50 protein-coding genes, 1 tRNA gene and 2 pseudogenes (1 of these 53 running past the window's edge) are annotated in these 57671 nt (G+C 61.7%); 32 read left to right on the top strand and 21 right to left on the bottom strand.

Annotated features, from left to right (window positions below; all coding sequences use genetic code 11):
- Positions 1–148, top strand: a pseudogene (locus CK218_RS03815) (FAD-dependent oxidoreductase) (its annotated part extends 52 nt beyond the left edge of the window); the annotation flags it as partial.
- A 261-nt stretch (positions 149–409) separates the two neighbouring features.
- A complete protein-coding gene (locus CK218_RS03810) occupies positions 410–1312 on the top strand; it encodes an SH3 domain-containing protein (RefSeq protein ID WP_095826916.1) in 903 nt (300 codons plus the stop codon).
- 41 nt (positions 1313–1353) lie between these two features.
- Here CK218_RS03810 and CK218_RS03805 read toward each other — a convergent pair whose 3' ends face one another.
- Complete coding sequence (locus CK218_RS03805) at positions 1354–2100, bottom strand: SDR family oxidoreductase (protein ID WP_095826915.1); 747 nt, start codon at positions 2098–2100, stop codon at positions 1354–1356.
- Between the two features lie 265 nt (positions 2101–2365).
- On the opposite strand from CK218_RS03805, the gene zwf reads away from it, so the two are divergent.
- From zwf to edd, 3 genes are all read left to right on the top strand, one after another.
- Positions 2366–3835: a glucose-6-phosphate dehydrogenase gene (gene zwf / locus CK218_RS03800; protein ID WP_066989313.1), complete on the top strand. Its 1470-nt coding sequence runs from the start codon at positions 2366–2368 to the stop codon at positions 3833–3835.
- A complete protein-coding gene (pgl, locus tag CK218_RS03795; protein WP_095781926.1) occupies positions 3817–4533 on the top strand; it encodes a 6-phosphogluconolactonase in 717 nt (238 codons plus the stop codon). Before zwf ends, pgl begins: the two co-directional genes overlap by 19 nt.
- A gap of 64 nt (positions 4534–4597) precedes the next feature.
- Positions 4598–6421 (top strand): phosphogluconate dehydratase, encoded by a 1824-nt coding sequence (gene edd, locus CK218_RS03790; protein ID WP_095826914.1) that lies wholly within the window; start codon positions 4598–4600, stop codon positions 6419–6421.
- A 92-nt stretch (positions 6422–6513) separates the two neighbouring features.
- On the opposite strand, the gene CK218_RS03785 is transcribed toward edd, so the two are convergent.
- Complete coding sequence (locus CK218_RS03785; RefSeq protein ID WP_095826913.1) at positions 6514–7410, bottom strand: LysR family transcriptional regulator; 897 nt, start codon at positions 7408–7410, stop codon at positions 6514–6516.
- Between the two features lie 107 nt (positions 7411–7517).
- Here CK218_RS03785 and CK218_RS03780 point away from each other — a divergent pair, with 107 nt between their 5' ends.
- Positions 7518–8522, top strand: a complete 1005-nt coding sequence (locus tag CK218_RS03780) for an NADP-dependent oxidoreductase (RefSeq protein ID WP_095827206.1) — start codon at positions 7518–7520, stop codon at positions 8520–8522.
- Positions 8523–8573: 51 nt separating this feature from the next.
- Here the strand turns inward: CK218_RS03780 and CK218_RS03775 are convergent.
- The 5 genes and pseudogenes from CK218_RS03775 to folD all read right to left on the bottom strand — a co-directional run.
- Positions 8574–8981 (bottom strand): annotated as a pseudogene (locus CK218_RS03775) (transposase); the annotation flags it as partial.
- Positions 8927–9352, bottom strand: a complete 426-nt coding sequence (locus CK218_RS03770) for a transposase (RefSeq protein ID WP_095826912.1) — start codon at positions 9350–9352, stop codon at positions 8927–8929. The pseudogene CK218_RS03775 and the gene CK218_RS03770, both read right to left, overlap by 55 nt.
- Positions 9353–9445: 93 nt before the next feature.
- Positions 9446–11107, bottom strand: coding sequence for a VWA domain-containing protein (locus tag CK218_RS03765; protein ID WP_095826911.1), 1662 nt, complete (start codon positions 11105–11107; stop codon positions 9446–9448).
- Positions 11108–11193: 86 nt separating this feature from the next.
- A complete protein-coding gene (locus CK218_RS03760) occupies positions 11194–12156 on the bottom strand; it encodes a GlxA family transcriptional regulator (RefSeq protein WP_082953990.1) in 963 nt (320 codons plus the stop codon).
- Positions 12157–12208: 52 nt separating this feature from the next.
- A complete protein-coding gene (gene folD, locus CK218_RS03755; RefSeq protein ID WP_095827205.1) occupies positions 12209–13108 on the bottom strand; it encodes a bifunctional methylenetetrahydrofolate dehydrogenase/methenyltetrahydrofolate cyclohydrolase FolD in 900 nt (299 codons plus the stop codon).
- Positions 13109–13648: 540 nt separating this feature from the next.
- On the opposite strand from folD, the gene proC reads away from it, so the two are divergent.
- Entirely contained in the window at positions 13649–14464 is an 816-nt protein-coding gene (gene proC, locus CK218_RS03745; RefSeq protein ID WP_095776410.1) for a pyrroline-5-carboxylate reductase, read from the top strand.
- Here the strand turns inward: proC and CK218_RS03740 are convergent.
- On the bottom strand, positions 14439–15779 hold the full coding sequence (locus CK218_RS03740; RefSeq protein ID WP_095826909.1) for an NAD(P)H-dependent oxidoreductase: 1341 nt from the start codon (positions 15777–15779) through the stop codon (positions 14439–14441). The genes proC and CK218_RS03740 overlap by 26 nt on opposite strands.
- 522 nt (positions 15780–16301) lie before the next feature.
- On the opposite strand from CK218_RS03740, the gene CK218_RS03735 reads away from it, so the two are divergent.
- The 4 genes from CK218_RS03735 to CK218_RS03720 are packed head-to-tail and all read left to right on the top strand — an operon-like array spanning position 16302 to position 21858.
- Positions 16302–17759 (top strand): TolC family protein, encoded by a 1458-nt coding sequence (locus CK218_RS03735; protein WP_095826908.1) that lies wholly within the window; start codon positions 16302–16304, stop codon positions 17757–17759.
- Between the two features lie 30 nt (positions 17760–17789).
- Entirely contained in the window at positions 17790–19922 is a 2133-nt protein-coding gene (locus CK218_RS03730; protein WP_095826907.1) for a type I secretion system permease/ATPase, read from the top strand.
- Between the two features lie 15 nt (positions 19923–19937).
- Positions 19938–21227 (top strand): HlyD family type I secretion periplasmic adaptor subunit, encoded by a 1290-nt coding sequence (locus CK218_RS03725; protein ID WP_066989331.1) that lies wholly within the window; start codon positions 19938–19940, stop codon positions 21225–21227.
- Positions 21217–21858 (top strand): ribbon-helix-helix domain-containing protein, encoded by a 642-nt coding sequence (locus CK218_RS03720; RefSeq protein ID WP_066989333.1) that lies wholly within the window; start codon positions 21217–21219, stop codon positions 21856–21858. The genes CK218_RS03725 and CK218_RS03720 overlap by 11 nt, the downstream gene beginning before the upstream one ends.
- A gap of 13 nt (positions 21859–21871) precedes the next feature.
- Here CK218_RS03720 and CK218_RS03715 read toward each other — a convergent pair whose 3' ends face one another.
- A complete protein-coding gene (locus CK218_RS03715; protein ID WP_095826906.1) occupies positions 21872–22873 on the bottom strand; it encodes a transglutaminase-like cysteine peptidase in 1002 nt (333 codons plus the stop codon).
- Positions 22874–23197: 324 nt separating this feature from the next.
- Between CK218_RS03715 and CK218_RS03710 the strand changes: the two genes are divergently transcribed.
- The 5 genes from CK218_RS03710 to CK218_RS03695 all read left to right on the top strand — a co-directional run bounded on the left by CK218_RS03710 (position 23198) and on the right by CK218_RS03695 (position 30404).
- Positions 23198–27295 (top strand): type I secretion C-terminal target domain-containing protein, encoded by a 4098-nt coding sequence (locus tag CK218_RS03710; RefSeq protein ID WP_095826905.1) that lies wholly within the window; start codon positions 23198–23200, stop codon positions 27293–27295.
- A 113-nt stretch (positions 27296–27408) separates the two neighbouring features.
- Complete coding sequence (locus tag CK218_RS03705) at positions 27409–27777, top strand: hypothetical protein (protein WP_066989339.1); 369 nt, start codon at positions 27409–27411, stop codon at positions 27775–27777.
- Between the two features lie 26 nt (positions 27778–27803).
- Positions 27804–29210, top strand: a complete 1407-nt coding sequence (locus CK218_RS03700) for an ABC transporter substrate-binding protein (RefSeq protein WP_348628710.1) — start codon at positions 27804–27806, stop codon at positions 29208–29210.
- Between the two features lie 22 nt (positions 29211–29232).
- A complete protein-coding gene (locus tag CK218_RS29935) occupies positions 29233–29412 on the top strand; it encodes a hypothetical protein (RefSeq protein ID WP_143749002.1) in 180 nt (59 codons plus the stop codon).
- On the top strand, positions 29397–30404 hold the full coding sequence (locus CK218_RS03695) for a phosphatase PAP2 family protein (protein ID WP_179294424.1): 1008 nt from the start codon (positions 29397–29399) through the stop codon (positions 30402–30404). Before CK218_RS29935 ends, CK218_RS03695 begins: the two co-directional genes overlap by 16 nt.
- Positions 30405–30410: 6 nt before the next feature.
- Here the strand turns inward: CK218_RS03695 and CK218_RS03690 are convergent, their stop codons facing one another.
- Genes CK218_RS03690 through CK218_RS03660 form a run of 7 tightly spaced genes read right to left on the bottom strand, consistent with a single transcriptional unit; the run spans position 30411 to position 37043 of the window.
- The gene (locus CK218_RS03690) at positions 30411–31511 is read right to left on the bottom strand and encodes a phosphatase PAP2 family protein (RefSeq protein ID WP_095776417.1); all 1101 of its coding nucleotides are present in this window, start codon (positions 31509–31511) and stop codon (positions 30411–30413) included.
- Positions 31511–32551 carry a phosphatase PAP2 family protein gene (locus CK218_RS03685; RefSeq protein ID WP_095826903.1) on the bottom strand — a complete coding sequence of 347 codons (1041 nt, stop codon included), beginning with the start codon at positions 32549–32551 and terminating at the stop codon, positions 31511–31513. The genes CK218_RS03690 and CK218_RS03685 overlap by 1 nt, the downstream gene beginning before the upstream one ends.
- 24 nt (positions 32552–32575) lie before the next feature.
- On the bottom strand, positions 32576–33076 hold the full coding sequence (locus CK218_RS03680) for a prepilin peptidase (RefSeq protein WP_245434878.1): 501 nt from the start codon (positions 33074–33076) through the stop codon (positions 32576–32578).
- Between the two features lie 41 nt (positions 33077–33117).
- Complete coding sequence (locus tag CK218_RS03675) at positions 33118–33669, bottom strand: tetratricopeptide repeat protein (RefSeq protein WP_095826901.1); 552 nt, start codon at positions 33667–33669, stop codon at positions 33118–33120.
- Between the two features lie 55 nt (positions 33670–33724).
- Complete coding sequence (locus CK218_RS03670; RefSeq protein WP_179294423.1) at positions 33725–34681, bottom strand: type II secretion system F family protein; 957 nt, start codon at positions 34679–34681, stop codon at positions 33725–33727.
- Positions 34682–34689: 8 nt separating this feature from the next.
- A complete protein-coding gene (locus tag CK218_RS03665; protein ID WP_095826900.1) occupies positions 34690–35661 on the bottom strand; it encodes a type II secretion system F family protein in 972 nt (323 codons plus the stop codon).
- Positions 35661–37043 (bottom strand): CpaF family protein, encoded by a 1383-nt coding sequence (locus tag CK218_RS03660; RefSeq protein WP_095826899.1) that lies wholly within the window; start codon positions 37041–37043, stop codon positions 35661–35663. Before CK218_RS03660 ends, CK218_RS03665 begins: the two co-directional genes overlap by 1 nt.
- A 496-nt stretch (positions 37044–37539) precedes the next feature.
- On the opposite strand from CK218_RS03660, the gene CK218_RS03655 reads away from it, so the two are divergent.
- The 10 genes from CK218_RS03655 (at position 37540) to CK218_RS03610 (ending at position 45689) form a co-directional block, all read left to right on the top strand.
- On the top strand, positions 37540–37752 hold the full coding sequence (locus CK218_RS03655; RefSeq protein WP_095776422.1) for a Flp family type IVb pilin: 213 nt from the start codon (positions 37540–37542) through the stop codon (positions 37750–37752).
- A 92-nt stretch (positions 37753–37844) separates the two neighbouring features.
- Positions 37845–38873 carry a Flp pilus assembly protein CpaB gene (gene cpaB / locus CK218_RS03650; RefSeq protein ID WP_095826898.1) on the top strand — a complete coding sequence of 343 codons (1029 nt, stop codon included), beginning with the start codon at positions 37845–37847 and terminating at the stop codon, positions 38871–38873.
- A gap of 55 nt (positions 38874–38928) precedes the next feature.
- Positions 38929–40371, top strand: a complete 1443-nt coding sequence (locus CK218_RS03645) for a type II and III secretion system protein family protein (RefSeq protein ID WP_095827204.1) — start codon at positions 38929–38931, stop codon at positions 40369–40371.
- Positions 40358–40645 (top strand): hypothetical protein, encoded by a 288-nt coding sequence (locus CK218_RS03640; RefSeq protein WP_095826897.1) that lies wholly within the window; start codon positions 40358–40360, stop codon positions 40643–40645. Before CK218_RS03645 ends, CK218_RS03640 begins: the two co-directional genes overlap by 14 nt.
- Positions 40620–42236 carry a pilus assembly protein TadG-related protein gene (locus CK218_RS03635; RefSeq protein ID WP_095826896.1) on the top strand — a complete coding sequence of 539 codons (1617 nt, stop codon included), beginning with the start codon at positions 40620–40622 and terminating at the stop codon, positions 42234–42236. Before CK218_RS03640 ends, CK218_RS03635 begins: the two co-directional genes overlap by 26 nt.
- Positions 42237–42241: 5 nt before the next feature.
- A complete protein-coding gene (locus CK218_RS03630) occupies positions 42242–42739 on the top strand; it encodes a TadE/TadG family type IV pilus assembly protein (RefSeq protein WP_095826895.1) in 498 nt (165 codons plus the stop codon).
- Positions 42733–43368 (top strand): TadE/TadG family type IV pilus assembly protein, encoded by a 636-nt coding sequence (locus CK218_RS03625; protein ID WP_095826894.1) that lies wholly within the window; start codon positions 42733–42735, stop codon positions 43366–43368. The genes CK218_RS03630 and CK218_RS03625 overlap by 7 nt, the downstream gene beginning before the upstream one ends.
- Complete coding sequence (locus tag CK218_RS03620) at positions 43365–44528, top strand: AAA family ATPase (RefSeq protein ID WP_095802502.1); 1164 nt, start codon at positions 43365–43367, stop codon at positions 44526–44528. The genes CK218_RS03625 and CK218_RS03620 overlap by 4 nt, the downstream gene beginning before the upstream one ends.
- Positions 44529–44583: 55 nt before the next feature.
- On the top strand, positions 44584–45147 hold the full coding sequence (locus CK218_RS03615; RefSeq protein ID WP_095826893.1) for a L,D-transpeptidase: 564 nt from the start codon (positions 44584–44586) through the stop codon (positions 45145–45147).
- A complete protein-coding gene (locus CK218_RS03610) occupies positions 45144–45689 on the top strand; it encodes a hypothetical protein (RefSeq protein WP_095826892.1) in 546 nt (181 codons plus the stop codon). Before CK218_RS03615 ends, CK218_RS03610 begins: the two co-directional genes overlap by 4 nt.
- A 43-nt stretch (positions 45690–45732) precedes the next feature.
- Here CK218_RS03610 and CK218_RS03605 read toward each other — a convergent pair whose 3' ends face one another.
- Positions 45733–46269, bottom strand: a complete 537-nt coding sequence (locus tag CK218_RS03605; protein ID WP_095826891.1) for a hypothetical protein — start codon at positions 46267–46269, stop codon at positions 45733–45735.
- 129 nt (positions 46270–46398) lie between these two features.
- Between CK218_RS03605 and CK218_RS03600 the strand changes: the two genes are divergently transcribed.
- On the top strand, positions 46399–47100 hold the full coding sequence (locus tag CK218_RS03600; protein ID WP_095826890.1) for a thermonuclease family protein: 702 nt from the start codon (positions 46399–46401) through the stop codon (positions 47098–47100).
- 256 nt (positions 47101–47356) lie between these two features.
- The gene (locus tag CK218_RS03595; protein ID WP_245434873.1) at positions 47357–48103 is read left to right on the top strand and encodes a GGDEF domain-containing protein; all 747 of its coding nucleotides are present in this window, start codon (positions 47357–47359) and stop codon (positions 48101–48103) included.
- Between the two features lie 65 nt (positions 48104–48168).
- On the opposite strand, the gene CK218_RS03590 is transcribed toward CK218_RS03595, so the two are convergent.
- Together CK218_RS03590 and CK218_RS03585 are read right to left on the bottom strand one after the other, a co-directional pair.
- Positions 48169–49599: an NAD-dependent succinate-semialdehyde dehydrogenase gene (locus CK218_RS03590; protein WP_245307617.1), complete on the bottom strand. Its 1431-nt coding sequence runs from the start codon at positions 49597–49599 to the stop codon at positions 48169–48171.
- A 380-nt stretch (positions 49600–49979) separates the two neighbouring features.
- Positions 49980–50054, bottom strand: a tRNA-Thr gene (locus tag CK218_RS03585).
- A gap of 1383 nt (positions 50055–51437) precedes the next feature.
- Here CK218_RS03585 and CK218_RS03580 point away from each other — a divergent pair.
- From CK218_RS03580 to CK218_RS03570, 3 genes are all read left to right on the top strand, one after another.
- Positions 51438–51626: a DUF3606 domain-containing protein gene (locus CK218_RS03580; protein ID WP_066998553.1), complete on the top strand. Its 189-nt coding sequence runs from the start codon at positions 51438–51440 to the stop codon at positions 51624–51626.
- Positions 51623–51853, top strand: coding sequence for a hypothetical protein (locus CK218_RS03575; protein ID WP_066998556.1), 231 nt, complete (start codon positions 51623–51625; stop codon positions 51851–51853). The genes CK218_RS03580 and CK218_RS03575 overlap by 4 nt, the downstream gene beginning before the upstream one ends.
- A 79-nt stretch (positions 51854–51932) precedes the next feature.
- Entirely contained in the window at positions 51933–52937 is a 1005-nt protein-coding gene (locus tag CK218_RS03570) for a manganese catalase family protein (protein ID WP_348626997.1), read from the top strand.
- Positions 52938–53995: 1058 nt separating this feature from the next.
- On the opposite strand, the gene CK218_RS03560 is transcribed toward CK218_RS03570, so the two are convergent.
- Positions 53996–54139, bottom strand: a complete 144-nt coding sequence (locus CK218_RS03560; protein WP_082980574.1) for a DUF768 domain-containing protein — start codon at positions 54137–54139, stop codon at positions 53996–53998.
- A gap of 862 nt (positions 54140–55001) precedes the next feature.
- Positions 55002–55223: a DUF768 domain-containing protein gene (locus tag CK218_RS03550; protein WP_066998571.1), complete on the bottom strand. Its 222-nt coding sequence runs from the start codon at positions 55221–55223 to the stop codon at positions 55002–55004.
- A gap of 468 nt (positions 55224–55691) precedes the next feature.
- Between CK218_RS03550 and ligD the strand changes: the two genes are divergently transcribed.
- Complete coding sequence (ligD, locus tag CK218_RS03545) at positions 55692–57527, top strand: DNA ligase D (protein ID WP_095826888.1); 1836 nt, start codon at positions 55692–55694, stop codon at positions 57525–57527.
- The last annotated feature ends 144 nt before the right edge of the window (positions 57528–57671 follow it).

The following is a 57671-nucleotide window of genomic DNA, read 5'->3' as shown; positions in this document are numbered from 1 at the left end:
AGCTCTACGCCGAGACGGTCGCGGGCAATCGCGACCGCTGAAGCTGATCGAGTATCTGAAGATTCCCGCCTTCCCGGGCAGCCGTCGTTTGCGCGCACCGCTGCTGTTTCTGGCGCTCAACTGGTTCGCGCTGCGCGACAGGATCTGAAGCCGGAACATGTGCAGAAGCTGTTAATTCGACAAGTCCGCTTCCCCAACGGCACGTTGCGGAATCCTTAACAAACGCGCAGAATTTCGCAAAAAGGCGCACTGATGCCATAATCGGCGGTAAAAGATGCCGGTTCTGGGCGATAAGACGGGGATTTGCGCGGGCCTGCCCGCTGGAAATTTCGGGACCGATGCCGATCAGCCGCGAACGGTTTGCGGCAAGATCGAAAGAACGTCGGCCCGGTTGTTGGAGGTGGTTTAGGTGAACGAGCCCTTCAGTTTCGGTGCGCCGGAACGACGGCACTTTGCCGTGCGGTTCGGCTATGACATGCGGCCCTCGTTCTGGCAGGGCCTGCAGTCGAACGCGCATCTGGTGATCGCGGCTGTCGGCACCGCGGCGCTGCTTGGCGTGGCGGCGGTGGCGCTTTGGCTGGCCTTGCCGGCCAATGAGCGGCAGGCGATCGCGAAAACGGAGCAGACCGTCCCCGCGATCCCGGTCAAGACGAAGAAAATCACTCCGGCCGTATCGAGCGCTGTCAGTGTCGCCGCCGCGCCGCAAGCCGCGCGCAAGGCCGATGCGGTTTCGCCCATGACTGCATCCCGAGAAGCCGCCATCCCGGCACTGGCTTCCAACAATCCCCGCTGGAACGGCACGGTTGGTGAGCCTGCGCCCGCGGCGGATGCTCCGCCGGCCTCATCCGCTCAGGCAGCGGAGAAGCCGGCGACGCAGAACGACAAACCGGCCGTTGCCGCCTTCGCCGAATCCGCGTCCGGAAACGATGCTTCGGCCGCCCTGGCTGAGGTCGCGTCGCCAGCGCCGGCGGCTGCCCAAGCGGCAGACGCAAAAAAGCCTGACGACAAAATGGATGCGGCCCAGACCGCCGCCATCCCAGACGCGAAGCCCCAGGTTGCCGAGGCCCAGCCGGCGGCACCCCAGGATGCGGCCCAGGACGAGCCGAAGCCTGAAAACGCCGGCACTGGCACCAATGGACGCGTCCTGAGGGCTGTCACCATGCGTTCCGGCCCGAAGAACGGCGCCGCCGCGATCGTCACTGTGCCTGCCAAGTCAGCTGTCCAGGTGATGAGCTGCAAAAAATGGTGCGAGATCGTCTATAACGGCAAACGCGGCTGGATCTACAAGAGCTTCGTCAAGACCGGCGCCTGATCTGGACGCTCTTGGCGGCCTGACGCCGCCGCGACGTCGGTTCAGATGCAGCGCCCGCCGTCGACCTCCAGCGCCACGCCGGTGATCAAGGCCGCCTCGTCCGAAGCCAGCCAGAGCGCCGCGTTGGCGATGTCGAGCGGCGTCGACAACCGGCCGAGCGGGATAGAGGCGCGGAATTTTTCACGGATCTCCGGCGTGTCGGCGCCCATGAACTTCTCCAGCATGCCGGTCTCGCCGGCGACCGGGCAGAGGCAATTGACGCGAATGTTCTTCGGGGCGAGTTCGACCGCCATCGACTTGGTGGCGGTGATCGCCCATCCCTTGGAGGCGTTGTACCAGGTGAGGCCCGGCCGCGGCCTGATGCCGGCTGTCGAAGCCGTGGTCAGTATGACGCCGCCGCCCTGCCGTTCCATGATCGGCACCACGGCAAGCGCGGCATGATAGATCGCCTTCATGTTGACAGCGGTGATCAGGTCGAAGGTTTGCTCGTCGACGCCGAGCATGTCGCCGTTGCGATGGGTGTAGCCGGCATTGTTGACCATGATGTCGACGCGGCCGAAGGCGCTTTTGGCGGCATAAACCATCTCGTCGAATTCGGAGCGTTGCGAGACGTCGGTCTGGGTCCAGATCGCGTTGTCGCCGATTTCCTTCGCCACGCGCGCTGCGCCCTTGGCATTGAGGTCGGCAACCACGACGCGCGCGCCTTCCTCGGCGAAGCGCTTCGCCATGCCCTCGCCGAAGCCCGACGCCGCGCCGGTGATGATGGCAACCTTGTTTTGCAGACGCATGGTTTTCCCCATCATTGAAGGGCCGGCGTTCGCCATTCTCCCTTAGCTTTCGTCACATTCAGGTTCTATGTTGCAGGCGCGAACGCTTCCGGAAAGCTGTTGCTTGCCGACAAGCCTCCCGGTGGCGCCAGTGTCAAGGCCACATATGGGCCCAATCGATTGTCCAGCGATTGGTCCTGGATGTGACACCATGACACTGGACGATTTAAATCGATTAGAATATATCAGCCCCGCTACCGGCTAGCGGCATCAAACCGGACTGACCATGACCAGCCAGATCATCCCTGTCGAACCTTTCGACTTCATCATTTTCGGCGGGACCGGCGACCTGTCGGAGCGCAAGCTTCTGCCCTCGCTCTACCACCGCCAGCGCGGCCACCAATTTTCGGAGCCGACGCGCATCATCGGCACGTCGCGCGCGAAGATGAGCGATGCCGAGTTCCAGAGCTTCGCCAAGAAAGCGATATCGGACCATGTGAATCCGGCCGACATCGAGCCGAAGGAACTGGACACATTTCTTGCTCGGCTTTCCTATGTCTCGGCGGACGCCACTTCGGGCGTCGGCTTCGACAAGCTCAAGAAGGCGATCGGCGACAGCGACCGCATCCGCGCCTTCTACCTCGCGGTGGCGCCGGCGCTGTTCGGCGACATCTCGCATCAGCTCAAGGAACACAAGCTGATCACCCCGAACTCGCGCATCGTGCTGGAGAAGCCGATCGGCCGTGACCTCGCCTCGGCGCGGACGCTCAACGACGCCGTGGGTGACGATTTCCACGAAAGCCAGATCTTCCGCATCGATCACTATCTCGGCAAGGAAACGGTGCAGAACCTGATGGCGCTGCGCTTTGCCAACGCGCTTTATGAGCCGCTGTGGAACTCCGCCCATATCGATCATGTGCAGATCACCGTGGCCGAGACCGTGGGTCTCGAGGACCGCGTCACCTACTACGACAAAGCCGGCGCGCTGCGAGACATGGTGCAGAACCACATCCTGCAGCTGCTTTGCCTGGTTGCCATGGAAACACCGTCCTCGATGGACGCGGACGCCGTGCGCGACGAGAAGCTGAAGGTGCTCCGGGCGCTGAAGCGCATCAACGGCAACGAGGCGCCGAAACACACGGTGCGCGGCCAGTATCGCGCCGGCGCCTCCGCCGGCGGGCCGGTCAAGGGTTATGTGGAGGAACTCGGCAAGGACAGCAACACCGAGACCTTCGTCGCCCTCAAAGCCGAGATTGGCAACTGGCGCTGGGCCGGCGTTCCTTTCTATCTCAGGACCGGCAAGCGGCTGGCGACCCGCGTTTCGGAAATCGTCATCGAATTCAAGCCGATCCCCTATTCCATCTTCGGCGACAGCGCCGGGCCGATCTTCGCCAACCAGCTGGTGATCAGGCTGCAGCCGGACGAAGGCGTCAAGCAGTACATCATGATCAAGGATCCGGGGCCGGGCGGGATGCGGCTGCGCCAGATCTCGCTCGACATGAGCTTCGCGCAATCCTTCCACAGCCGCGCGCCGGACGCTTATGAGCGGCTGATCATGGATGTGGTGCGCGGCAACCAGACGCTGTTCATGCGTCGCGACGAGGTCGAGGCGGCCTGGAAGTGGATCGATCCGATCCAGAACGCCTGGGAAAGCGCCAGGCAGGAAGCGCAGGGCTATACGGCCGGCACCTGGGGTCCGTCGGCCTCCATCGCGCTCATCGAACGTGACGGACGGACATGGCACGAGAGCAATTGAGCGGGGCCGCTTACGCCTGGAACGGCTTTGCCGACCGCCAGCAGCTGGCGGCGGCCCTTGCCGGCCACGTCGCCGCCCGCCTGACCAAGGCGATCACCGACCGCGGCACGGCGCTGCTCGCCGTATCCGGCGGCACGACGCCGGCAAAATTCTTCGCCGCGCTCTCTTTAATCCCGATCGCCTGGGACAAGGTCACCGTGACGCTGGTCGACGAACGTTTCGTGCCGCCCTCCTCGCCGCGCTCGAATGCCGGGCTGGTGGCGGCCAACCTGCTCCAGAACAAGGCAGCGGCAGCGCGCTTCGTGCCGCTCTACCATGAGGCGGCGACCATCGAGGACGCAGCGACGTCGGACAGCGAGGCCCTGCAATCATTGCCCTGGCCGCTGGATGTGGTGGTGCTTGGCATGGGTGCCGACGGGCACACGGCCTCCTTCTTTCCCGATGCCGGCAATCTCGCCGAGCTCATCGACCCGTCCTCACCGCGCATCGTGCTGCCCGTGCATGCGCAAAGCGCCGGCGAGCCGCGGCTGACACTATCGATGGCGCGGATCGTTGCCGCCGGTTTCATCGCGCTCCACATCGAGGGAGAGGATAAGCGCATCGCCTTCGACGGCGCGATGGGAGCGGGCATGAAAAAGCCCATCCGCAACGTGCTCGAGGCGGCGCCGATACCGGTAGAGGTGTTCTGGGCACCCTGATTTCACCAAAGGAACAGCCCCGGAGGCTGTGGGAGGACGTTTCCGGGGCCCGAAAGGACCAGCCATGACAGCCAGACGCGACATCGAAGCCATCACGGAACGCATCCGCCAACGTTCGAAAGCCGACCGCGAAGCCTATCTCGGCCGCATCGCGGAGGCGTCGGGACGCGCCGCCAACCGCGCGGTGCTCTCCTGCGGCAACCTCGCCCACGGCTTTGCCGTCTGCAGCCCATCGGAGAAGGTGGCACTCGGCGGCGATCGCGTGCCCAACCTCGGCATCATCACCTCCTACAACGACATGCTGTCGGCGCATCAGCCGTTCGAGACCTTTCCGGCGCTTATCAAGGACGCGGCACGCGAGGCGGGCGGCATCGCCCAGGTCGCCGGCGGCGTGCCGGCGATGTGCGACGGCGTGACGCAAGGCCAGCCAGGCATGGAACTGTCGCTGTTCTCGCGCGACGTGATCGCCATGGCAGCGGCGATCGGCCTTTCGCACAACATGTTCGACGCCGCCGTCTTCCTCGGCGTCTGCGACAAGATCGTGCCAGGGCTGGTGATCGCGGCGCTCACCTTCGGGCACCTGCCGGCTGTCTTCATCCCCGCCGGGCCGATGACGTCGGGCCTGCCGAACGACGAGAAGGCCAAGGTCCGGCAGCTCTATGCCGAGGGCAAGGCGGGCCGCGCCGAGCTGCTCGAGGCGGAGTCCAAATCCTATCACGGGCCGGGCACCTGCACCTTCTACGGCACCGCCAATTCCAACCAGATGCTGATGGAGATCATGGGCCTGCACACGCCCGGCGCCTCCTTCGTCAACCCGGGTACGCCGCTGCGCGACGCGCTGACCAGGGAGGCGGCGAAGCGCGCGCTGGCGATCACCACGCTCGGCAATGCCTATACGCCGGTCGGGCGCATGATCGACGAGCGCTCGATCGTCAACGGCGTGGTCGGCCTGCACGCGACCGGCGGCTCGACCAACCACACCATCCACCTCATCGCCATGGCCGCGGCAGCCGGAATTTCGCTTACCTGGCAGGACATCTCCGACCTGTCGGAGGCCGTGCCGCTGCTCGCCCGCGTCTACCCGAACGGACTCGCCGACGTGAACCATTTCCACGCCGCCGGCGGGCTCGGCTTCCTGATCCGCGAGTTGCTCGACGAAGGCTTGCTGCACGAGGACGTGCAGACGGTCTGGGGCGAAGGCCTGCGGCCCTATGCTGTCGAGGCAAAGCTCGGCGCCGACGGCAGCGTCGTGCGTGAAGCGGCGCCGCTCGAGAGCGGCGACGAGAGGGTGCTGGCCCCGTTCAAGAAGGCGTTCCAGCCGACCGGCGGACTGAAGGTGCTTGCCGGCAACCTCGGCCATGCCGTGATCAAGACCTCTGCGGTCAAGCCCGAACGGCGCGTCATCGAGGCGCCGGCCAAGGTGTTCGACAGCCAGCAGGGGCTGAACGAAGCTTTCAAGTCGGGCACGCTGACCGGCGACTTCGTCGCCGTGATCCGCTTCCAGGGGCCGAAGGCCAACGGTATGCCGGAACTGCACAAGCTGACCACCGTGCTCGGCGTGCTGCAGGATCGCGGCCAGCGCGTCGCGCTGGTGACCGACGGGCGCATGTCGGGTGCTTCCGGCAAGGTGCCGGCGGCGATCCATGTGACGCCGGAAGCGGTCGAGGACGGGCCGATCGCCAGGATCCATGACGGCGACATCATTCGCCTCGACGCCGATGCCGGCACGCTGGAGGTGCTGGTGCCGGGAACGGAGTTCGCGCTGCGCCGCACGGCGGATGCCGACCTGATCGGCAACGAGTTCGGCTTCGGCCGCGAGCTGTTCGCCGGCTTTCGCCAACTGGTTGGCCGCGCCGACCACGGCGCCGCCGCCTTCGCAAATGCCTAACGTCAATCTGCTAAAAAAGAGCGGCTCGGAGCCGCCGCTCGGAGCCGCCCTTTGTCGTAAGCGGTGTGCCATCGGCACCTAGACAAGAGGTCTCACGAGGTATTCTTGCCACTGAAGACCTCCGCCAAATAGTCAATAAACACCCTGACTTTACGTGGGGTGTGACGTCGCTGAGCGTAGAAGGCGAAGATCGGTTGCTCCATGGGTTCATGATCCGGCAGCAGCCGCACGAGGCGGTTCTCCGCTATATCCTGGGCGACCATGAAATCGCCCAAGAGGGAGTACCCCCCTCCCGCTAGGCAGGCGTTTCTCACCGCTCGCGCTGAGTTCATTGTCAGTTGCTGCGGCACTTCGAAGTCAATGACCTTTCCTTGATGCGAAAACTTATGAACGCGCCCCCATTCCCCGCTGACCTGAGTAACGGATGGGCGAGCCCTGATCTCGTCCAAGGTCCTGGGTGTCCCATATTGCTGGCAAAACTGGGGTGTCGCGACGAACACGATCCTCTGCGTGAAAATCCTCTGCGCAATCAGGGATGAATCGTTCAACGGTCCTACCCGGATGGCGACATCGAAGTGCTCGCCAATGAGATCAACCAAACGATTGCCAAGGTCGATTGAGACATCGAGCTGCGGGAACCGTCGCACGAACTCAGGAACCACTGGTGCCAGGCACTCATTACCAAAGGCCGTTACGCAGGAGACGTGGAGTTGGCCGCGAGGAGTTTCGTGGCGTTCGCGTACTGCGCTCCGCATCTGATCAAGCTCCTCCAGGAGGCCGGTGCTCTTTTGCACGAACTCCATCCCGGCATCCGTCAGATTGATCTGCCTGGTGGTGCGGTTAAAGAGACGTACGCCGAGATCGGTCTCCAAGTCCGCCACAATGCGGCTTACCGAGGCAGCGGAAAGGCGCAAATCCCGGCTCGCAGAAGAGAAGCTGTTATGCCTGGCGACTGCCACGGCCACCTTCATGGCCTCGATCATATCCATCCGCCATTCTTCCGAAATTCAAAATAATGTCTCTCACCGTGCGCTCTTTAACACGGAAGCCGAAATCATGCATCAATGGGGCGAACGCTCAAATTGAGGAGATGGACATGTCCAAAAATCCTAGCTGGATACTTCGCAGCTACCCTTCCGCAATGCCCTCCGTCGAGAACTGGAGCCTGGAGGAGCGTTCAATTCCCGATGCCGCGGATGGTGAGCTGCTGGTGAAAACTCTGTGGCTCTCCGTCGATCCCTATATGCGCGGTCGGATCAGCCCCGCGAAGAATTATGCTGCTGGTTTTAGAATTGGCGACCTGATGTGTGGCGGCGGAATTGGCGAGGTAATTACGTCTGAGTCTCCGGACTTCAAGCCAGGCGACCTCGTGATGAGCGATCATTTTGGTTGGCAGCCGTTCAGCGTGATCCCGGCCGCGTCAGCCAAGCCAGTGACGACAACCGACGCTCCGATTCAGGCCGTACTGAGCTATCTCGGCATGCCCGGTCTCACCGCCTACTTTGCCCTCCTCAAAACCGCAACTCCGAAGGTGGGGGAAACGGTGTTGATCTCTGCCGCTTCAGGAGCTGTGGGGCAGATTGCGGGACAGATCGCGCGGATCAAAGGGTTCGACCCAGTCGCTGTTGCGGGCTCGGATGAGAAGCTGGAATGGTGCAGGGAGCTTGGATATCGGACTGGAGTCAATCATCGACGCTCCGCTGATCTCGTGGCAGATGTCGTCACCGCATGCCCTAGCGGCGTCGATGTCTTTATCGACAACACCGCCGGGCCGATTCACGATGCAGCCATGCTAAATCTCAACATCTTTGGCAGAGTGGTGGTTGTCGGCACTATTGCCTTGGCCGACCGGTTTGACCAGCCTGATGTCGGTCTCAGGCATCTCAGAAGGACACTAATCACCCGTGCGCGGATAGAAGGGTTCTTGCTCGACGACCACGAAGGAGAATACGAGACCGCGATTGCCGATCTGCTGTCATGGTACAAACAGGGACTGCTTCAGACACGGGAAGATGTTGCGGAAGGGATCGAGACCGTGCCCCACGCTTTCGTTCGGATGTTGAAGGGAGAGAACTTCGGCAAGCAACTGGTCAAGCTATGACGCTCTAACCAGGGTTGTCCGCTTCGGCCCGACCCGATTTTTGTGCACGCGTTACTCAAGCGGATCGTTCCAAGGCAGCAGCTCGTCGATCCGCCTCCGCTTGTGGCCGTTCACGATGGCGGTAAGCGTGGTGGTCAAGTAGGCCTGCGGGTCAACAGCATTGAGTTTGCAGGTCCCGATCAGCGAAGCGATGGTCGCCCAGTTCTCGGGTCCGGCGTCGTGCGCGGCAAAGGTTGCGTTGTTACGATTCAGGGCGATTGCCCGATGGTTCGTTCGACGCTGTTGTTGTCGATCTCGACGCGGCCGTCGGCTAGGCAGAGCTTCAGGCCATCCCAATATTTGGCATATAGACCAAAGCCTCGCCGAGTGGGGACTTTGTTTCGACACGGGCACGGTGACAGACTTCATGTCGGCAACCAGCGGCACTGATCGTCCCTGTCGCCCGGCAAGGCGCGCCTCCGGGCAGCAGACGCACCTTCGTCAAGACGGATGGTGACCGGGCCGACAACGATCTCGGCGCGGGAGGTCTGCTTGGCGGTTGGCGGTTGCGGCGTGGACGTATCAATGATCATTGCTGCGAATTCCACGGCATCCTCTGGCGCAGGCAAAACTAGGTTGCCCTGCCGGGCCAGCGTTCGCCAGGACGACAGATGGTTGCCCTCCAGCCCGTGGCGCTCCGCTACTTCGTTCACCGTCACGCCCGGACGCAAGCCCTCCGAAACGATCTGTGCCTTGACCTCATCCGGCCATTGGCGATGCGCCTCACGTCGGCCCCGCCGTGTCGTGAGAACCTCCAATGTCGTGTCCTGGAGAAACTGCTTCTCGCTCATCCATGGAACCTTGATCACAGATCAGGCGTCAGCGGACAACGTTGGGGGCAAAACAGCGGTTACCCTTTTTCGTTCGTTTGCGGACGGCGATGCCTACTGAACGGTGATCTCGCTCCGCTCACCGGCCTTGATCGTCACCGGCATTTCCTTGTCCTGGCCCTGATCGGACATGTGCCGCACGACGACATAGTCGCCGGCGGGGATCGTCTGTTGCCAGCTGTCGCCATAGGTCAGGCCGAGCGACTTGCGCTTGCCCTCAATATCCTTCTTTGACGAGAACACCTCGATCGAATAGGCGCCGGGCGCCGACATTGCCAGCACGCCGGCGCCGAGAGCCACCTTCACATCCTGGTTGTCGCCGGCCTTGATGCTGAAGGGCTGTTCGACAACGGCGAGATCGAGCGTGGTTAGCGCGACATAGTCGTCCGGCGGCAGCCAGAACTTGCTGTCCGGACCGTAGGAGTGCTCCACGCTTTCACGCGAACCGTCGATCTTCTTCTTAGCCTTGACGATCTCGAAGCCGATGCCGGAATTGTCGGCTTTGTCGCCGCCGGCGGTGTAGTAGGCGTTGAGCACGGCATGGCCGACGCCGACCACGATATCCTTCTCGACCGTCTGTCCGGCGGCAAGCTGGATGGTTTCGGTCACCGTGCCGGCGCCGACCTGCACCGTCACCTTCTGCTCGCCCGCCGGCACGGTGGCCTTTGCGTCGCCATAGTGGGTCGTGCTGCCGCCCGGATAGGCGAAGTCGACACGCGCCTCGCCGCTGATCTCCGAGCCCTGGCTCGCATGCGGGTGGATAACCAAGGTTCCGGCGTTCAGCGTGAACAACGGGCTGTAGGTCTGGCCGGCTTCGATCTTGATCTTCTGCTCGCTCCTTGCCTCGTCGGCGCGACCGACGACAATGTAATCGCCCGGCTCGAGATTGGTCTTGAGCTCGCCATACTCGGTCATGACCTGATCGCCGCGCGAGCCGTCGGACTTGGCCTTGTAGATCTCCCAGGCATTGCCGTCGGTGATGGGATCGCCGCCTTCAGCCATGACGACGCTCGGCGTGAAGTTGAATTCAGGTTTGGCGGGTTCGGGTGCAGGCGCCGGCGCCGGGGCCGGAGCAGGCTCTGGCGCAGGCGCCGGCGCCGCGACGGTCTCGACCAGCGCTTGCTGCAATGCCTTCTCGTCGGAGGCCTGGATGTATTTTCCGCCGGTGTTCTCGGCGAGGCAGGCGATCTGCCTGCCTTCGTCGGCGGTCAGGCCGAAGCCGACCACGTCGGCGGTGAAGTCGACGCCGGTCTCCTTCAGCTCCTTGCCGAGCGCGCACGGATCGCCACCGCAGGTCTCAAGACCGTCGGTGATGAGAACGACCGTGGCCTTGTCCTCGGTGTATTTCAGCGCTTCGGCGGCCTGCTTGACGGCCGCCGTCAGCGGCGTCTTGCCAAGGAATTTCATGCTGTCGGCGGCCGCCGAGATCGCGCTCGCCGAACCCGCCTGCGGCGGCACGATCAGCTCGATGTCCGCGCAGCTGCCTTTCTGGCGATGCCCGTAGGCCATGAAGCCGATCTCGTCGTCGCCCGGCACCGACTGCAGCACCGTGCGCAGCGATTCGCGCGCGATCTCGAGCTTCGGCTTGCCGTCTATCTGGGCCCACATGGAGCCGGATGCATCGAGAATGATGATGACCTTGTTGGCGGCAAAGCCAAAGGTGGTCATCGACAAAAGGAGGATCGCCGCAGCGACGCTCCGTGCCAGTCCCGCCATGAAAATCTCCTGAGTGAACCCCCGTCCGCGCCGGGAAAGCTATTTGAGCCGGGCTTTGCAGACAAGTCCGATGGCCGGCAAGTCGCTCAATAGGTGGTTCGGCGCTCTTCCGACGGCGGACGGCCGAACTGCAGCCGGTAGCTTTGCGCGAAATAGGAGTGGGAGGTGAAGCCGGTGGCGATCGCGACGTCGAGGATCGGCATGTTGGTCTGGCGCAGCAATTCGCGCGCCCGCTCGAGCCTGAGCCGCATGTAGTAGCGGCCCGGCGTCACGTTGAGATGGCGCAGGAACAGGCGCTCGACCTGGCGCACCGACAGGCCCGCCGACTTGGCAAGCTGCACCGCCGACAAAGGCTCATCGAGATGGTCGGCCATCAGCTCGACGATACGTCTCAGCTTCTCCGACTTGCCGGTGAGGTCGCGCTCAGGTCCGACGCGCTGGCGGTCACCGGCCGAGCGGATGCGCTCGTGCTGGAACTGGTTGGCGACGCCATTGGCGAGATTGGAGCCGAAATCGCCGCGCACGATCTCCAGCATCAGATCGATCGAGGTGGTGCCGCCGGCGCAGGTGTAGCGCTTGCGATCGATCTCGAAAACGTTGCCGGTGCAGTTGATGTCCGGAAAACGCTCCATGAAGCCGGCGCGGTTTTCCCAGTGGATAGTGCAGCGGTAGCCGTCGAGCTGGCCGGCCTCGGCGAGCAGATAGGAGCCGACCGAGAGCGCGCCGAGCGCGTTGCCGCGGCGGCCCCAGCTGCGCAGCGCCGCCAGCACCTTGCTCTTGCCGGGGAACTCGGTGGTGAGCCCGACCGAGACGAACAGGATATCGACCGGCGGCATGTCGGCGACTGAATAGTCGATCTTGAGCGGAAGGCCGTTGGAAGCCATGACCGCGTCGCCATCTGCCGATATCGTCGTCCAGCCGTAATAATCGCGGCCGAGCAGACGGTTGGCCGAGCGGAAGCAATCGATCGCCGCCGCCAGCGAGAACATCGAAAACTTGTCGACCAGCAGGAAGCCGAACTGCCGACCGCCCTGAACGGGATCGCCCATGACCGGCCGTTCAACAGGAGCAGTAAGATTCGGCAAGGATGCTGCTTTCCGATCAGAAGGACGGCCGCTTCAATCCGGCCGCGAGGTAGGCGGAAGCTACAGTGTTGGCCATCAGCATGGCAATGGTCATCGGTCCGACGCCGCCGGGGACCGGCGTGATGGCGCCGGCGACCGCGGCCGCTTCGGCATAGACGACGTCGCCGACCAGCCGCGACTTGCCTTCGCCCTTCTCTGGCGCCGGGATGCGGTTGATGCCGACATCGATAACGGTGGCGCCGGGCTTCACCCAATCACCCTTGATCATTTCGGGACGGCCGACAGCGGCGACCAGGATATCGGCGGTGCGCGCCAGCGCCGGCAGGTCCTTGGTACGGCTATGGGCAATGGTGACGGTACAGTTGGCGGCGAGCAGCAGATTGGCCATCGGCTTTCCGACGATGTTGGAGCGGCCGACGACGACGGCATTGAGGCCGGAAAGGTCCTTGCCGCGCACGCGCTGGATCAACAGCATCGAGCCGGCGGGCGTGCAGGGCACGAACGCCGTCTCGAGCTCGCCGGTACCGAGCTTGCCGACATTGATGAAGTGGAAGCCGTCGACATCCTTTTCCGGCGCGATCGTCTGGATGACCTTGCCGGCATCGATATGGCCGGGCAGCGGCAGTTGCACGAGGATGCCGTGGATCGACGGGTCGGCGTTGAGATCGCCGATGGTCTTCAACAGCTGCTCTTCGCTCGTCTCAGCCGGCAGCGTGTGCTGGAGCGAATGGAAGCCGCACTCCTTGGCCGTGCGCGACTTCGAGGCGACGTAGACCTGGCTTGCCGGATCCTCGCCCACGATCACCACCGCCAGACCGGGCCTGGTCGCGCCCTTGGCCGAAAGCTCGGCGGTCAGCGCCTTGACCTTCGATACCACGTCTGCGGCGACACTCTTCCCGTCGATCACTTCGGCCATCATTCACCTTCAACACTGTTGCGCGGCCACGCCTCGCACGCAGCCCTGATCCTCAATCCAGCAGTCGGCACGCGAACGCGGCGCGCAAGCGGTCAAATGCCGCGCGGCATTTTCACGAAAATTCGACAGGCCAATCCCGTCAAAACGTCGTCGGATGCCGTAAACCCGAAACCGGCTGCTTTTATCGAAGGCCGCTTTTAGCGAAGACGGGGTGTTTTAGAAATAGCGGCGGCGCGAGCGGCTTTCGGTCAGAACGCGCACCGCCTCGCGAAATTCGCGCAGGCGGGCCCTGATCTCGTCGATCTGGTCCTGCCGATCGTCTGGCGACCGGCGCGCCTCGGCTGTCGGCGATTGCGAATGGGAAGGCGCCGACGGAGCGTATGTTTCGTCCGGTAGTTCCGGACGCTGCGGATGGTCCGAACTATGAAACAGGTGCGGCTTTGAGCGGACGGCGTCTCCAAGCCATGCACCGACCTTGGAGACTGGACTTTTCCGCAACCGCGCGAGCGGCTAAGGAGAGCCCTCTTTGCGGAGGTTTCGATGACCATCAGGCTTGTTCTCGCCGGTTGCGGCAATATGGGTTACGCGATGCTCTCGGGCTGGCTGAAAGCCGGCAAGCTCGAGCCGTCGGCGGTGTTCGTGGTCGAGCCCAATGCCGAGTTGCGCAGGCGAGCCGAACATCTTGGTTGCGGCGCCGCGGCCGACGCATCCGCAATTCCCGCCGATGCCATGCCCGATCTCGTCGTCATCGCCGTGAAACCGCAGGTCATCCGCGATGTGACGGCAAGCTACAAGCGCTTCGGCGACGGCAGGACCACCTTCGTCAGCATCGCCGCGGGCACGCCGGTCGCGACCTTCGAGGAGATCCTGGGCCGGCTCGCGCCGATCGTGCGCTGCATGCCGAACACGCCGGCCGCGATCGGCAAGGGCATGATGGTGGTGTTTTCCAACCCGCTCGTTCCCGACAACGTCAGGCGGTTCGTCGCTGAGCTGCTCTCGGCGAGCGGTGTCGTGACGACGATCGACGACGAGAGCCTGATGGACGCCGTGACCGCGGTCTCCGGTTCCGGCCCGGCCTATATTTTCCATTTCATCGAGGCGCTGACGGTCGCCGCCGAGAAGGCTGGCCTGCCGGCCGAGACAGCCAAGCTGCTCGCCCTGCAGACCGTCTATGGTGCAGCCTCGCTTGCCGCTGAAAGCGACGAGGAGCCGGGCGTGCTGCGCCAGCAGGTCACCAGCCCCAACGGCACGACCGCCGCCGCGCTTGCCGTGCTGATGGGCGAAGACCGGCTGACGAAGCTTTTGACCGACGCGGTGGAAGCGGCGCGGCTCAGATCGATAGAGCTGGGGAAGTAGACCTCACCCCATACAGCATCTCGTCCTGCAGTTGACGCAGGGCAAATAGCTTGGTCGTCTGGTCGGGCGCGGCGTTGTCGGCGGTCAGGAGTTCGCCCTTCCTGACCGGCTTCAGCACCTTGCCGCCTTCGAGCAGTCCGACCGGCACGGCACGGCTGGCGCGCGCCTCGGCGACCGTCATGGTCCAGGAGCGGTAGCAGGTCTCGCCGATGGCGTCGAAGATCTCGCCTGCGGCGAGGTCGCGCTTGGCGACCGCGCAGACCTCGGCCACCGGTGTAGGCAGCGGCACCATGTCGGGTTTGCCGTAGAGCATGATGCGGGCTGCGGTCAGCGGCACCTCCAGCGAGGTCAGGTGGTATGGCCTGAAGAAGCTGTAATAAGGGCCGTGGCCGACATGGAGATCGTCCATGCGCTCGACGACACGCGGATGCGTCGCCTCAACGATGACGAAGACGCCAGGCGCCACGCCCTTGCCGATCGTGTAGTCGACGATACCCTTCTTCGACAGGATGCCGCCGTCCTCGCGCGGGATGAGCACCTTGGCCAGCTGATCACGGTCGGCTTTCGGGCCGTGCATGCCCGGAACATCGGGCACCAGGCCGGTGGCGTTGGCGATGGCGCACATCTCGACCATGGTCTTGGAGCCGTCCACGAACTCGACCAGCATGCGCGGGTTCATGTTCCGGCGCAGCGCTTCATCCCGATAATCGTCGGGAACGGCGTCGTGGTTGAGCGGGTTGTTCTTGCCCTTGCCGGCCGAGACGATGGTGTAACCGAGCGCCGAGGCGAACTCGATCAGCTCCATGCAGCTCGACGGCTCGTCGCCGGCGCCGACCGAATAAACAACGCCGAGCCGATCCGCCTGCTGCTTGAGGTAGCAGCCGATGGTCACGTCGGCCTCGACATTCATCATCACCAGATGCTTGCCATGCTGCATCGCCATCAGGTCGAAATCGGCGGCGACGCCGGGTTTGCCAGTGGCATCAATGACGACGTCGATCAGCGGATTGGTGACTAGCATCTCGTTCGAGGTGATGGCGATCCTGCCGCTTTCTATCGCCTGGCTTACCTTGGAGGCGGTCTCGGCTTCTGCAGCCATTGCATCGTCGCCATAGGCGATGCGGATCGCGTCGCGAGCCGTGTGCGGGCGGCGCGTGGAAATGGCCGCAATCGAAATGCCCGGCATCAGCATGCCCTGCGTCACCAGATCGGTGCCCATCTCGCCGGAACCGATGACGCCGATGCGCACGGGGCGGCCGTCGGCGGCGCGCCGGGCGAGATCGCGGGCAAGCCCGGTCAGGGCGACATTTGTCATACAAGAACGTCCATGCTTTGCTTCAGCCCGCAATACAGGGAACGATCCCCGTTTGCCAACAAAACCAGCCACCCATGGCAATTTCGTGCGCACGTCTTGCAGGACCGGCGCAGATTTCCCGCAACGATCCGCAACGTTCAGGTGTTTGAAAGCCTTGGCCATGTCCGGAGGAAGGGCGGATGCCGCGGTTCATGCCAAGTGCCGATCTGACCGCCAAAGTTGGCACGGTGAGCGACGTCTCGGTCGATTCCTTTGTGCGGACTTACTGTTTATTTAGGGAAAATAATGTTCGCGGTCGGTTTCAACTGAACGGCGCCCTCGGCGAGGATCGTTTTCTGTGCCATTTTTGCTACATCCGCCGGGACTAATGGCTGGAATCCGTGCTTTTGGAGCGCTCTAAATCAATAAGTCCTCCCATCCGCGAAAAATCTGCTAGATACTCGTTGCAAGCTCCGGTGGCAGGCTTGGGCGAAATAAGCGCTGACAAAAACAAAAAGGCGCGGGGATAGTCACGGGGTAGAAATGACCAGGACGGGTAAAGTGACCGTCGGCTGGCGCCTTGCGCTTGCCATGACGGTGTCGATGCTGGCTTGCGGAAGCGCCAGCGCACTCACGCTCAAGGAAGCTGTAGCAGTCGCCGTCGAATCCAATCCTGAGATTGGGCAGGCGATCGAAAACCGCGAAGCCATCGAATTCGAGCTGCGCCAGGCGAAAGGGCTCTATCTTCCCAGCGTCGATCTGGAAGCGTCGACCGGCGTCCGCCGTCTGGATAACGACTCCCGGCGAGCGCTCGACGAGGACCATGACGCGCTTTATCCAAACGAAGCGGACCTCACCGTCTCACAGACGCTCTATGACAGTGGCGCGAGACGGGCCGAATTGAACCGCCAGGCCTCGCGCGTCGACGGAGCTTCCTTCAGGGTGTTGGAACGGTCCGAATTCATCGGGCTTGCCGTCGTCCAGGACTATCTCGAATACATGCTGCAGGCGTCGATCGTCGCCGAAGCGAAGAAGAACCTCGGCTTCCATCAGTCTATACTCGGCGACATCAAGCAAGGCATCGCGGGCGGCGCGCTCAACGATGCCGACCGGCAGCAGGCCGAGGAGCGGCTTTACGCCGCCAAGGCGCGGATGCAGGAGGCGACCGAGGAACTGGAAGCGGCCAAGATCCGCTTCTTCAAGAATGTCGGCAAGCCGCTGACCAACCCGTCGCGGCCGGCCGATGTGGCCGGCGCGCTGCCGCGCTCGCTCGATGACGCGATCGGGCTTGCCCGACAGAACAATCCGCGCGTCCACATGGCCAACAGCGACATTGATGCGGCCGCGTCGCTGGTCGATGCCGCGCGGGCGAAATACGGCCCCACCATCACCGCCGAGGGTGTCGCGCGGGGCGGCTATGACATCGATGGCGACGACGGCGACACCAGCGACCTGCAGGCTCGGGTGGTGCTGCGCTGGAATCTCTATCGCGGCGGCATCGACAAAGCCAACGAGCAGGAGCAGATCCGCCGCACCAGCGAGCAGCGCCTCGCGCTGCATCAGGTGCTGCGCGAGATCGAGGAAGCTGTCCGCACATCTTGGGACCGCCGCTTCCGGCAGGCGGAACTTGCGCAGACGCTGCGGCTGCAGGCAGCAACCAACGAAAGGCTGGTTGCCTCCTACCGCGAGCAGTTCAAGGTCGGACAGCGCTCGCTGCTCGACGTGCTCGATGCGCAAAACACGCGCTTCAACACCGCGACGCTCGCCGACACCTCGTCCTACGCGTCGCTGTTTGCCCAATACCGGCTGCTGGCCGCGACCGGGGAGTTGCTGAAGACGCTGAACATCCAGCCGGCCAAGCAGGCAGCCGCCTACGCGCGCAGCGAATTCGGCGTGCCGGCGACAGCCGATACCGAAACCTATGCGCGCACACCATCGGAGCAGAAGAACGATCTGCCGTTCGACATCCTCGCGCCGGTCAGGAAGAAGCAGCCGATGTAAGCATCGATCTCTGGTCCTTCGGGGCGGATCGTGAACCAGCAACCTAATATCGTCTCGCCCAAGGAGGCTTTCAAAGCCTGCTTCTCGGCGATTGCAGCCTATCTTGGGCGGCCGAGCGCCGAGACCGTGCTGTTTGCCGGGGTGCCGATTTCGGACACGCTGATCGAGCCGGACGACATCAGGCATCTGGCCGAACGGATCGGTCTCGAGGTCCAGGCGTTCAACCATCGCGATTTCGTGCGCGGCCGGGTCGATCTTCCGGCCATCGTCTTCCGCGCCAGCCAACTGCCGGTTGCGTTGCTCGCCGAAACGGAAACTGGGCAATTTCTAACGGCGCCGCAGGAAAACGGCCGCACCACGATCGGCAAATCGGAGCTTGCCGAAAGCTACATCAGCGGTGGCGCCTCATTCTCGATCACCTATGCCAACACCGCCGAGGAGATGACGGTCGGCACGGCGCCGAGGATCGAAAGACGCCATTGGCTGACCGGAACGATGGGGGCGTTCTGGCGCACTTACTCGAAGGTCGTGCTGTCGGCGGTCTTCATCAACCTCTTGGCGATCGCCTCGCCGATCTTCACCATGAACGTCTACGACCGCATCCTGCCGAACAAGGCGATCTCGACGCTCTGGGTGCTGGCGCTCGGGATCGGCGCGGCCATCCTGTTCGACCTGTTGCTGAAGACGGCCCGTGCCTCGCTTATCGACTATGCCGGGCGCAAGGCGGATCTCAGGATTTCCTATCTGCTGTTCGAGAAAGTGCTCAACTCGTCGCTTTCGGCGCGGCCGGGATCGACCGGCGAATACGCGAATCGTGTCACACAATATGAGTTCGTGCGCGAGTTCTTCACCTCGAATACCATAAGCGTCTTCATCGACACGGTTTTCGTCTTCGTCTTCCTGCTGGTCATCTACGCTATTGGCGGCTGGCTGGTGATCATACCGGCGCTCGCCTTCGTCATCGCCGTCATTGTCGGTCTGGTGACACAGAGGCGCATCGGCAGGCGGGTCGCCGCCTCGATGAACGAATCTGCCCAGCGGCAGGCGCTCCTAGTCGAGTCCATTTCCACGCTGGAGACGATCAAGTCGCTGCGCGCCGAGGCCTATCTGCTGCGCAAATGGGGCGAGCACTCGAAGAACGCCGCCAACACCTCGGAGAAGATCAAGGAGCTTTCCGCCGCTGCCGGCAACATCACCGGCGCCATCCAGCAATTCGTCACCGTCGCCCTGGTGGTTGCCGGCGCCTATGCCTTCTCGGAAGGCCAGGTCTCGACGGGCGCGATTATCGGCACGGTCATGCTGGCGGGCCGCGCGGTCGCGCCGCTCGGCCAGATCGCCATCACGCTCTCCCGCTTCCGGCAAGCCGTGCTGTCGCTCAGGATCGTCAATACGATCATGTCGCAGCCGGAGGACCGGCCCGACACGGTCGGCTTCGTCAACCGGCCGATCCGCAGCGGCGCGATGCTGTTCAAGAATGTCGGCTTCGCCTATCCAGGCACCGAAAACGAGGTTCTGAACGGGCTCAACATTGCAATCCGCCCCGGCGAGCGCATAGGCATCATCGGCCGCATCGGCTCCGGCAAGACCACGATGGGCCGCCTGATCGGCCGGCTGTTCCTGCCGACGTCCGGAGAACTGCTGCTCGACGGCATCGACATCCGCCAGTACCACCCGTCCGAAGTTCGTGCCGCGGTCGGTATCGTCGCGCAGGCCGGCGACCTTTTTTCGGGCACCATCAAGGAAAACCTCCTGATGGCCGCGCCGGACGCGACCGACGAGGAGATCATCGATGCGGCGAAGGCCGCTGGCGTCGACGACTTCGTCTCTCGCCATCCGCGCGGCTACGACATGAATGTCGGCGAGCGTGGCACCAATCTGTCGGGCGGCCAGAGGCAGGCTGTGGCGATCGCGCGGCTGCTGCTGACCAAGCCGAAAATCGTGTTCCTGGACGAGCCGTCGGGTTCGATGGACCTGGCCTCGGAACGGCAGTTGATCAGGCAGCTCAAGGTGGCGTTCGACCGCAACACGACGCTGATCGTGTCGACCCATCGCTACAGCATGCTGGAGCTGGTCGACCGCCTCATCGTCATCGAGCAGGGGCGCGTGGTCGCGGACGGAGCAAAGGAACAAGTCATCCAGGCATTGCAGAAGGCGAATGCCTGACCGGGACGTTGGGGAATGTTAGCAAAAGACGACCGGCCGCCGCTTTTCGCATCGGCGTCGGTATACATCATAGGGGCACTGTTCGTGGCCTTCACCGCCTGGGCATCCTTTGCCGAGGTCGATGAGATCGCGCGCGGCGACGGCAAGGTCATTCCCGCTTCCAAGACGCAGATCATCCAGGCGAGCGAAGCCGGCGTCGTCCAGGAAATCGCTGTCAAGATCGGCCAGACCGTCAGGAAGAACGATCTGATCATCCGCCTCGACAACACAGGCAACACCTCGAGCCTGGGTGAAGAGCAGGCCAAGGCGCGGGCGTTGCAGGCGCGCATTGCCAGGCTCAAATTCGAGCAGAGCGGCAATCTCGAGGGCGCGTTCCCCTGTCCGTCCGACATCCAGAAGACTGCCCCGGAGATCTGCGACAACGAGCAGAAGCTGCTCGTTGCGCGCCGGGACAACTTCCAAGTCAAGCTTTCCGTGCTGAAGTCGCGTCTCGATCAGCGCGAGAAGGAACTGGACGAGGCAACTGCCAATTCAGACCGCCTTTCCAAGAGCCTCGCCGTCAGCGACCAGGAAACGGCGCTGGTCGAATCGATGGTCAAGAAAGGCCTGATGGCCAGGACCGAACAGATACGCGTCGAGCGGGAGCAGACCGATCTCCGCGGTCAGCTCAACCTTGCCGGAGAGACCATCAAGAAGAGCAAGGCGGCCATCACCGAGGCGCAGCTTCAAGTCGACGAGCTCGGCCTGCAATTGCAGCAGGAAGCATTGAGCGACTTGACGCAGGCGCTGGCGGACCTCTCTGTGGTGGACGAAACCATTCGCGGCGCCACCGACAAGGTGGCGCGGACCGATATCCGTTCGCCTGTCGACGGCATCGTCAACACGCTCGATGTCAACACGCTCGGCGCTTTCGTCCAGCCGGGCGCGGTCGTGGCCGGCATCGTGCCGACCTCGGAGACGCTGCTGGTCGAGGCGCGGGTCTCGCCGCGCGACGTCGCCTTCATCCAGCCGGACCAGGACGCGCTGATCAAGGTCACGGCCTACGACTTCTCGATCTTCGGCGGCATCGAAGGCAAGGTCTCCAACATCACCGCCGACAGCCTGGTCGACCAGAAGACGGGCGAGCCCTACTATCAAGTGCGCGTCGCGACCGAGAAATCCACGCTGCAAAGGAACGGCAAGACTTATTCGATTATCCCCGGCATGATCTGCTCGGTCGATATCAAGACCGGGCGCAAGACGATCCTCAACTATCTTTTGAAGCCCATCAACAAGGCGCGCCAGGAGGCGATGAGTGAACGATAGCGCCGCACGCCCCGACACTCCGCGCGACCGGCTGCTGCCGCCGCTCGCAGCCGAGGATTTCGGCCCGGAGTTCCGCGTCGTCGCGCGTGGCGGCGTGCGCCGCGGCATCCGGCTGGAGCGAGCCTTCTGGGTGTCGCTGAAGCAGATGGCCGAAAACCGCAAATGCACGATCGGCATGCTGGTCGAGGAGATCGCCGAAAATCATCCCGACCAGGGCAATCTCACATCGGCGATCCGGGTCGCATGCATGCGCGGCCTCGCCGAGGAAAGCATGGAACTGCGCAAGCTCGCCTCGATCCGGACCATCAACGCGATCCTGGTCGCCTGCCCCTCGCCCGCCTTCGCGCTGTCTTCGTCGAAGAAGATCCTGACCTTCAATGCCCCGTTCCAGCAATTGGTCAGGCGCCAGCTGCCGAACGCGCCGGGCGACGATGGCAGGCAGGACCTCAAGCTGGCGCTGGACCTCAACGTCGTCGACGTTTTTGCCCGGCTCGACGCCAATGGCGAGACACCCGTCACCACCGGCTTCGTCATCGGCGCCGGCGAGCGCCGCTACAGGGGCCAGCTCAGCGCGGTGCGCGCGCCGGTCACAGAGCCGGAGCTGTTGATGGCGTTCGTCTTCAACGGTTGAAGAGGCAAGCCGCCTACTTCGCTCCGAAACCGGAGCCTGCCGACGTGACCGTCACATCGGGCGAAGCGCCTTCGCCGGGCGCCACTGTCGCGAAACCGCCGGCGATGTCGGCGATCTGTGCGCCGGCTTTCGTGCCGTGGATCCAGGCGCGGTCGGTGCTGAATGAATAGAGCGGGACATAATCGGGAAGATCGCGGTCCATCGCCACAACGTTGCTGAGGCTGTCCAGGATGAAGGTGCCGCTTCCGGTGCTCACCGACAGCACCGCGTGGAAGAATTTCCGGCGGCGATCCTGCAGCACGACGAGCGACATGCTCTGCGCCGGGATCCCGGCGCGCAACAGCGCCGCCATCTTCAGGATCGCGAAATCCTCGCAATCGCCGGCGCGATGCTCGAGGATCTCCGACGGCTTCGCCCAGTAGTCGAGCTTGCCGTAGACGACGCTGTCCTTGCGATAGGCGATCAGCCGGTTGATGCTGCTGTTGACGAAGTCCAGCTTGTCGCGAAAAGCCTTGTTGGCTGCAATGCCGACGATCTCCCCAAACGCAGCGTTCTCACGATCGCAGGCACTTCCGGCCGTGCAGTCGATAATCGCCTTGTAGACAGGCGCCCAGCGCGCGGCGACCGGGAAGTTGCGCATGGACAAGGCGACCGACCCGAACACGCCGGGAATGATCGCCCCAGTCTGAATCGGGTCAACCTGGATCGGGTCGATCCGGATCGGATCGACGCCGGGGGTAGCCTCTCCACTCGCAGAACTTGCCGCCGGGCGGACTTCGAGAGGCGCATAGGCACTGGCGGCACCGCCGACCCGGTAGGCGGCAACAGGCTGCCATGGCTGCAATCTGGCCAGCGAAACGCCGCCGAGATCGGCCGGCGCAGGCAGCGTTTGAGAGGCGGGACTTGCGACGGAGACTGCGCTGGCCGACGACGCATTCGGCAGACCGGCCAGGCCGATTGCCAGCAGCAGAACCTTGACCCTCGACGCCGACGAGGCAGCTTTTTGTATTTTCATGACGCCCACCTTTGACTGTGGACGCTAGCGATCTTGTCTCAAATTATCGGAAAGGAAGGTGGGTAAGTTTCCGCGAATCAATCTATTCTGCTTTGTCTCAAATTTTATTCAAATTTATACTTGAATTTGTCGAACTGCCGCCGCGCTCCCCAGCCGGTTCGGCGGCGCCCCTGAAGATATATAATTGGATATATCGTTGCGATTTACCAAGTGTAAAAAATGCAAATCCATACATATTCAAGTATATCAAACAAGTTGATGGTGTGTTGCAAAGTTCGAGCCCCGCATGTCTCTTGCCAGGAAATGCCGAAGGGGGCTTGAGCTATGACGACCAGTATCGAATTCGACGCCGTTTCAAATTTCTCGGACGAGCACGCGACTGTCGGCGAACAGCCGATTTCGGGTGTCATTTCGGGCGTCCAAGTCGCCCAGGCCTCCGGCGGCCAGACAGCACCAGCGGCAGGCGAACCTGTGCCGGTCGATGTGGGAAGCGGCGCGCCGGCAAAGGGCGACGGCAACGCCCAGAACGCACAAAGCACAGCCAAGCCGGCGGCGGACGGCAACGCTCCTGCCGCCAACGCCCCTGCCGGAAACGCGCCAGCACCGAACACGGCAGCCTCGAACGTTGCGCATGAATATCACGCCGAGGCCGGCAATGTCGTGAAGCTTCCGGCCAATGTCTCGATCGACGACATCAAGGTCGACGGGCACAATCTGGTGTTGGTGCAGCCGGACGGCGCCGAGATCGTCATCAAGGACGGCGCGCTCAACGTACCGACCTTCATCATCGGCGATGTCGAGGTGCCGCGCGTTGCCCTGATCGCCGCGCTCGAAGCCAGCCATGTCGATGTCGCCTTCGGCGCCGACGGCTCGATCTCGGCCGGCGGAAATGGCTCGCCAAGCAGCGCCGGCGGAGACTTCTCGGTGCCGCCTGGCGGGATCGGCGACGGCTTCGGTCTGTCGGCACTTTTGCCGCCAACGGCATTGGCGTTCGGACAGCCGGAGAACCGTGAACTGTTCCCGTCCCTGCTTAAGCCGGACTCCACGCCGTCGATCGGGACCATTGGCGAAGCGAGCGTCAACGAAGCCGGCCTGCCGCCACACGGCGGATTGCCGGCCGGTTCCGGCGAGATCGCCGACGGCGATTCCGGCAACAACTCCAACACCTCCGAGACCACTTCCGGCACCATTGGCTTCACCTCGCCGGACGGCGTGGCGCAAGTCACGCTCGGCGGCCATGTGCTGACCTCCGCGGCGCAGACCTTCACCGACGCCACAGGCTCGCTGACCGCAAGCTATTCTTTCGACGCGGCTACCGGCACCGGCACGATCAATTACAGCTACACGCTGAACACCAACACTTCGGGCGACGGCACGAGTGTGAGCTTCGCGGTCGGCGTGACCGACTCCGACGGCGATGCCGCGCCTCCCGGCACCCTCGTGATCAACATCATCGACGATGTGCCGACTGCTGTTGCGGATACGGATGCCGTGCCTTCGGGCTCACACGCGTCGATCGACGGCAACGTCATCACCGGCGCGGGGAGCGATGGCAACCCGGCAGGTCCCGACGTCAAGGGTGCTGACGATGTGACCGTGGTTGGAGTCGCGGTCGGCGACACCGGCGCATCACTGGACAACACGACGACCGTCGGCACGGTCATCCACGGCACCTATGGCGAGCTGACGCTCGGCGCCAATGGCGCCTACAGCTATGTCCGCAATGCCGGCTCACCCGGCGGCGTCAACGACGTCTTCACCTACACCATCAAGGACGGCGACGGCGACCTGTCGCACACCACGCTGACGATTGCGATCGGCGACTCCACACCGAGCGACAGCATCCCGGCGCCAGGCCTTGCCTCGACCACCGTCTATGAAGCGGGCCTGCCGCCGCATGGCGGACTGCCGGCCGGCTCCGGCGAGATCGCCGACGGCAATCCCAACAACAACTCCAACACCTCCGAGACCACGTCCGGCAGCATCGGCTTCACCTCGCCCGACGGCATCCAGACCGTCTCGCTCGGCGGCCACGTGCTGAGCGGCGTGCCGCAGACCTTCACCGACGCCACCGGCTCGCTGACGGCAAGCTATGTCTACGACGCGGCTACCGGCGCCGGCACCATCAGCTATTCCTACACGCTCGCCACCAACACCTCAGGCGAAAACACCAGCGTCAGCTTCGCGGTCGAGGTGACGGATGCCGACGGCGACAGCGCGCCGGCCGGCAACCTGGTCATCAACATCGTCGACGACGTGCCGTCGGCCTATGCCAACACCAACAGCGTCTCGGAAGGCGCGCAGGCGACGGGCAATGTGCTGACCGACGGGACGCCCGACGTGCTGGGCGCCGACAGCGCGGCACCTGGCGGCGCGGTGACGGGGGTGGCCACCGGCTCGAACGTCTCCAATCCGGTGAGCGGCAATATCGGCGGCCCCGGGATCGCGGGCCAGTACGGCACGCTGGTGCTCAACGCCAACGGCTCCTATACCTATACGGCCAATCCCAACTCGGTCACCACCAACGCGGTCGACCACTTCGTCTACACCATCACCGACGGCGACGGCGACACCTCCACGGTCACGCTCGACATCACCGTCAACAACGTGACGCTTGCTCCCGACAACCAGTCCAAGACAGTCTATGAGGCGTCGCTTGACCTGACCAAGGACGGCGCGGATCTCGCAGCGGGCACCGTTACGGGTTCCGCCCCGTCGAATACGACCGAGACGGTGACTGGCCAACTCGCCGTGACGGGCACCGGCATCACCTATACGCCAATCAGCCAGACGACTGCGCATGGCGTGTTCGTGCTGACCGCAAGCGGTGCCTGGACCTACACGCTGACGTCGCCCTTTGACAGCGGCGCTGTGCAGGGTGCCAACACACTGACGGGCGCTGAAAGCTTCACCTACACAGCGAAGGATGCGAATGGCAACACCGTGACGGGCACGGTCGGCATCAATGTTGTCGACGACGTGCCTGCGTTCACCCTCGTCAATGACGGTAACGGCGACGGCATCGTCAGCCTGTCGGCGCTCAATCCGGCGACGACTTCCACCTACACCGGCCAGTTTGCCGAGTGGCAGTACGGGGCGGATGGGTTTGGCAGCATTTCGGCGACAGGGCAGAACGTGCAAGTCGCCTCCAGCTCATCGTCCCAAATCGTGCTGAACCTGATGGAAGGGACCGACGTCGTTGCGGTCCTGACACTCAACGCCAACGGCACCGACTCGCTGGAAGTGGTGCACCGTGCGGGTGACGTCGTGTTCAATCCAATCGCAGCAACTTCAGCGACAGCCGGAGGACCGACAGGTTCCCTGCTGGTGGATTTGGGCACGGCCGCCGACTTCAACATTCTCGTGACCGGCGATGACGGCGTTGCGCCAGCCAACCAAAGCGGAAAGGATGAGGTGAATACCAGTTCACAGGGCTGGGCCGTCAAGGGAGGCTCGGGCCAATCGAACGACCCTGGCGAATCCATAAAGTTCGCGTTCGTCAATGACAGCAACAATACGACGGGCCACAGCATCGACGATTTTAAATTCACAACCCAAGGCTACACCGGGGGCATGTCGACGGCCAAAATCACCGTCCAGGTCTACCTTGATGCCAGCATGACGCATTACGATCAGGTGACGCTCAACACGACATCCGGCAGCGTTATCCAGATCAGCAATCTTGACTGGTCAGCTGCTGCGGGTAACGGCAACTATGTAGCCGGCGATGCAATCTATGGGGTGAAAATCATCAGCGACACCTCCAACAGCGGCGGATTCCGGTTGAACGGTGTCGAGGTCGGCACGCACTCTGAAATGCCGCCAGCAGATCTCGACTTCAACGGCATCAATGTCACGATCACGGATCACGACGGCGATACAGCGTCGCAGACCTTCAATGTCCACATCGATGGCACGACGGGCAGCCAGTTGACACTCGAGTCCATCGCCGGGACTTCCGGAGATGATAATCTGGTTGGCACCGGCGGCAATGACACGCTGGTAGGCGGCGCCGGCAACGACTTCCTGGACGGTGGCGCCGGCAACGACGTCCTCATCGGCGGGTTGGGCTTCAACCACCTGACTGGCGGCGCGGGCAACGATACATTTGTGATCGATCCGTCCAAGCTTACGGTGCATGTGGCCGACGTCATCGCAGACTATACGCCTGGCCAGGATGTCATCGACCTGTCCGATCTGCTTCAATCCCTCGGCGGCAACGCGCCGACGACGGATGCGCAGACGGGCGCCGCGGTCAATGTCGCCTTCTCGAACGGCGCGGCTCATGTGATGGTCGACGACAATGGTACTGCTGCCGGGGGCAATATAGTCGAGGTTGCATCGCTGACGAACGTGGGCGTCAATTCCGCGATCACCATCCTCTACGATCACACCCACACGCATACGGAGAATGTGACTTGACGGTGCGGTCGTTTGGATGACCCAAACTTGGTGGCTCGAAGGCGTGGCGTAAAGCCACGCTTCCATGCTATGCATTAGCGAACCATGAATTCGCAATTTGGAGAGGGGCTTACATGAAACATTCCGTAAGACTGCTGGCCTCGGCCGTGGCGGTGCTGCTCGCCGGATCGACCGGCTTTGCCGCAGATATCATCGGCGAGCCGGCGGTGAATTATTGCCGCACCGTCGGCACCTCGGACCTGGTGCTGACCGACAACATGGTCGAGCTCAAGGACCATGTGGTGAAGCTGATGGACGAATCGGTCGCCGTCGCCAACAGCCCGGAATGGATCAACTCGTCGCGCCCCGCCTTCGTCTGGGCATCGGAAGCCAAGGTCGCCTGCGGCAAGGCCTATGGCTATCTCAAGACGAACTACAAGGACGAGGACTACCTCAACAAGTGCGAGTGCTTCCACGACCGCATGGTCGAGTACATGCACTGAGCTGACGGGCGCGCCGACCAGCTGCGATGATGGCCAAGACAGCCTGCGCCGAGGCCGACGCTTGCGTGCGCCCGGCGTGGGTCGCCACGCATGCCGGCGTGGCGCGGCGTTTCCGACGCGGGTTTTCGCGAGCGTTGGAGCGGTTCATCGTTTCCGGGAAACGCCGAACTGGTCCGGCTATGCGTTTCTGCGCAATCGCGGACGGGAAACCGCTGCGCACTTTTCCTGGAATGGCCCCGGCGCTCGCCCTTGCCGTGGTCGCGGCGATCTCCGGCTGCCAGTCGAAGAACGGCGCATCGGAGGTGCTGGATCCCGCGGCGATCGCCGCTCCGGCAAGCCAGGCCGGTGCCAACACCGCCGCGCCCGCGCAGCTGACCGCCAGTTCCGCAGCGACCGCCCCCAAGGGCAATCTGACGCTCGGCACGGGCTCGACCAAGATCGCCATGCTTTTGCCGCTCTCCGCCCCCGGCAGCGCGGGCGAGAACGGCAGGAAGATGTATGATGCCGCGCGGCTGGCAATGGCCGATCTCGGCGACAAGCTGGTGACGCTGACCATCGAGGACACGCGCGGCGACAGCGGCTATGCCAAGGACCTGGCGGTGAAGGCGATCACTTCGGGCGGCGTGAAAATCGTCATCGGGCCGGCCGAGCTTGCAGCGGCACAGCACCTTGCCAAGCTCTCCGGCACGCAGCGGCCGCCGGTGCTGGCGCTGGCCGACAATTTCGCCGGCGGCCCCGGCGTCTATGCGGTGCGGCTGAGCGAAGCCGACAGCGCGGCGGCGGGCGCGGCAGCGGTCGCCAGCAAGGGCGCCAAGAAATTCGTGCTCCTGGTGCCGGCGGGCGCGAACGCCGGCGCTGTCGAGGCGCGGGTCGCCAACGCGCTCAGCATCTATGGCGCGACGCTTGCCGTGACGCTTCCGTATTCGGCGTCGGACGCCGCCAAGGTGGTGTCGGACATGGGCTCGCTGGTCGAGGCGCCCGACGCCGTCGTCGTCGCCAGCGGCGACGGCAGCCCTGTCGCCGTGCTGGCGGCGCTTAAGGCGAAGGGTATACCGGGCAAGGCCGTGAACCTGATCGGCACCGAGCGCTGGCTCGAGCGCCCGATCGATCCGCTCTATGACGGCGCCTATATCGCGACGCTCGACCAGAGCGAGACCGGACCGATCGCCGACCGTTTCAAGGCGACCTACAACTATCAGCCCGACGTCAACGTCGCCTACGCCTATGACATGGTGGCGCTGTCGGCAGGCATAGCAAGCTCTGTCGGCCCGAACGGTTTCTCCAATCAGGTGCTGGAGAACGCCAGCGGCTTCCGCGGCTCGACCGGCCTGTTCCGCTTCCGCGCCGACGGCTCGAGCCAAAGATCGATGCCGTTTTTCAAGGTGGAAAAGGGTAGACTGAAGCTGGTCGAGAAGCAGACCGTGGGGTTTTGAAATTTCACTCGGGTGGTGGCCGTTGGATTTTCTCAGAAAGCTTCTGATTTTGGCTGTTGTCGGCGCGGTTGGGGCTGGCGCCGTCGCGCTTGCCGAACGGCTGATGTTTGAAGACCCGAGACCAGCTGTCTCCGGCGAGCCGCCGCCTCTGCCCGTTATCAAGAAAAAGCCGGTGCGGCGATGGAAATGGCGTCTGACATAGCGGCCGAACGATCGCGGTTCTCAGTCTCCGCGAAGCTCGCAGTCTTTGGCCTGTGCTATGCCGGCCTTGCGGCCTATCTGTTCCCAGTCACCTATTTTTCTGCGCTTGGCGCGGTCAGGCTGAAGCTGCTTTATCTGTTGCTGCCCTTCCTGATCCTGATCGGGCTGATCGTTGCAGCAGTCATCAGCCAACCGCGAGCTCCAGCAAGCTGGCTACGGTACAAACTGGCGTCGCGCGGCCCGGGCGCAACAATCACACTTGGAATTTTCATACTTTGCCTGGCAGCATTCACTGCGTATAAGCATGAATTCTCGCAGCTGGTGCCGTTCTTCGCCGATCAATTCCTGGCAAGGATCGACACCGTTTTGCATTTCGGCGGTCCATGGAGATGGGCGCGCGCCGTGCCGGTTCCAAACGTTGCGGATCGGGCACTCTACATGCTGTATTCGCAGCTTTGGTTCGTTGTGCTCGCCGCTGTCGTAGTCGTGGCGGCCTGGCTCGACGACGCCCCAAAGCGGCAGCGCTATTTCCTGTCGCTGATCACATGCGCAGTCATTCTGGGCATGGCCGTGAGGTTGGCGGCATCGTCCGCAGGGCCGATCTTTTACGACCGGCTGTTCGATCCGGATGTGTTCGAGGACCTTATCCGATCGCTTAAGGCAAGCGATTCCGGACCGGACACCCTTCGCATCACCGATTATCTATATTCGTCGTACACGGCCCACAAGGCCTCGATCGGGACAGGTATTTCGGCGATGCCCAGCTTCCACGTCGCTATTGCCGTGCTGAACGCCCTTTTCCTTTCGAGCTTGAATCGGCGGGTGGGTGCCGTAGCGTGGATCTATGCAGGCATAATCCTCTTCGGCTCAGTGTATTTCGGCTGGCACTATGCCATTGACGGCTACTTCTCGATCATCGCGACCGCGGTGATATGGCGCCAGAGTGGGCGGCGCATCGGTGGCGGCGCAGGTCCGTCGAGATGGGCGCCTTGAAAAAGGTCAGCCGAAATCGAAATCGGATCTCGCATATTCTGCGGTAGCCATGACTGGATCTTTTGAAAGCCGCCGCGCTAGGATCCAGATGACCGGCGTGGCCAGCATGGAGGCGTACCCGTCAATGGCGTAGTGCCATGCCAAGTGCACGGCGCCCAATTGAATGGCAATCAGGAAGATCACGCCGGCCCAACGCAGTATCCCGCCAAAACGCCATAGATAGATCACGTTGAGCATGGCAACCGCCACGTGGAGCGAAGGGAATGCGGATATGCCGCTGCCCAGGCGTGGACCATCGAGGGCGGCGTTGGCAAGGAGATTCCCCTGCGCGTGAAGAGCCCACACGGGATAGACCGCGTTTGTCGCCTGAAGATAATTCATCAGTGGGAAGAACGTATCGTCGCCATAGAAGGGCATGATGAAGGCAGGTCCGACCGAAGCAAAAATGGTCGCTACTGCGTTCCCCAGAAGCACCCAGGTCAGGACAAAAGCCACCAGATATTGCGACCGAAGACGCTTGTTGCCTGTCGAGAAGGTTACGCAAAACAGCACGACGAGCATCACAACGAACCAGAGATTGTAGAGAAAGTTCAGGGCAAAGGTCAGCGGCCCTGCTCCGAGGAGAGGATGCAATATCCTCCAGGCATCCCGGCCGCCATGGATCATCCTGTCGATGGCGACAATCGTGGGGTCGGCATAGAAGGGCACTATCCTGCTGAGGCCGCCCTTCATGCTGGTAAAAAGAGAAAAGAAAACAGGTAAGGTCAAGGCGGCCGGCAAACCTATGACGAGCCTGTTGGGCAAGTCGTTTTCCAACAAGCGACGGATCAGACCAGGAAACAGCCGCTCTGGCCGTTCAAGCATTACCCGCGTCGCGACGGTGGCAAAGAGGATAAACGCAACTCCGCCCCCGAACAGCAGGAATGGTTGGCTATAGATCTGAGGATCGAGTGGAATTTGCCAATAGTTCGCAGCAAAGGCGACCGCCACCGCGTAAGCCGCCAGTGTCACGAAGAATGGCCGGTTGGCGTGCCAGGAGTCCGAACAGACATGTTGAAGACCGACCATCGGCGTCTTCGGAGCTCTTGAGATGAACTTGGCGATCATCAAGCCTCTGGGCGCGGACAGTTTTTCGACAGCCAACCGGCGGCGGCCCAGATGGCGGATGTTGCAAGGATTGAAACATATCCATCGACAGCATAATGCCAGCCGAGATGCACCGATCCCAATTGGATAGCGATTAGAAACGCGATGCTGCCCCACCTCAGCACTCGGCCAAAACGCCAGAGATAGATCGCGTTCAAGGTCGCGGTAGCGACATGAACCGACGGAAAGGCCGAAATGCCGCTGCCCAGACGTGGACCATCAAGTCCGGCATTCGTCAGCAGATAGCTCTGCGTATCCAGCGCCAAAACGGGATAGGTGATATCGGTCGCCTTAAGGTAGTCCATCAGCGGAGAAAACGTACCGTCGCCGTAGAAGGGCATGACGAATGCCGGTCCGACTGAAGCGAAGGCCGCCGCCAAAATGTTGCCAAGCAAGACCCAGGTGAGGACGAATGTGACTAGAAATTGTGAACGCAGTCGCTCGTTCCAGGTCGAAAAAACGACGCAGAACAAAACGATGAAAACCTCAGCAAACCAGAGATTGTAAAGAAGGTTCAACGAGAAAGTGACGGGGCCAAAGCCAAGCAAAGGATGAAAAAATCTCCAGGCATCGATCCCACCATGAATTACCCTGTCGATCGCGGTCAGAGGCGCGTCGGCATAGAATGGTTGAATCTTGCTGATACCTTCCTTAATGCTGGTGAACATCGAGAAAAAGATCGGCAGGGCGAGCGCAACCGGCAATCCGACTGTAATTCGGTCCGCCAGCCTATTGGAGAGCATAACATTCTTTATGGCGCGCAACGGTTGCACTGGCCGCTCAATGATCAACCGACCGCAAACCACGACAACAAGGATCAGGGTCACTACAGACCCAAAAAACAAGAAATTTTTATTGTAAAGTTTTACGTCAACAACAATTTTCCAATGCGCCGCTGCTGTCAGTGCGATCAGAATATAGGCAAGCACCGTCACGAAGAATGGTTGATTGGCGCGCCACGCCGCCGAACTGCTGCGAACCGCCAGCCTCGCTATTGACATGAAAGGACCCCCCGGACCTAAACGCTAGTTAAGCTGTTGCAGAACCCCCGAGCTGCTGGCCAGCATCACACCGCCATAGATCTGGAACAGGATCGCGCAGATCGCGGCGGCCGAGATCGGCACGCCGAATGGCACGACACCTTTCCTATCCATATGCTGCACGTAGAGGCGGAAGGCACCCGCCGGCAGGAGAAAGGGATTCTTCACCAATGCCGCGGTCGCCAGCGCGAAGATCAGCAGGAAAATCGTGAACACGACAAGGCCGTTTCCGCCAATCAGAAGCGGCACGGCCGCCATCAGCTTCACGTCACCTGCGCCCAGCTTGCGTAGAACCCAAAATGGAAACAGCGCCACGAACAACAGGATACAGCCGATCGCGCTCAGGCCCATGTCCCACCATGATCCGGTCTGAACGGACACGAGCTGGAGCGAACCGAGACCGAGGCATATCAGCAGCAGCACGTCACGGTTGGCGATCTTCTGCGTCGTGAAATCGGTCCAGGCGATCTTGCCGAGGAGCGGCATGGCGAGCGCCCTAAGCAACAGCGACGCGGCAAGCAAAAGGCTCATGACCGCTCTATGTTTTTCACACTGGACGACAGAAGCTTCAGATTGTTGGCCACGGTCGGATCGTTGGGCGCGAGCTCATAGGCCTTCAGGAAATTCGTCCGCGCTTCCTGCAGTTTGCCGCGCAGCAGATAGGAATAGCCGACGTTGTTGTAATACTCCGGCGTCGCGCCGAGCAGGCGATAGGCCCGGCTATAGGCCATGTCGGAAAGATCAAAGCGCCGAATGCGGTCGCAGGAGGCAGCGAGACCCAGCCAGGCGACCCCGTCATTGGGAGCCAATCGCGTCGCCTTGTAGAACAGGGCGCCGGCGTTGCCGTAGTTCTCGGAACGGAATTGTGTCTTGGCCTCGGTGACCGCCTGGTCCGAAGCATAGTAGTCGACGTCGCTGATCGTCTTCAGTCCGTCGAAGGTGTCGCCAAAGGCCGTGTAGTCGCCCTTTGCCGGCTCGTTGGTGCGCACGACGCCGCCGGTGGCGTCGGTCGACTGGCAGCCGGCGAGCATGACCAGCAGCACGCTGGCTGCGGCGGCGAGGCGCGTCGGCCTTGTCATCTTTTGCCCCAAGGAGCCCTCCGACTCAGTTTCAGAACCTAAAGCATATGACGGTTTAGAAGAAAATGCCCTTCATACGAATGATGACCGGTAGCATTATCACCATCATCACCACAGGGAAAATGCAAAGTCCCAGTGGAATCATCATTTTGACGGGCAAAGAATTGGCGCGCTCTTCCGCCTGGAGGATGCGCTGGTCGCGCATCTCGGCGCTATAGACCCGCAAAGCGTCCGTCAGGCTGGTGCCGAGTTCTTCGGACTGCCGGAAGAGCACCGCCAAGGCCTTCGCCTCCTCCAAGCCGATACGATCGGCAAGCTCACGAAGCGCCTCGCGCAGCGGCTTGCCCGCACGCAGCTGCAGGTTCATGATCGAGAGCTGGATGCCAAGCCATTTATGGGTGCCGGCGAGTTCGTGGCTGACCCGCTCGACCGCTGCCTCCAAGCTCATGCCCGCATCGGCGCAGGTGATCATCATGTCCATGAAATCTGGAAAGGCGCGACGATAGATCTGCTTCTGCGTGTTCTCGAAACGATCCAGCATGATGCTCGGTATGACGACGCAAGCGAGGCCGAGCAGCGCGGAGCCGGCCAAAGGAACGAAACCGGGCAGTCGCGGGGGCAGCACCCAGGACAAGAGCGCATACATGATCAGAAAGCCCACGCAAACACAGGCGAGGCGACTGAGGGTGTAAATTAAAGGTGCAGTCTTCTGATAGAAACCAGCACGGAAAAGCTTCGCCTCAAGCGCGTCCGGCTGCATGTGTTCCTTTTCAACCGCCTTGAAGTAGGCATCAATCGGCTTCTGCGCTGCGAGCCTGGCGCGCTGATCCTGGCCGAGAATGGACCGCGGGTCGACTGAGCCTTCGCCCAAAAGGCTATCCGAAACGAGCTTCCGGGTCTGCATTGCGGGCATGAGGACCAGTGCGGCGAACAGGAACAAAGCCACCGCCGCCGCGAAGACGGCGAGTGAGACCAGAAAGGTCAGGTCGTTCATGTTCGACAGCAGGCCCATGGTCACTCCTAGAAGTCGAAATTGACCATGCGATACATGATGTAGTCGCCGAGCAAGGCCCACCCGCCGAAGACGGTAAACACCGGATAGATAACCGGACTATGCCAAATCTTTCCATAGTACGACGGCGCAATGACCTGCAGCACCAGGAACATTGCAAGGGGAAACAGAGAGATAACCCATGCCGAGACTCGCCCTTCAGCCGAGAGCGCTCTGATTTTCATCCGCAATTTTTGCCGTTCGCGAAGAACGGACGAAAGATTGGCGAGTATCTCGGTGAGGTTTCCGCCTGTTTTCGATTGGATCGACAAGGAAACTGTCAGCAAATGCAGTCCCTCGAAACCCACGCGTTCCGACAGCTTCCTTACAGCCTGCTCCATGCTGAGCCCGAAGGTGATTTCGTCGGCGACGATGCCAAATTCTGTTCCGAGCGGGTCCGGCATCTCACGAGCAACGAGACCTATGGCAACAGAAGCAGGGTGCCCAGCGCGCAGCGAACGAACAATCATGTCCAAGGCATCGGGGAGCTGCTTGGCGAACTTCTGGATTCGCTTGCCGCGGGCGCGCCGAAGGAAAAGGAGGGGCAGCGCAAGACCCACGAGCAAAAACGCGATCACCGCCCCGACAACCGAAAAGCCAAAAAACAGTGTCAGCACCAGCGCAATCACGAACCCGGCAAGCAGGAAGACCGCGGCAAAAATCAGCGGATTCCCGGTGATTCCGGACTGTGTATACAGCCGATTGAGCCACACGAAGCCGAATACAAAATCTCCGGTTTCGGTCAGGCCGCGCTCACGCAATAAACTTTTTAACGTCTTTTCCGCCGGCGCTTCATCAGCCAGGCGGCGAAGCCTGTGATTGACCGCGGCGAAACGTGAGCGTCGACCGGCCAGCGAAAGATAAAAGGCTTCACCGGCAAGAATGACGGAAGCCGCCGCAACGGCATAAATAAAATAGAGAAGCGCCTGTCCAGTGAGCATTACAAGGGAACCTGCGGATTGAACACATCCTTGCCGAAGTGGAGACCAAGCGTAGCAGCCTCGGCGGCGAACCGCGGACGAACCCCGGTCGCCCGGAAATCCCCTATGATCGATCCGTCGGCGGCCAGATCCCGCCTGACAAAATGATAGATTTCCTGCAACTGGACAACATTGCCTTCCATACCGGTCAGTTCCGAGATGGAGACCACACGCCGGCCGCCATCGGAAAGTCGTTGCGTCTGCACGATTATATCGATGGCGGAGGCGATCTGAGCGCGAATAGACTCATGAGTCATCGGCATACCGGCCATGCCGACCATCTGCTCCAGGCGCGATATGGCATCGCGCGGCGTGTTGGCATGGATTGTCGTCATCGAGCCTTCGTGGCCGGTGTTCATGGCTTGCAGCATGTCGAATGCTTCCTCGCCGCGCACTTCGCCGACGATGATGCGATCCGGCCGCATGCGCAGCGCGTTCTTGACCAATTCACGCTGGCGAACCTCGCCCTTACCCTCCACATTAGGCGGGCGCGTTTCCAGCCGGCCTACATGCGGCTGCTGCAATTGCAGCTCCGCAGCATCCTCGATGGTGACCAGGCGCTCTTTGGCCGGGATATAGCTCGACAACGCGTTGAGCAGCGTCGTCTTGCCGCTGCCGGTGCCGCCCGAGACCAGGATTGATTTGCGCGCCTGAACGGCAATTCGCAGCATGTCGATCATCGGCTGGCGGATCGAGTTGAATGCCATCAATCGTTCGAGCGAATACGGATTTTTTGAGAATTTTCGGATCGACACCAGCGGGCCGTCAACAGAGATCGGCCGCACCGCGATATTCACGCGCGAGCCGTCGTCGAGACGTGCATCGACCATTGGCGACGATTCATCGACGCGCCGGCCAATGTTAGAGACGATCTTGTTGATGACGCGAAGAAGATGCGGCTCGTCGCGAAAACGGATCGAGGTCTCCTCGATCACGCCGCGACGCTCGATGAAGACGCGCTCATGCGTATTTATCATTATATCGGTGATGGAGTCGTCCTTGAGCAGCGGCTCGATCGGACCCAGGCCCAACATCTCGTCCGCCGTATCGCTGGTCAGTTGATCAAGCTCCCGCGCATTCAACGGTACATTTCGCCCGCGCACGAATTCACGAACGATCGGCCGGATCTCATTGAGAATCTCGTCCTTAGTGGCATTCTCAAGAGCGGTCAGGTTGAAGCGGTCGATAAGATGGCGATGCAGTTCGACTTTGAGCGTCAGGAAGTCGTCACTTTCTGGTTCTGCTTCCGCGGCTGGGACAACGGCCGGTCCATTTGCTGTTGCGACAACTGTGGTCGGCGGCACGCGCTGCTCTCCCGGCCCTTTGATGAAGCGACCCAACATGCCGCCGATCCCCTTCTGATTTCCCCAACATCGAAACTAAGCGTTAACCACGAGGGGCACAAGCGGCGTAGAGGACACACTAGACGTATTACTTGCGACATAGTTAAGAAAACCGTATTTGGGAAATTGTTCTATTTCTCCTCGCTCCCGGTGTGCAGACCAAAGTCTTAGGACCTTGGTCGCCTCAGGCCTGCCTGTTCGGGTAAGTTGCCAGATATAATGTTTTATGCGTCATCCCTAATGTGGCGGAACCTTCGGCTGAACGAGGCAGAATTATGAACGAATGGTTAAGATCGCTTGAAAAATCAAGCGAATCAAGCTCTTGTAAAAAATCAGAAACCCTCAAATCGAGTATTGAAAGGTTAACGGACTGTTAATCCGTTTGACTCGGCTTTTTTGCGGGACAAGGATTGCACGTGACGGGGGATGCTTGGGTATGGGGTTCATTCCTTGGCTCTGTCTCGTCGGGTTCAAACCTCCAAAGGGAGAAATTGGCATGAAAAAGCTCATGACGATGACCCGGCAGTTCCGCGACGATGAAAACGGCGCTGCTATGGTCGAATATTCGATCCTGATCGGCATCATCGCGGTCGCCGCGATCGGCTTCGTCATCGGTATCGGGGGCTGGGTGACGGGCCGCTTCTCGGGTCTGTGCAGCGCCATGGACAACTCGGGCATCGGTTCCTGCGCCAGCGGTGCGGGTTCTTGATCATTTGAAGAATCAGGCCCGGATTGTGTAATCCGGGCCTGAACTTAATGGTGGCGGGACCTATCCCGCTCATTGGCTCGGGGCTTGGGGTTATGCGCGCCAACACAATCGTCATGATCGTTCTCGCCGGCATCTTCGGTGTGCTGGCGGTCGTCCTCGTCAACATTTGGCTCGCGGGCCAGCGCAATGCGCTTGCGCAATCCAACGGCGTGCAAGCAGGCAGCATTGTGGTCGCGGCAATGCCGCTGAAATTCGGCGACACGCTGAGCGTCGATAAGTTGCGCGAAATTGCGTGGCCGGCCGGAGCGGTGCCGGCGGGAGCCTTCAAGACAGTAAAAGAGGCCCTGGCCGGCAACGGGAGCCGTCAGGCCCTGCAGCCGATCAGCGTCAACGAGCCGATTCTGGCCAGCAAGATCACGGGCGCCGGACAGCGCGCAACGCTGTCAGCCGTACTCGCTGAAGGAATGAAAGCCGTTTCCATTCGCGTGAACGACGTGCTGGGCGTTGCAGGATTTGTCTTCCCTGGTGATCGGGTGGATATTCTGCTCACTCGCACCGTGCGCAGCGATCAAGGCGCCGACAAAAGTTTTGTGGACGTGCTGCTGCAAAGCGTGAAAGTGCTTGCCGTCGACCAGGTTGCCGACGAGAGCAAGGAAAATCCGCAAGTGGTGAAAGCGGTTACTGTGGAAGTGAGCACCAAGGATGCGCAGAAGCTGACTTTAGCGGCCGGCGCCGGCCAGCTGTCGCTGGCGCTTCGCCAAGTCGCGGGCAGCAAAGGCGAAACGACCGAACGTGTAACGCTGGCCGATTTGACCGGCGACACGCCGGACGATGTGGCCAAGCGTCAGGCCGAGCTTGACAGGCAGGCCGCGGAGGAAGCCGCACGCAAGCAGGCCGACGAGAAGATGGACGGCCTCGCCAAAGCAGTGGAGCGCGTCGGCAGTCAACTCGATCAGATGAGCAAGGTGAAACCGGCCCCCGCTGTGGCGCCCGCGCCACAAGCTAAGGAAGTTGTAAAGGAAGTGGTCAAATATGTGCAGCCGGAGCCTCCCGCCCGCGCTACAATCGGCGTGTTTCGCGGCGTGAAGCTCGAAACATACGACGTACCGCGACAAAAATAGAAAACGGCGCATTCGGATAGGGGATCCGAGTGAGTCTGTAAGGGGGATGATCCAGATGCGCATTTTCCGGGGATCACTGGCCGCGGCTGCACTGGCCTGGTCCTGGGCATTGTTGCCGTTGAGCCCAATGGCTCACGCGGCTGACCGCTTCATCGATGTGTCGAGCCCGTCGCTGCACCGCGTGTTCGTGCCCGTTTCCCAATCCGCCACGATCCAGGTCAATGCCACGCTTGGCGATATTGTCGTCGGCGACGAAAAGATCGCCGACGCCCAGCCGATGACCGACAAGACGCTCTACATCATCGGCAAGAGCGTGGGCACCACCACCGTCAACCTGTTTTCCGAAGACAAGCGCTCGCTCGGCGCCATCCAGATCGAGGTCGGCCAGGATGTCAGCGACATGGCGGCCGCGATCCGCCAGGTGGCGCCGAAAGCTCGCATCGAAATCGGCTCGATCAACGGCAAGATTCGACTGAGCGGCCATGTCAAGGACGCCGCGACGCTGGCCTCCATCGTTGAAGTGACGCAGCAATATGGTCCTGACGCCATTATCAACGCCGTCACCATCGACGACAGCGAGCAGGTAAATCTCTCGGTGCGCATTCTGGAAGCCAAACGCAACGCAGACCGCGATCTCGGGGTGTCGATCAGGAGCACAAATGGGAGCGGTACGACGCGGACGGGCACCGGCATCGCGGCTGTCGACAAGGACAATGTAGTGCTCGGCCCCGGAGATCTGGTCACCGGGCTTTTATCGACCTCGAATCCCTTCGGCGCGCTGATCACCCGCGTCATCGACAGCAACATCAAAGTGGACTTAATCATCGAGGCGCTGGAGTCGAAGGGAGTCGTGCGTACGCTGGCCGAACCAAACCTCACCACGGCTTCTGGTGAAACCGCGAGCTTCAACGCCGGCGGCGAGGTGCCAATCCGTACCGTCCTCAATGACGCGGTGAGAATCGAATTCAAGCAGTTCGGCGTCAATCTGAACTTCACGCCTGTCGTGCTCGATGACGGCAAGATCCATATGAAGCTGGCGCCGGAAGTGAGCGACCTGACCGGCTTCACTCCTGCCGGCGATCCGATCTTCACCAATCGCAAGCTGCAGACCACGGTCGACCTGCGTGACGGCCAGAGCTTCGCGGTGGGTGGGCTGCTCTCCAGCAAGAACACCAGGCTGCAGGAACAGGTGCCCTGGCTCGGCCAGGTGCCGATCATCGGCGCGCTGTTCAAGAATTCGAGCACGCAGAAGGAAGAGACCGAACTGGTGATCATCGTCACGCCGCATATCGTGCGGCCAGTGAAGCCTGGTGAGCAACTGGCGACGCCTTTCGACAAGACGAAGCCCGCCAACGATCCGGAGCTGTTCCTGCTCGGCCAGCTCGAGGTCAGCAAGGACATGATCCGGAAGTACGAGCATGGCGACGGCGTCACTGGCCCTTACGGCCACATGCTGGATGTGAAATCGAAGGACAAGCTGGTCTATGTCAAGAAATAAGCTCCTGCTCGTCCTTCTCGGCTCCAGCCTGCTTGTGGGCTGCGCGGCGGACTATCTGAACAATTACGACACGATGACGCTGGCTGCGGGAGACTCGCAGAAAGCCAACCAGTTGCTGCAGACGGTTGATCCCTACAACCCGGCTTCCAACAATACCAAGATCGAAGGCAATGGGGCGCGGTCCGTCGGCGTCGTTCAGAGATACAAGTTCCCGCCAGCGCCGGCGCCAACGACAAACATGACGGTGAATGTCGGCCCGTCCGGCACGCAGTGAATTTAAGGAGAAGGATGCGGTGCGTCAGGCGAGCGAGGCGCCTGGCACGAATGGAACAGAGAGTAAGATCATGTTGAGGACCATTCGTGAATTCTGGAACGATCAACGCGGCATAGCGATGATCCTGGTCGCCATCATGCTGCCGGTGCTTGTCGGCTTTGCATTGGTGACTATCGACATGAGCCGGGCCACCGGACTGCATAACGACCTGCAGAAAGGTGTGGACGCGCTGGCCCTTGCCGCAGCGGCGGAGCTCGACGGCAGATCGGATAGCATCACCAGGGCCAATAGGGCCGTCACCAATCTCCTCGCCAACAGAACGCTATTTTCGACAGCTGGCGATCACCAACTCGCCCTGGCCGACGTAACGGTAACCTATTTGACTGGAATACCTGCCAGCGACGACACGCGACTAGGCGCCGCCGGTGTCGATTCGAACGGCGTGAACTGGGCCAGCACTGATCCAAAGGCTGTGTCATTCGCGGAAGTGACGGTGAACCCCTCCGGCCTCACTGACGGCGCGGGTGCCTTCGCGACGATTTTTCCAGCAAGTTTTAATGGTGGCAGCGACACCATGGATATCGATCCGCAGGCGGTGGCCGGCTTCACCCAGTCCATCTGCGAAACCGTGCCGATCTTCATGTGCAACCCGTTTGAGACGGCCACACCCGCAACCAGCAAGACGATCCAGCAAGCGTTCGCATCGGGCGATACCTACAGCCGCGAGTTTCGCATTCTTAAAGTGGACTCAAACCCCGGTCCTGGCAACTTTGGGCTGATCGACAACAACCTGACTTCGGTGCGAGACGCAATCGCAATGGGCACAGCGGGCACCTGCTATCAGCGCGACAAGCTGACAACGAAGACAGGGGTTACCTTGGGCCAGGTGAATGCTGGGCTGAATGTCCGCTTCGACATCTACAGCAGCTCATTGAGCAAGTACAATAAGGACTGGAACTATCGCCCCGCAAGCAACGTGCGCAAAGGTGCCGATAAGACCAGCAATTGCAATAAGTTCACGGCGGCCACCGACGGCTCGGCAATGGGTCTCCCCCCCGGTACCAATTACAACAGCTCAACGGGGATGAGTGATCCAATCAGCGCCCAAAGCTTTTGGAGCACCTACTGGAGCATAAACCACAACGGCGCCGCCTATCCTTCGATCCCGAGCGCGAGCTACCCGACCGGCGATACGACTCATCCCGCGTCTCGCTACGACGTCTACAAATACGAGATTTCTCACAGTCTTGTCGGCGACAAGTCGCCGAGCCCGTCCAAGGAGAGCGGCACTCCATCATGTTTCAAGGGTGACACGCCTACTGCCGATCCTGACCGACGCTTGCTGAACATGGCGATTGTCGACTGCATCGCGAACCAGTCCAAGATAAATGGGCACATCCAGCTCAAGCCGGATGGATATGCAAGCATTTTTGTGAACAGTCCTGTGCAAAAGCAAGACAACACGAAAAGCGACGAAGACTCCACCGCTGCCGAAAAGCCCATTAGCCTTGAAATCGTCGACGTCGACGGTCCGCTAGGAAACGGCACTCTCGACAAGGCTCTCCGGAACGAAGCACAACTCTACCGGTGAGTCTCATGACCAAGTTCGGCCACATCACCCAACTGTTCCGCCGCGACGAGGACGGCACAGCTTTGGTCGAAATGGCGATCGTCGCACCTTTCGTGCTTTTGTTGTCAGCCGGCGTGTTCGAGTTCTCCAATATCTTGAACACGCGTCTGCTTCTCGAGGCCGGCGTCGAGGATGCGGCTCGCTACATGGCGCGCTGCAGCACCGATTGGGACACTTGCAAGGGTCTGGCGCAAAAGCTCGCGGCCTATGGCGCGGTCGACGGCACCAGCGCCAGGGTAACTGGTTGGCTTCCGGCACAAGTCACAATTGCAAAGACATCCATTGCGGCGACCGATACGACCACCACACCCCCTACCCAGATCTATCTCAGCAGCAAGAGCACCGTCGATGTGGTGACGGTCAGCACGTCGTATACGTATCCCGATCTCGGATTCTGGTCCTATCTCGGCTTTGGTGATTTCACTCTCAGCGTGGCCCATCAGGAGCGTGTCTTCGGATGGTGACGCCGCGCAACCCGTTTTGGAGCTGCCAGTCCGGGGCGGCGATGATCGAAGCCGCTATCGCAATGCCGCTGCTGTTGACCCTGCTTCTTGGCTTCGTCGACTTCGGCTATGCTTTCTATCAATGGAACGCGGCAAACAAGGCGGTGCAGGCGGGCGCTCGGCTGGCGCAGATTTCCACTCCCGTTGCCAGCGGACTCTCATCCGAGACGCTGACGCAAAGCGACGTAACCAAAGTCGGTACCGCAGTGGCGGCAAATACTTACAACTACATCTGCACCGCCAATAGCGCAGGGGTTGCTTCCTGTACTTGCGGAGCAGGTGCTACCTGTCAAAATCTGAATGTGAGCCAGGCGGCCTTCGATCTGATCTTCAGCGGCAGCAGCACCCGTGCCGGGATGCAGACATACTTGCCGCTGCTCAAGAAATCCGAAGTCAGGATACAATATCAGGCATCCGGTCTGGGCTATTGGACACGACCAGGCGGACCGGTGCCGACGATCACGGTCAGCATCGTCAACCATCAATTCCAGTTCTTCTTTCTGGGCGGTCTGCTCGGGTTCGGCAATATGACCATGCCTTCCATGCTGAGTACAGTAACGGGTGAAGATTTAAAGAGTACATCGCCATGAACGCCATCGACACCAGAGTCCTGCCGACGAAACGCAAGCAGGTGGCGCTGTTTTCGTCCGATGCGAATTTCAGGCACGACGTGACCACGCGGCTCGACGCGCTGGCGATCTACGACGTCAGGGTTTCGGAAGCGGTCGAGTTCCTCAAGGGGCCGCCGGTCGATGCGCGGCCGGGCATCATCATCCTCGATCTCGGCGATGGCGAACTGCTCGGCAACAATGCGCTCGTCGAGGCGCGCTCGGCCTGGGCTTCGGTGCCGCTGATCGCGGTCTCGGGCGAGCTGACGTCGGAGCAGACGCGGGTGCTGGTGCGCATGAATGCGTCGGACTGGCTGCACAAGCCGCTCGACCCCAAGGAGCTGCTCAACGCCGTCACCTTCCACGACACCGGCAACCAGGGCACCAAGAGCCGGATCGTCACTTTCATTGCCGCCAGCGGCGGCGCCGGCGCGACCACGCTGGCGATCTCGGCGGCCGAGCACCTCGCCTCGAAATCGGCCGAGCGGGCGGCCTCGACCTGCCTTGTCGACCTCGACTTCCAGAGCGCCAATTGCGGCGCCTATCTCAACCAGTTCAACCAGTTCGACCTTGCCGGCATCATCGGCCAGCCCGAGCGGCTCGATGTCGAGCTGATGGATGTCATCAAGCTGTCGCGGCCGTCCGGCCTCACGCTCTATTCCTTCGAGCGGCCGCAATTGCCGTTCGAGCCGCGCGGCGCGGATTTCGTCTTCCGCCTGCTCGACCTCGTCGCCTACCGCTTCGACGACATCGTCATCGACCTGCCCAACATCGAGACGCCGTGGCACGAGTCGGTGCTGCGTACCAGCGACGAGATCTTCATCGTCTTCGAGCTCAATGTCGCCTCGCTCAGGCAGGGCAAGCGGCTTTATAAGAAGATCCGCGAATTGCGCGGCAACGGCGTCTCGATCACACTGGTCGCCAACAAGCACAAGCGCAAATGGTTCGGCAACCACTTCTCGCGCAGCGAACTGGAGAAGATCTTCAAGGCGCCGCATATCAAATCGCTGGTGCTCGACAACGCGCTGCTGGCCGATGCGCTGAACCGCGCCATCCTGCCCTCCGAGGTGGACGGGCGGGCCCGCTTCAACAAGGACCTGAAGCGCATGTTCAAGGAGCGGCTGGACAATGCCCAGCGCTAGAGCGACTCCAGGAGATCCGCGCAGCGGTTTTCCATCAGGATTTGCGAGAAAGCAAATGCGGCGGATAGCGACAGGCTTCGCCGGTGCCTGCCTGATCGGCATCGCCCTAGCGGCGCCTTGCGATCTCGCGGAAGCCGGGTCGGGGCTGCCGCCGCTTCCCGCCATGGGCCCCAGCCTGCGCAAGACGGTCGCCTTCCAGACCGGCGAGCAGCCGGGAACCATTATCATCCGCAAAAGCGAGAAGGCGCTCTATCTGGTGACGAACAAGAGCCGGGCGCTGCGCTACCAGATCAGCGTCGGCCGCGACGGCTTCGGCTGGACCGGAACCGTCAAGGTCGCAGCCAAGACCGAATGGCCGGAATGGCGCCCGCCCAAAGAAATGCGCGTCCGCCAGCCGGAGCTGCCGGCGATGGTGCCCGCCGGTCCCTACAATCCGCTTGGCGCCAGGGCGCTCTATCTGTCGCGCGACGGCCGCGACACGCTCTATCGCATCCATGGCACCAACGATCCCAAAGGTGTCGGCTTCGACGGCACGTCCGGATGTTTTCGGCTGACGAACACGGATGTGATAGATCTCTTCAAGCGCGTCGCGGTGGGCGCAAAGGTGGTGGTTGAATGACGATGATCAGCGAGCCGGATATTCCGGCAATCGAACTCAGCGAACAGGAAAAGGCGCCGGGCAGGCCGAGCCGGGCGAGAACCATCGGCGTGGTCGCGGCCGGCGCGGTCCTCGTCACCGCCATCAACGTCACCGCCGCCTTCTATCTCTATCGCGGCGTCAACGACCTTCGGGCATTGGAGGCGCGGCTGGACCAGCTCGGCCAGTTCGAGCAGAGGATCGGCGCGCGCATCGATACCGTCAACAACGGCTTCCAGAGCCGGTTCGAGACACTGGACCGGCAGCTGCAGGCGAGCTTCGGCCAGATAAACGGCAATCTTGCCCGGCTTGAGCAGGGCCAGCCCGTCGCCGCCGACGCCGAGCCGCCGCGGGCGCCAGAGCCCAGTTTCGCCAACACGACCGTGGCCGAGGCCTCGGCAGGTGAAAACCCCTCCGTCGGCGCGCCGGGATTCAAGGGCAAGGCCGCGCCGCCCGGACCCAATCCGTCCTATCAGCGCATCCAGCAGGCCGACGGCAAAGTCTACTATAAGAAGATCAACTGACGCGGCATCGGGCGATAGCGGAAGGCATTCCGATCAGCGGGGTCTACAGATCACGCTGCAGCGCCAGGATGCGGAGGGCGCGGGCTTCGGCGCGCAGCCTCACCTCGCGCAGGAAGGCGACATGGCAATAGGCGCAGGCCGCAAGGCCAAGGCACAGCACCATGCAGTTTTTCAAGCTGAAGTCGATCGCCAGCGAGAATTGAAAGCCGCGCGGCGCCGTGAAGTTGGCGATCGTGCTCGCCGTTTCCGAACGGCTGCCGGCCGCTATCATCAGACCGGCGAACATCAGCGCGCCATGGTTGGCGAGGAAAAAGCCGGCGGATCTCTTGGCATGGCAAGCCATCCAGCAGACGCCTGACGCAACGACGATGACGGCGGCATCGGTGGCCATCGAGCCGCCGAGATAGAAGTCCACCTGCTGCCAGAACATCGTCGAGAAGGGGCGCAGCTCGAGCCAGATGCGCCACATGGCCGGGCTGGCCGAATAGGTTCCGAGCAGAAACGTCGCCGTCCGTTCCGCCGCCAGCAGGAACAGCATGAAAGCCGGGAAGGCAAAGAGCAGTGTCGGCTTGCGCGTCATGTCATCCCCTCCAGATCCGATGCTCGATTGTAGGCCGCATTGGTTGCGCGAGACTTAACGCAAAGCCTTGCTTTTCAAGCGATGTCATCGGCGCCTAATGTATGATCCGGTGACACGACGAGGCGCGCTTTGGGCGAGGCGAAATCGACCGGCCGGCTTGCCACGACGCTCGGCAGCCTCGGGCTGGTCGCCGGCGCGCTGCTGGTCGCCGCATCGGGGCACTGGTTGCCGCCGGACCTCCCCTCCCCGCCCGCCCAGGTCGCGAGCGAAGCCCGACCTGCCTCTCGCATCGCCGTCCATGACACGCGGCCAGGCCAGCCGGCGCGCAGGATAGCCGAGCACCTCATCGCGCCGCCGCCGCTCGACGTGGCGGGAATCGAGCGCATCGAGCCCCGCCCTCCGCTCGGCGAGCTCGGCCTCGCCGTGCCGCCGAAGACGCCGATGCCGCAGGACTGGCATGAGACGCTGCTTTATCGCCCGATCGCCACCTCGTCGGCGATCTTCGAGGCCATGGGGCGCAGGGTGATCGTCAGCGGGACCATCGAGGTCGATCCCGCCAAAACCTGCGCGTTCGGCGACGTCATCTGGCCCTGCGGGCAGCGCGCCCGCGCCGCCTTCAATGCCTGGCTGCGCGGCCGGGCGCTCAAATGCGTCCTGCCGCCCGATGCCGACCGTTTTGCCATCGCCGCGCCGTGCATGCTCGGCAAACAGGATGTCGGCGCCTGGCTGGTTGCCAATGGCTGGGCAATGGCGTCCGCCTCGGGCATCTACGGCAAAGCCGAATCCGTCGCCAGGGCTGCCGAGATGGGCATCTTCGGTCCGCCGCAATAGGCCATTCCCGGAAAGGCGCGCAACGGCCTTCCCTGCCCGGCATTGCGTAAAAACGGAATGGTTAAGGCAGCTCAGCGATCCTACCAAACGCTCACCCGGTTTCAGCGACCGAATCACATCGAAGCGAGAACCGGGCCGCAGCCGCCGACGATATCCAAGGAGAAAGACACTGATTTCCTTCAAATTGTAGGCCTCGCTGAAACGGAAATCGTAACACACCGCCTTTAAGCCAATGCGTCCAACAGGAGATTGGCCAGTGAGCATAAAAAACGAGACCGCGCCGGCAGGGGCCTGGAAGCATGTCGTCTGGCTGTCGCTCCTGGGCACCGCCGGCTGCGTCGGCCTGTCGCTTGGCCTCAACTATCTGCTGCTGCTCAGCGATGCGTTGACGCCGTTCGGCCGCAGCGTCATCACGGCCGCCCTTCTGCCCATCATCATCGGTCTGCCGCTTTTTGCCTTGCTCGGCTGGAGAGAGGTCGAGATCCGCCGCTACCGGCAGGAGCTCACCAGATCCGGCACCTACGACCATCTGACCGGCTGCCTCAACGGAGCCGTGTTCACGTCGATGGTCGACAGGCGAGCCGCCAGACCGGCCGGGCCGCGCTCCGGCGCTTTTCTCGTCATCCATCCGGAGCATCTATCGGCGATCAATTTGCGCTTCGGCCTCGAATGGGGCGACGAAGCCTTGCGGCTGATCGCCACCGCCATCAGGTCCTCGGTGCGCAAGGAGGATCTGATCGGCCGCATCGGAACGGCGATGTTCGGTGTTTTCCTCGCGGGCGCGACCGAGGAGGACGCCAAAGAGATCGGCAAGCGCGTCCGGGAAGCGGTCGGGCAGATCTATTTCGCGCCGAAAGGCGACAAGGACGTGCTCGCCATCCGCGTCGGCGGTGTCGTCTTCGAACATGAATTGGCTTTCGAAGACATGTTCCGCTCGGCCGAGGAAGGATTGTCCGAGTTGCAGGACGAGACCGGCTTTCACCTGTCCCATTTCAACAACTGAGCGGCGCGACCAGCGGCCAACCCCGCCGACAACCTGGCGGGAGCTGCGGTTCAAATCCCTGCGTCTCAGATGCCGCCCATGCAGAGATATTTCATCTCAAGGTAGTCCTCGAGGCCGTGGCGGGACCCCTCCCGTCCGATGCCGGACTGCTTGACGCCACCGAAGGGTGCCGCTTCCGAGGACATGCGCCCGGTGTTGATGCCCACCATGCCGTATTCCAGGGCCTCCGCCACGCGCCAGACGCGCTTCAGGTTGGACGCATAGAAATAGGCGGCGAGGCCATAGATCGTGTCGTTGGCTTCACGCACGACCTGATCGCCATCCTCGAAACGGATGACGGGGGCCAACGGCCCGAATGTCTCCTCCCGCGCCACCGTCATGGCGCTGGAGACGTCGGTAAGGACCGTCGGCTGGAAAAACGTGCCGTCTCTGGCGATCCGGCCTCCGCCGCACCGGATCGCGCCGCCCTTTGCCACGGCATCGGCGATGTGGGATTCGATCTTGGCGAGCGCCCGCCTGTCGATCAGCGGGCCGATGGCGACGCCGGGATCGAAACCGTCACCGACCTGAAGCTCGCCGACCCGCCGCACGAATTTGTCGACGAACTCATCATGAACGTCCGATTGGACGTAAAGTCGGTTCGCCGAAACGCAAGTCTGGCCGGCATTGCGGAACTTCGCCTGGACCGCCCCATCCACGGCGGCATCGATGTCGGCGTCGTCGAAGACGATGAAAGGCGCATTGCCGCCGAGCTCGAGACTGACCTTCTTGATCTGGTCCGAGCACTGGCGCATGAGCAGGCGTCCGACCTCGGTCGAGCCGGTAAAACTGATCTTGCGCACTTTGGGATTGTGGCAGAGCTCGCACCCCACCGCGGCACCCTCCGAGGCATAAATGAGATTTACAACACCATCGGGAAAGCCGGCCTCGGCGGCAAGCGCGAACATGGCACCTGCAACAAGCGGCGTCTGTTCGGCAGGCTTAAGCACAATGGCGCAGCCTGCCGCCAGCGCCGGTGAGATCTTGCGCGCCACCATCGATGCGGGAAAGTTCCATGGTGTGATGGTGCCGACGACGCCGATCGGCTGCTTGATCACCAGCATGCGGCGGTCCGTCGACGGTGCCGAGATCGTCTCGCCATAGATGCGATTGGCCTCCTCGGCATACCATTGCAGATACGCCGCCGCATGCGAGACTTCCGATCTGGCTTCGGCGAGCGGCTTGCCCATCTCCGCGGTGAGGATCGCCGCGAGATCGTCGGTGTGGGTGACGATCAGTTGATGCCACTGCCACAGCATTTCGCTGCGCTCCCGGGCCGTCAGCCCCGCCCATTCGGCCTGTGCGGCATAGGCCTTGTCGATCGCCGCGCGCGTCTCCGCAATCCCCATGTCGGGAAGTTCCGCCAGCAATTCGCCCGTCGATGGATTGAAGACCTCGAACGTGCTCCCGCCAACCGGCGTGCCAAGCGCCGGCACACGGTCGATAGCGCCGAACAGGTCAGGGGATTTCAGGTGGCGCAGGATCGGCAGGCACAGGGGCAATACCAGTCTCCTCGTTCAAAGGCTGACCTTGCAGAAGGCCAAGATGTATTCCGCACGTCCGCGCCTCTCAAGGACTGAGCGTGATCGTTGGAGCTTCTTGGCCTTGGGTCTCCCAGCTTTAACCGTTCTTGCGGTCTTCGCCACGGGAATACCGACCTTTCCGTCCAGCGGAAAATCATCAAATTGGAGGGGCGCGTTGTCGAAGGTAATAGACGCCGGTCGTCTTCCATCGCCCAGGGTCTAGACAGTCTCGAGCTAACACCACCCCTGTGTACCAGACAGGCGCCGAAAAAACCAAGAAAGTCAGATAGCTATTCCCAATCAAAGGGATAGGCTGGTGCTGCGAGAGAGGATTGAACTCTCGACCTCTCCCTTACCAAGGGAGTGCTCTACCACTGAGCTACCGCAGCAACGGGCGTCTGAATAACCGCAGACGCCTTGAATTGCAAGGCGTAGCGGCCCCCTTTCACACCCTGCGCCGTTTTGGCTCGATGTTGCCAATGTGGTTCCAAACGGGCTCGGCACGTGCTCCAGCCTACACCAGCTGGCCGAGAGCTACACCGTTTTTGTTGCCGGATCGTTGCCATTCTGGATGCGAATTGGAATAGAGCCCCGTACAGAGGTTTCTCGCACCACCAGGCGATGGCAATCGTTTCGAAGATCGCCCTACCCCGATCACCGACGGGTAGCGGGTGGCACCGACACCGCCTGAAGGCGCCGAGATCTCGCGCTGGCGCGGCCGGATCTGCTCCTGGAGCCTAAGCCCGTTGCTGACCCGGTTAACAGGCCAGGTTGAACTCTGGTTGCGTCGGGGCGGCTTGAAGCCCCCGTCGGTCAGTGAAGCCGGTTTGAGACAGTCAGAAAGAAACATAACCTCTTTGCCCTGTCTTCCGTTTCGGACCGAATAGCTCGACTTCTATCGCCCGGAGGACCACGGAACACTTCGCGATTCGATAGTCGAGCTGGATCCTACAATCCCGTGGGTTGTCTCCTACGACAACGAGCCGGCGATCCGCGAGCTGTACGCTGGCCACCAAATGCTAGAGTACGACTTGAGTGATGACGATGGCAATCGAGACAGCCCGCTGTGACGGACATGCCCGCGTTGATCAGCTCCTGAAGCGTCCAGCCGTTACCCATGCCTGGCCATATAGGCCTCGAGGATAGAGAGCACCAGAACGGCAAGAGCCCGCTCGTGGGAGGGTCGAGCGGGCTCGTTGCTTTTTATTAGACGGCTCGGATAGAACTGGGACACCAACCGCGCCGTCGAATCCATAACCGCTTACCCGTCGCGATGTTCCCTATTCAGACAGAGAGGAAAGACGGAGCGGGCCTAGCTCAGGACAGGAGGACCCGGCCTGTCGCGGGGTGGGCTGGGGACGTGGAGAGCAGGCCGGGCCTCTTACCCCGTTACGAGCCGGGGCAGACACACATTATGCGCCCTTTGCAGCGACCCACATTAACATTTTCTAAGACTTAGCTAATAAAGAGCCCGGCAAACAGCCTCAGGGGTGCGCCGCCTGCAGGCGTCGGGGCCCATTGGGCTGGCAAGGCCGGGCTTCGCCCCGTTTGGCAGGGCAAGTCTGCATGATGCGCCTTTCGCCGGCTGGCACTTGGCCTACCTTAATCAAAAGCCCGTCGCGGCTAATCAGCGTAAGCGACGGGCTTCATGTTGCCACCTGACGGCAACACCCAAGGGGATCGACCTGCCGATTTGGCGCGCCCGCAAGCGGATAGGAGGAACATTCTCGCCTCGTCCGTCTTTCCTTAGGCCAGAGAGGAGGAACGGAACCATGGCGGACGACAAAAGCAAACGCGATGCGCGCGATCGCGACCGTGTGTCGGGGGATCAGGAGTATGAGGTCGGCTACTTCGCCAGCAAGTTCGGACTCTCGATCCCTCAGGTCCGCGAGCTGATCGCCAGGCATGGAAATGACCGCGAGACCCTAGAGCGTGAGGCAAAGGCGCTAGGCACTCGATGAGCCGCTACTTCTTCGACACGTTCAACGGCTCAGCTCACGTGACCGATGAAACCGGCGCGGAACTGGATGACATGCAGGCGGTAAGGCGGGAGGCCTCGACGGCATTGGCCGAGATGGCGGCCGAGATTGTTCCGATCGAAGACCGGCTCGAACTCTTCGTCGATGTTCGGGATGAAGCGGGTGCCCGGGTTCTTAAAGCTCGTGCGATCTTCGAAATGTTCGAGTGAACTGGCTGCATGCTCAAGGCGTGACGCTCGCCGCCTCTCGCGCCAAGGTATGGCATCGCGGTGTCAAGGAACATTCCTGATGCAAAGTGGTTCGGACGTATCCCAACCCTGGAGAACCCTCATGTTCATGCACAATAAGCGACTGCAATACACCGTCCGTGTGTCGGAGCCGAATCCGAAACTGGCATGCATGATAATGGAGCAATTCGGCGGAGCCGATGGCGAGTTGGCCGCCGCTATGCGCTATTTCACCCAAGGGCTGGGCGAGGATGATGTCGGCCGGAAAGACATGTTGCTCGACATTGCGACCGAAGAACTAAGCCACCTCGAGGTGGTCGGATCTATTGTCACAATGCTGAACAAGGGGCTCAAGGCGCAGCTTGCCGAGGGGCAAATGAAGGAAGCTGAGCTGTATTTGATGGTTGGCGCCAGCGGCACAACGGCCAAGGAGTCAATCCTGTTTGGCGGCGGACCCGCATTGTGCGACTCGGCCGGCGTGCCTTGGACCGCCGCCTATATCGATTCTCGCGGCGAACCAACGGTGGACCTGCGCTCCAACATCGCGGCCGAAGCTCGTGCCAAGGTCGTTTACGAGCGACTGATCAACATCACCGATGATCCCGGCATCAAGGATGCCCTCGGCTTTCTGATGACGCGCGAAGTCGCCCACCAGAAGTCCTTCGAGAAAGCGCTGTACGCGATAGAGAACAACTTCCCGACGGGCAAACTACCGGGCATCGAGAAATATGCCAGCATGTACGTCAACACCTCGCAGGGCGAAGGAGACGCCACGGGACCCTGGAATTCGGGAGGCGAATGGGACCGCATCGACAATCTCGAAGAGGTGATGCCTGCCGACGGCGGCGACGGGATGGCGAGTGTCAAGCTAAATGCCAAGGACAAGAAAGTCGCGGCCAATATGGCGGAGCGGACACTCTCGGACCCGGCTTCCGATCCGATGACGGGCGCCGACCTTGGAGCAGGACCGGGGGCCGGCCGCACCAAGAATGGTGACATGGGCGGCGCCGCCAACATCCAGGAGGCGCCGGCGCGGGCAGCGGCCGCCACTCGCAAAACCAGGTAGCCTTTGCATGGAGCCTCAAGAACGTCGCCGAACAGGGCGGTTCCCTGGTTCGCGATTAGAGGAACCGGGACCAGCCAAAGGCGTGCGATGCTTTCCGTGAAAGGACCTCGCCGACTAGCCGGGCAGTGATCGGTGCGAGCGTGAGCCCGAGGTGACCGTGGCCGAAAGCATTAGTGCACGAAGCTCTTGCGCCGCGACCACATTGATTGAAAGAGCCTGCCGGTGTGAGGGCTCTTTTTTGTCGGACCTTCTCTGAGGCGCGTAGCCGTTCCAATTGGGGCCGACCTGAGGCTTAGCCGATAAAGCCGCCGAGCTAGACAAGCGTTCAGCCATAGCCAGCGTTTGACTTTTCCCACGCGAATGATCCGAGGCCGCAGGCGCGCTACGCTCTCCGTCGCTTAGAAAGCGCTCGTAGCAGGTCAGCTTCGTCGGTGATGCCATCATCAAAAGCTTGGAGGATTTCCCTAGCCAAACATTCCCGCTGTTCGCGATCCTTCTTGGCCAGTCGTCGCTCGTCGCACAACCGGTTAAACACCCGCTGGAGCATGTCCAGATCAGCGGGCCCGTAGACGCCACCGCAACGCGACAATGACATGACCGCCGCCCTCGGCGAGGCATCTGCCATTATCTCACAAAACGGTCCCGTTGTGGAACGGATTCAGGCCTCAGCGATTAACCAAATGAGCGGTCGGTTCCTTCAGGAATGTAGCCGTCTCAGTGGCAACCTAAAAAGCCCGTCGCTTACGCTATTAGCTGCGGCGGGCTGTTCATTAGCTACTACTAAAAAGGCGGATGCCTACCACTGAACGGTGGCGCATAATGCAGCTCTGCCCCGCCGTGGTTAGCACGGGGTAAGAGCCCGGCCTGTGCGCCAAGGTCTCCTCGACTCCTCGGCAGGCCGGGCACTCCATGTCTAGGCTACATCGTGCCGCGGCGCCGACATGCCGTTATTTTTACGGGGCCAAATCATGACATGTTGAGCCAGGGCCGATCGCAACGCAGTTTGCTGATTCTATGGCAACCCGCCAAGCCGCCCCCACGGTGCTGCATCGCCTCGCTCACAAGGCGAAAACGCTGTCGACCTCCTCATGTATCTCTTTGGGCGCGATGCCCTGACGCCCGGCAGAGGCAAGGAGTTCAACGACAAGATCGGCAATGGCCCCTGGGTCGTCGGTGCTCACGTTTGGCAGATGGTCTGCCATTCATCGGTCCAGAAATTCCAAAGCGCGCGCGCTCATGCGGTGGAAAAGCCGGCCGCGATCTTAGGTTCCTTGTTCGGCAGCATCACATGCAAGCGCCCGCTCGTGAGGACGAACGGGGCTCCGGGGTCTCGCGCAACCCATCGGCGCGCCTCGGGATGAATCGCGCCGCGGAACCAAACCTGCCGACGTGCGGAAGGTTCCCGATGCGACCGAAGTCGGAGCAACTGACGCTTTGGTCCCAACGCTGAAACTAAATCCTCGCCATTGCATTGGATGGAGCCGGCGAGGAAATGCGTCACCTTCCCTCGTCGGCAGCCGCTAGATCGATGCCCGCCATCCCGTTGCCTGGGGTGACGGGCATCGTCTTTTGACCCGCGCTCTTCGGGTCGCCGCTTCGTCCAGGAACTAAGCTTCCTGGATCTCTGTTCAGATACGGGATGAATAGAGCAGAGGTTGCACATGAAGGTTTATCGCGTGGAAGAGATGGATGGGGACATCGTTGTGAGTAGTCGTACCGTCAGTGCAAATACTCCATGGGTGGCAGCCGAAACGGCCACGGGCAGGGAGGTCACGAACGTACCCGGTGACGAACAGCGCTGGATCCGGGTCACGCATGAGGCAGACGGGGTTGTTAACAGGTACGCGTTCAAATGACCTGGCGAGCCGCTCCGATTGCAGTTTACCCATCAGTTGAAGCTGAGCCGACCCGGCCTGCGAGCGGGGAAGTCGGGGAGCGACTAGAGCGGGGCAGGCCGGGCCTCTTACCCCGTGTTGCGAGCCAGGGCAGGTCGGCATTTATGCGCCGCCTTTGCAGCGGCCGACATTAACATTTCCTAAGTCAACGCATCGCTCCACAGGAGCCTCAGGCCGCCAAGCCGCCTTCTCGGTTCTGCATCGCATCGAGGATCACTTCGAAGACTGTGCCAACCTCCTCGCTGATCTCGTCGGGGCTAATGCCTTCTCGCTCAGCAGCTTTCAGGGCCTCTTCGACGAGGTAAACGATGGCCATTGAATCGTCCGTGATCGCATTCGGCAGGTGATCCGCCATCCACCGGTCTAAGAAATTGATCCCGCGCGTGGTCATGGCGAGAGAAGCCGGAAGGCGGCTTTAGGTTCCTTCTTCGCTGATGCTCTGCAAGGCACCCTGCCGTAGCTTTGGCTGTTCCTAAGATGGCGGACCCAGGCTGTTATGCTGCCCGGTTTCACCCATTCAACCGTCGGGTCGATGATGGGCGCGGGGGCATCGGCGGGAGGCGCCACTCTGGTGTTCTGCACGAGCTGATGCAGGCGATCGCGGAGCTGCTTCCGAAGCGTGATGGGCGGTCCGCATACTTGCCGTCTAGGGCAACGATACCGCTGCGGGCTTGCAGGCAGGCACACGGACTCAGCAATAATGGAGACAAGCTCAACCCCCCGGAACGAAACCAAAGAAGCAATCGCGCGTTGGACGCGATTAAGCCACTTCGTCTTGGGTTTGGGGCGCGTGAGAGTGGTGAAGCCAACGTCGCGTAAGGCAATCCCTGGGTCGAGCGCTCCTCAAGCGAAGTCGCATATGCGTGACCAAACCAATTCATCGCTGCCCACTTTTCGGCCCGTCCAGCTCGCAACGCTCGTAGATACCGTCCCTGCCGGCGACCGCTGGATCCACGAAATGAAATACGATGGCTACCGCATTCTCGTTGGTGTCGGCAGTGGGGAAGCGCGTGCCTACACGCGCTCTGGTCTGGACTGGTCGCAGCGTTTTCCTTCCGTTCTTTCGGAAGCCCGCAAGCTCAAGGTCCGCTCCGCTCTGATCGACGGCGAGGCCGTCGTTGTCGATGCGAACGGAAGATCAAACTTCCAGGCACTTCAGAACGCATTAAAGGGTGCGCCAGCCACTATCGATTTTTATGCCTTCGATCTCCTTGAGCTCGATGGCGAAGATCTCACGAGGCGCCCGCTCCTTGAACGCAAGGAGAAGCTCCAGGCAATTTTGCCCGCGAAGAACGCGATCCTTCGCTATTCCGATCATATCCTCGGTCGCGGAGAAGAGCTGCTCGAACGCTTTTGCGCAGCCGGTCTCGAGGGAGTTGTTTCGAAGCTCGCCGATTCGCACTATGTGGCAGCCCGCAGCGGAAGCTGGCTCAAGATCAAGTGCATCAAGCGGCAGGAATTCGTAATTGTCGGCTGGACGCCGTCCGACAAGGTCCGCGCCTTCCGGTCATTGATTCTGGGGGTGCATGACGGCGGCAAGCTACGTTATGCCGGGAAAGTCGGCACCGGCTTCGATACAGCTGAACTCTTCCGTCTCATGAAGATCATGGCACCGCTCGAGCAGAAGGCCGCGACCGTCGAGGCGCCGCGAGCCGAAGTTCGCGGAGCACATTGGCTTTACCCCAAGCTGGTCGCGGAGATTGCCTTCACCGAGATGACCAAGGAAGGAACGCTGAGACATCCGAGCTACCTCGGTCTACGCGAAGACAAGAAGCCGGAGGCGGTCGTTCTGGAGACGGAACGTCGGACGGCCAATCTGACCACGTCGCGGGCGCACACCATCGCCATCAGCAACCGTGACCGCGTGATCTATCCGGAGTCCAATATCACAAAGGGCCAGCTCGCCGACCACTACGCGGCCGTCGCGGAGATCATGCTTCCCTGGGTCGGCAATCGGCCGATCAGTCTGGTTCGGTGCCCCCAGGGCCGGGCCAAGAAGTGCTTTTTCCAGAAGCATGATGCCGGGAGCTTTGGCGACAAAGTCCACCAAGTGGGTATCACGGAAAAAGACGGCCACGAGGAGCCATATCTTTATGTCGACGATGCCAATGGGCTGATGACCTGCGTCCAGATGGGAACGATCGAGCTGCATGGGTGGGGATCTCGGATCGAGGATGTCGAAAAGCCCGACCGCCTCGTGTTCGACCTCGACCCCGATGAGGGTCTCGATTTCGAAGCGGTCCGCGCGGCTGCTTTCCAGTTTCGTGATATTCTGAAATCGTTGGGACTTACGACCTTCCCGATGCTGACGGGAGGCAAAGGGGTGCATGTGATCGCGCCCCTGACCCCTCAGGCCGAGTGGCCGCAAGTGAAAGACTTCGCGTCTCGCCTCGCTCAAGCGGTCGCGCAGAGCGATCCCGCCCACTTTACGGCCGCGCTGTCAAAGGCGCGCCGGAAGGGTCGCATCTTTGTGGACTATTTGCGCAACCAGCGCGGGGCGACCGCGATCATGCCTTACAGCGCAAGGTCCCGACCGGGCGCTCCGGTCGCGGCGCCGATCACCTGGGCGGAGATGAAGACGATTGATGCGCCCTCGCATTTTCACGTCGGCGACGCTCCTGAATTGAAGAAACGCGCAGCCTACAAAGCTCTGGCGGGATGGGGTCGCGCCGACCAATCGTTGCCGAATCTGTAACGCCCCGGTCCGGGAAAACGGCAGCAAGCATGGAGTTCTTCGCTGCCCCTGCCTGATTGGAACCTGGGGAGATTGGCCCCGTTTGCCTCGACAATGTCAAAAGCCGATTCAAGGACCGTCGCCAGTCTCCTAAGGGAATACGCA

The organism is Mesorhizobium sp. WSM3879, assembly GCF_002294915.1.
Lineage (GTDB): Bacteria > Pseudomonadota > Alphaproteobacteria > Rhizobiales > Rhizobiaceae > Mesorhizobium.
This window is presented reverse-complemented; position numbering and strand designations above follow the sequence as displayed.

Excerpts from the sequence above, each read along its gene's own strand:
- CK218_RS03805 (WP_095826915.1), bottom strand. The coding sequence starts at position 2,100 with ATGCGTCTGCAAAACAAGGTTGCCATCATCACCGGCGCGGCGTCGGGC.
- zwf (WP_066989313.1), top strand. The coding sequence starts at position 2,366 with ATGACCAGCCAGATCATCCCTGTCGAACCTTTCGACTTCATCATTTTC.
- pgl (WP_095781926.1), top strand. The coding sequence starts at position 3,817 with ATGGCACGAGAGCAATTGAGCGGGGCCGCTTACGCCTGGAACGGCTTT.
- edd (WP_095826914.1), top strand. The coding sequence starts at position 4,598 with ATGACAGCCAGACGCGACATCGAAGCCATCACGGAACGCATCCGCCAA.
- CK218_RS03785 (WP_095826913.1), bottom strand. The coding sequence starts at position 7,410 with ATGGATATGATCGAGGCCATGAAGGTGGCCGTGGCAGTCGCCAGGCAT.
- CK218_RS03780 (WP_095827206.1), top strand. The coding sequence starts at position 7,518 with ATGTCCAAAAATCCTAGCTGGATACTTCGCAGCTACCCTTCCGCAATG.
- CK218_RS03770 (WP_095826912.1), bottom strand. The coding sequence starts at position 9,352 with ATGAGCGAGAAGCAGTTTCTCCAGGACACGACATTGGAGGTTCTCACG.
- CK218_RS03765 (WP_095826911.1), bottom strand. The coding sequence starts at position 11,107 with ATGGCGGGACTGGCACGGAGCGTCGCTGCGGCGATCCTCCTTTTGTCG.
- CK218_RS03760 (WP_082953990.1), bottom strand. The coding sequence starts at position 12,156 with ATGGGCGATCCCGTTCAGGGCGGTCGGCAGTTCGGCTTCCTGCTGGTC.
- folD (WP_095827205.1), bottom strand. The coding sequence starts at position 13,108 with ATGGCCGAAGTGATCGACGGGAAGAGTGTCGCCGCAGACGTGGTATCG.
- proC (WP_095776410.1), top strand. The coding sequence starts at position 13,649 with ATGACCATCAGGCTTGTTCTCGCCGGTTGCGGCAATATGGGTTACGCG.
- CK218_RS03740 (WP_095826909.1), bottom strand. The coding sequence starts at position 15,779 with ATGACAAATGTCGCCCTGACCGGGCTTGCCCGCGATCTCGCCCGGCGC.
- CK218_RS03735 (WP_095826908.1), top strand. The coding sequence starts at position 16,302 with ATGACCAGGACGGGTAAAGTGACCGTCGGCTGGCGCCTTGCGCTTGCC.
- CK218_RS03725 (WP_066989331.1), top strand. The coding sequence starts at position 19,938 with ATGTTAGCAAAAGACGACCGGCCGCCGCTTTTCGCATCGGCGTCGGTA.
- CK218_RS03715 (WP_095826906.1), bottom strand. The coding sequence starts at position 22,873 with ATGAAAATACAAAAAGCTGCCTCGTCGGCGTCGAGGGTCAAGGTTCTG.
- CK218_RS03710 (WP_095826905.1), top strand. The coding sequence starts at position 23,198 with ATGACGACCAGTATCGAATTCGACGCCGTTTCAAATTTCTCGGACGAG.
- CK218_RS03705 (WP_066989339.1), top strand. The coding sequence starts at position 27,409 with ATGAAACATTCCGTAAGACTGCTGGCCTCGGCCGTGGCGGTGCTGCTC.
- CK218_RS03700 (WP_348628710.1), top strand. The coding sequence starts at position 27,804 with ATGATGGCCAAGACAGCCTGCGCCGAGGCCGACGCTTGCGTGCGCCCG.
- CK218_RS03695 (WP_179294424.1), top strand. The coding sequence starts at position 29,397 with ATGGCGTCTGACATAGCGGCCGAACGATCGCGGTTCTCAGTCTCCGCG.
- CK218_RS03690 (WP_095776417.1), bottom strand. The coding sequence starts at position 31,511 with ATGATCGCCAAGTTCATCTCAAGAGCTCCGAAGACGCCGATGGTCGGT.
- CK218_RS03685 (WP_095826903.1), bottom strand. The coding sequence starts at position 32,551 with ATGTCAATAGCGAGGCTGGCGGTTCGCAGCAGTTCGGCGGCGTGGCGC.
- CK218_RS03680 (WP_245434878.1), bottom strand. The coding sequence starts at position 33,076 with ATGCCGCTCCTCGGCAAGATCGCCTGGACCGATTTCACGACGCAGAAG.
- CK218_RS03675 (WP_095826901.1), bottom strand. The coding sequence starts at position 33,669 with ATGACAAGGCCGACGCGCCTCGCCGCCGCAGCCAGCGTGCTGCTGGTC.
- CK218_RS03670 (WP_179294423.1), bottom strand. The coding sequence starts at position 34,681 with ATGGGCCTGCTGTCGAACATGAACGACCTGACCTTTCTGGTCTCACTC.
- CK218_RS03665 (WP_095826900.1), bottom strand. The coding sequence starts at position 35,661 with ATGCTCACTGGACAGGCGCTTCTCTATTTTATTTATGCCGTTGCGGCG.
- CK218_RS03660 (WP_095826899.1), bottom strand. The coding sequence starts at position 37,043 with ATGTTGGGTCGCTTCATCAAAGGGCCGGGAGAGCAGCGCGTGCCGCCG.
- CK218_RS03655 (WP_095776422.1), top strand. The coding sequence starts at position 37,540 with ATGAAAAAGCTCATGACGATGACCCGGCAGTTCCGCGACGATGAAAAC.
- cpaB (WP_095826898.1), top strand. The coding sequence starts at position 37,845 with ATGCGCGCCAACACAATCGTCATGATCGTTCTCGCCGGCATCTTCGGT.
- CK218_RS03645 (WP_095827204.1), top strand. The coding sequence starts at position 38,929 with ATGCGCATTTTCCGGGGATCACTGGCCGCGGCTGCACTGGCCTGGTCC.
- CK218_RS03640 (WP_095826897.1), top strand. The coding sequence starts at position 40,358 with ATGTCAAGAAATAAGCTCCTGCTCGTCCTTCTCGGCTCCAGCCTGCTT.
- CK218_RS03635 (WP_095826896.1), top strand. The coding sequence starts at position 40,620 with ATGTCGGCCCGTCCGGCACGCAGTGAATTTAAGGAGAAGGATGCGGTG.
- CK218_RS03630 (WP_095826895.1), top strand. The coding sequence starts at position 42,242 with ATGACCAAGTTCGGCCACATCACCCAACTGTTCCGCCGCGACGAGGAC.
- CK218_RS03625 (WP_095826894.1), top strand. The coding sequence starts at position 42,733 with ATGGTGACGCCGCGCAACCCGTTTTGGAGCTGCCAGTCCGGGGCGGCG.
- CK218_RS03620 (WP_095802502.1), top strand. The coding sequence starts at position 43,365 with ATGAACGCCATCGACACCAGAGTCCTGCCGACGAAACGCAAGCAGGTG.
- CK218_RS03615 (WP_095826893.1), top strand. The coding sequence starts at position 44,584 with ATGCGGCGGATAGCGACAGGCTTCGCCGGTGCCTGCCTGATCGGCATC.
- CK218_RS03610 (WP_095826892.1), top strand. The coding sequence starts at position 45,144 with ATGACGATGATCAGCGAGCCGGATATTCCGGCAATCGAACTCAGCGAA.
- CK218_RS03605 (WP_095826891.1), bottom strand. The coding sequence starts at position 46,269 with ATGACGCGCAAGCCGACACTGCTCTTTGCCTTCCCGGCTTTCATGCTG.
- CK218_RS03580 (WP_066998553.1), top strand. The coding sequence starts at position 51,438 with ATGGCGGACGACAAAAGCAAACGCGATGCGCGCGATCGCGACCGTGTG.
- CK218_RS03575 (WP_066998556.1), top strand. The coding sequence starts at position 51,623 with ATGAGCCGCTACTTCTTCGACACGTTCAACGGCTCAGCTCACGTGACC.
- CK218_RS03570 (WP_348626997.1), top strand. The coding sequence starts at position 51,933 with ATGCAAAGTGGTTCGGACGTATCCCAACCCTGGAGAACCCTCATGTTC.
- CK218_RS03560 (WP_082980574.1), bottom strand. The coding sequence starts at position 54,139 with ATGGCAGACCATCTGCCAAACGTGAGCACCGACGACCCAGGGGCCATT.
- CK218_RS03550 (WP_066998571.1), bottom strand. The coding sequence starts at position 55,223 with ATGACCACGCGCGGGATCAATTTCTTAGACCGGTGGATGGCGGATCAC.
- ligD (WP_095826888.1), top strand. The coding sequence starts at position 55,692 with ATGCGTGACCAAACCAATTCATCGCTGCCCACTTTTCGGCCCGTCCAG.